Here is a 41,289-nt window from a genome sequence, read left to right as displayed (position 1 = left end):
TATTACAAGCCAGTCTCAGGTAGGGATCCTCTGTTGCTGTTCGAGAGACCTGCAGCCGGACATCGAACACAACCGAGTTCTAAAACCTGTTGATACCTCAGAGTGTTGAGCGTTTAGGGCCCCAATCCGCCGATTGTGAAACCGCCACAAAAGAAAAAGGCGGCATCCGGGAGGAGGTGGATGCCGCCGATTATTCTGGATCAGCTCAGGGAGGAGGAGGAGGAGGAACTGATCACATGACTTAAGATAGGGGGCATGTTGCATCTGCACAATAGCTGCCCTATGTTATTTCTGCATTGCAGCATTGACGGAACATCAAGCTTGCTAAGGCCGCGCTGTAAATCCTGCCCGCCGTAGCAGACCGATTTGCCTATGGGCGGGCCTGAGCCATATCGGAATTTGTCGACTGTTTCGGCTCATGATCAGGCACCGCACGTCGCGCCTCCGGCAAACAGTCCAGCTCGTAGTCGCCGACTAACCCCCAGCAGGCATCGACCTCTTCGCCGTCCTGCTCAATCACATAGCCATAGACCCGCCCGTCGAGATAGGCGTCGTAGCTGACGATTTCACCGCGCAGGATGTCTTCAGCTTTCTCGCGCAACGCCTTGGTGACGCGCTTCACATCGAACTCCTGCCGAACCGCCTCAAGCAACACATAGGCGTAACCGACCTGGCCGGAATCCCATGGACAATGGAACCCAATGGTGTTCATTGCGAGCCCAGAATGGTCATAGAGAAACACGGGCAAAAGGATTGCCTTGCGATCGGCGCGTTCGCGCAGCTGGTCCATCGAGAGATCGCTTTGGTCTGAGACGCCCGCGAGATCGCGCAGGAACGCCTCGGGGCTGTTGAAGGGGTGACTGTCACCCAGCCGGTATCGGCGGTGCCAGCAAATCAGTGTGCCGAGGTTGGACCACTCCCGTGGGCTTTCCGCGTCTGGATCGTGGTAGATTTTGATAGTGTGGCCCTGGTGGAGCTCCTCATAGGCGGGGTCATGCATGTCGATTTTCTTTCTTGAAACGAAAGATCCGCCAGGCCGGTTAGGGCATAGGCGGGTCGATAGGGACGAGGTCAGATGGCAGGTATGCTGGCCGCCCGGAGAGATCAGGCGGCGGCGCGGTTCTGGCGATGCTGGATGTGCTCGACCGAGACCTTGAGAAGCCAATCCTCAAACCCGAGAATGGTCTGGTGACCCGCAACCGCCTCGATCCAAGCCGCGCGCGGATCGCTGCCGATCTGCGTCAGATCGTTGTCGATCCGGCCGTTGGCCATCCACGGTTCCGGTTGGATGCGGCCGAGCCAGTCCGCAAGCGACGGGATGCGTCCCTGGCAATCCTCGCGCACATGCTGTTCACCGATCCAGCGGATCGGGACGACCCGGCCCGCGCTGTTGGTCAGGCTGCGCCCAAGCAACCGCTCAGCCTCGAATATCCCGAGCGTATGGTGCCGATGTGCTCTGTGGGTGAAAAGCGCGAGGTGTTCCTTGGATGAGTCAAACCACTCATGCACGAACTGATAGTCATTTGGAACACCACCGAATTTTCGGGCCGAGCTTTCGGCATGGTGAAGGGGATGCGCCATGTCAGAGCCCCTCGTGTTCGGTGGTGTTGGTCTCGATATAGCGGTTCGAGTGGCTGACATCGATCTTGTCCGCCTCGAGCGCCCAGGTCAGTTCGCCATAGCCACCTTCGTTGTTCTCGAAGCCAGGGCTCAGCGCATACGCGAAGTCCCAGCCGAAATCTTCAACCCGGCGCCGCAACTCGTCCGTCAGGGTGACCGTGTCAGGGGCCACGACGACATCCTCGACATTGCCGGAATCGCCGTAGCCTTCGTACTGCACCTCGATGCCGGTTACGCCGAGAGCTCGCAGCTCGGCGAGAAGTGCCGCGCGGTTTTCGACCCGCTGTTCGGCTGCACGTTGCTGGGCTTCCAGCATCTGCGCGTAGAAATCATTCACTTGTGTCATGTCGTTGATCCTTTGGAATTGAGGGAAGGGGAGGGCGACCGTTGCATCAGGTCGCCCAGGAGGTTTCCTGCGGGGGGCTTCAGGCCGCGGCGTCGCCGCGTTTCTCAGCCGTCCGGTCAACTAGGTTGAAATAGAGGTTTTCGGTCGCGCGCTTGAACCCGGGCGGTTTGCGCGGGGCGAGGCATCGCACGGAAGCGCTGCAGCTCTCACCGTGCTCCATGGCGAACTGCGTCACCTTGTCGATGAGGTCATCCATGCCAGCGGCCTGGATGCGCTTTTCGGGGTAGCTCGCCATCATCTGGAACTGGGTGACGGCGAAGGCGCCATCACGATGCGCGGGGTAGAGGGTGATCTGGTAGTCGAGTGTTTTGGCCATCTCTGGTCTCCTGCGGCGGGCGGAACGCGACAATCGCGCCCCTTGGAAACCCGCCAGCGTGAAAGGACCGCCCTTTGTGCAAGGACGGTCCGGGGCGGTGTTGTGGGAACGGGGTCGTCAGTATTCCGACGGCAGAAGCAGGGTCAGAACCCGGCGCGTCTGTTCGGGGTCGGAAGGTTCAGGCGAGCCAAATTGATAGTCGGTGTCGTATAAATCGACCCTGAACCAGACCGTCGTGCCATCCAGATCGATCACACCCATCTCGTGCCAGCCTTGGGGGTCGCTGTCGGCAGTGAACCCGTCGAAAGCGGCGACGCGGCGGGTCAATTCCAACTGCGCTTCGGGCCCAAGCGCCGCGACGCCACGTGTCATCACGAACTGGCCCTGCGGGGCATCGGTGACAGGTGTGTTGCCGAGGACCGAGTGACGAAACGCATCGTTCTGCGCGGCGATCAGTACGGCTTTCCGAACGGGATCGAGATCGAGTGTGGTGGTCATGGGGTGTCTCCGGGACAGGCCAGCCGATCCGATATCAGCTGTAGGCAACCCGTCAGTCGGAAAGGGCCGCCCTCGACGTGAGGACGGCCCATGGCTCATGTCATGATCAGATCGGTCTTCGCCGCGTCAGGCCGCATCCTCGCTGAGAAAGGCAGGCAAGGACGACGGTTCATCGCTCTCGGCGTCGGCCAGAGCGTTTGCGGCGGGCACGTGGCCTTCCGCGGCCGCGTGCGCATCGTTACCCATGTCGGCACTGGCCTCTGTCGCGCCGACAAACACCATCCCGTCGGGCAGCCAGCGCGTCGTCCTGGCAACCGTCGCCGCGTCGAAACCTTCCGTCTCGCCGGCTATTTCCGCGAAAGCCCGCGCCATCGCCGCCGCGATATCGCCCTTGCGCTCGCGGTTGCGATCCTCGGCGTAGTCATCGCCGATCAGCTTGCGCGCCGTGGCCACAGCATGGCCCTTGTTGACCCGCCCCCAGTAGTTCTGCGCGGTCGGGCGCCAGCAGGCGGCCACATCGACATCAAGCCGCGCGCCGATCTCCTCGATGATCGGGGAAGGTCGATTGTCGGTGCTGAGCTGCGGCTTGACAGCCAGACCCGTCGCCCAAGCGAAGAGCGCCTGCTTGTCCGCCACAGGCAGTGCCGACATCGTCCGGAAGTCCTCTGGTTTCTCCAGCGTCATCCAGTCGGTTGCAAGATCCTGTTCCAGCGCGTCAAGCATCTTCTGGGCGACGGTGTCCGCATGCAGCACCTCACTACTCGAGGCCTGAAAAGGCCGGATCGAGATGTCGAGCGCCTCGCTGTTGTAGGACCGTCCCAGAGCTTGCTCGCAAAGCGCATAGAGCATCGCATCGAACGCCACCTCGAAATCCGCCGCCAGATGCGCCCTGAGGATGTGCTGGCGGGTGGTCCGGAGATCATCCGCCAAGCTCGCCGAAATCCCGTCCGCCTTGCGCAACGTCGCGGCCGGGTCGGAGGTCGGCACCGGCGACGATGAGGTCGGCGGCGTCACCTGCGGACGGGCAGGGGAGGGGGTGCCATCCACATCCGCGGAGACTTCGTCAGGTTCCGGCGCGGCGGGAATATCCTCTGGCCGCACCAGTCCTTTTTCGACGCGCAGCGTCCCGTCATGGCCGATGGTCAGAACCACACCGGCGATTGCGCGATCTTCATCAGCATAGGGTTGCCGCTCGCGCTGCAAGGCCTCGATCTCGCGCAGGCGCGGCTCGATGGCGTAATATTCTTCCGTCTCCGCATCCGTCCAGTCCTCACCGTCATTCTGCGCCGCCAATTCTTCCTCGCGTTCAATCAGGCGGGTCTCTTCGGCGAGGAGGTCCGGATCGGGTTCGATGTCCAGCGGATAGACCCGCCCGAAACTACGAAACGCACCGTAATCCACCGAGAGATGCACCTCGACCCATTTCCACGCCGCCTCGAAGGGTTTTGCCGCGGATTGCAGCTTCTCGATCGCGAGGCGTTCCAGGAGGTCGGGGTTTTCCATATGGGCGCGGGCATGATCATCGAAGAGATCGCGCAGCAGAACGCCGCCCGCCACCTCATACGCCTCGATGCCGACAAAGCGCCCGAGGGCCGAGCTCGCCGAATGGGCGGTCTCGGTCAAATGGCGTTTGATGCTTTGCGGGTGGATGTGGTAGCCGCCCTTCACTGCATTCCAGGCCGCCAACTGGCGATCGTGGTCGTCGGTCAGCGTAAACGCCATCACGCATTCAAGCATCAGATCGCCCGCGCGGAACTGCTCAATGATCTCCGGCGCGACACGGGCGAGTTTGAGGCGGCGGCGAACCAAGTCAACCGAGACACCGAATTTCAGCGCGATATCGTTTTCGCTGCGACCCTCGGCGATCATCGCCTCAAAAGCCTCGAACTGGTCGGCTGGGTGCATTGCCGCGCGCTGGAGATTTTCCGTGGCTGAGGTGAGAACAGCGTTGCGCTCGTCCTCGACGAGGCAGGGCACGGGATGATCCGCGGGGATGATACCCTCATCGGCGAGTTGCTTCAGCGCCTTGAGGCGGCGCCCACCCGCATCGACAGCGAAACGTGTCTCAGTCAGCGCATGAACCACCAGGTTCTGCTTAATGCCGGTCTCGCGAATGCTGGCAAGGAGTTCGGCGTCATCGCTCACGCTGGCCGCAACCTTGCGCACGTTGAGCGGACTCGGCTCCAGTTGGTCGAGCGGGATCATCCGGATGTCGGCGGCGCCGTCAGGCGCGGTCGATCCGGAGGCTTCGGTCTTCTTCGCGGTGGCGGGTTTCGGGCGGGTCGAGGTCTTGGCCATAGGTTCGGTCCTTGTTGCGCCGGACCCGGATGAGTCTCTCTCTATCCTTTCAAGCCCGGCACCCGGGCTTCCCTTTCTCTGGCTCTTTCTGGCACGAACCGCCGCCGACAAATTATTTACATAATAAACCTTATGCGTATTCTTATGTCCGTCGGGGCACTCCCCTTGCGTTAGCCTCAAACAACATGTCATTATCTTAAGTTGACCAGCCCAACATAAGTACTGGAAGATCTATGCTAACATCGATCGCAGACGTTGACCTCCGACTACTAAGAGTTTTCGAAACCGTTACAAGATGCGGCGGCTTCGCTGCTGCGCAGTCTGCTCTCAACGTCTCTCAGGCAAATATTTCGATGCAAATGAAGCAGTTGGAAGAACGCTTGGGGGTTGTACTTTGCCATCGAGGACGCTCTGGTTTTTGGCTGACGGAGGAAGGCAAAGCCGTGCTGGACGCCTGCCATGTCTTGTTCCGGTCGATCGACGAGTTCCGCGCCGTTGTCTCCGCCACGGCGGGGACGGTATCGGGACGTCTCCATCTGAGCATCGTCGACAACTCCATTTTCAATGAAAACTTTAGCCTTGCCTCGGCTATTCACAACTTCAAGGAGCAGAGTCCCAATTCAGAGATTGTTATCAATGTCGCGGCAACGAACGATGTCGAGCAAATGGTCCTCGATGGCTCGTGCGATCTTGGAGTGGGGTTCTTTCCCGCACGACGCCAGGGCCTAACCTACCACTCCCTCTACACCTCGGGCATGAACCTCTACTGCGGCGACCGAAGTCCATTGTTTGATCGGGCTCCAAATGAACTGGCACTCGAAGACGTGTTGGCAGAAGAACACGCCGCCCGCGCCTATGTCTCGAATGCACAGTTACCACATTTCGAGAAAAAACTGTCGGTCGGCGCGTCGGCGGCCAATATCGAAGGCCTGATGATGTTAATTTTGTCCGGCAAGTACACGGCATACCTGCCCTCGCATTACGCCGAGAACTGGACCCGATCCGACCGGATTAGACCGCTCCTTCCGGATCAGCTAGGGTATAAATGTTTGTACGAAGTGGCAACAAAACCAAAACGCAACCAAAGCGAACTTCTCGAGATGTTCATGGAAACCCTTTTAGGGGTACACGAACCTGTTGCGTCGGTCGATTATCGCATCGGGTCTGATCTGTCGATTTGAATACATTGCTTAAGTAAATACTGATGCTGACTTAAGTTTTTGGGGATTTTTTTGAACAAAAGGTTCCGCCATTTTCCCTGAGATACCGCGATCAAGACGGTGCAAGGGAGAACTATGGACCTAGCAATTTCAGCAACCTTAAACGGGCTCACCCTGATCAGCATACTCATGCTGGTCGGTATGGGGCTGGCGATCATTTACGGCCTCATGGGAATAATAAACATGTCCCACGGAGACTTCATCACGATTGGAGCGTTCTCACTGGCGCTTATCCAAGGTCTTGGTGGAAGCTTCTGGTTGGCGCTTGCGCTCGCTCCTCTCATTGGCGCGGCTTTTGGTCTGATGATCGAAAAATCCATTGTCCAGTTCCTATATAGACGACCGTTGGCGACAATCATGGCGACATGGGGTCTTTCGCTCATCATTCAGCAATCGTTGCAGTTGATTTTCGGGGCAGCCCCACAGCGGGTCTCCACGCCAATTACCGCCAGTATCGACATTCTGGGTGCGCCCTATCCCGTTTATCGCCTCGTGCTCATTGTCATCGCAGCCACTATCGTTATGGCGACGCATTTCGTGATGCAGCGCACAAGATTTGGGCTCGAATTGCGGACAGTCATCCAAAACCCCGAAATGGCAGACGCACTTGGCATAGACACAAGCCGCGTCTATGCTATCGCCTTTTCTCTCGCCACGGGGCTGTCAGCCGTCGCCGGTGTCCTACTCGCACCTCTGACAGCGGTAATCGCGCAAATGGGCGTAAACTATCTCGCCAGATCCTTCTTTGTCGTGATCGTCGGCGGGGCGGGTAGCGTTCCCGGCGTGATAGCGGGATCCAGCTTTGTTGGCGGCCTGGAAACAGCATTCAACTACGTCATGCCTGCGACGATGTCTCAAGCACTTGTGCTCGTCCTGGCCATCATTCTGGTCCGTTTTCGGCCCAGCGGTATCGTTTCGAGGTAACCCGCCATGACACCCACAACACATTACCGAACACTCTGGCGTCTAGCTATCCTAGCTGCACTCATCGCCGCTTATTGCGCGCCGCTATTTGTCGGCCTCTATTCGGCCTCTCTAGTTCGTGACGCTATGCTGATAGGCCTCATGGCACTCGGTCTCGACTTTCTTTGGGGCAAGACGGGTATCCTCAGTTTTGGACATGCCACGTTTTTCGGCGCGGGCGCGTATGGCGCAGCCATCATCTCGACCCAATTAGGGCTGAACCCCGCCGCAGGTGCATGGATCGGCCTCGCCGGAGGTGTCATCTTGGCAGCCTTAGTCGCGCTAGTCGTCGGCTATTTTCTGATCTTTGGGGGCGTGCGCGGCTCTTATTTCACGATTGTCACGCTGGCCTTGGGTGTTATTTCACAACACGTCATCCTGACTTGGTCAAATGTGACCGGCGGCGACTCCGGACTGCTCGGAATCCCGCCATTGCTTTTCCCAACCGCGCACGGCATGCGCGCCCTCGGACCACTGGCGCAATACTGGTTCCTCATTTCGGTCGTTATCGCGACCACCGCTGCGGTTTGGCTGATCTGTCGTGGGCGCTACGGATCGCTGCTGAGCGCTATCGAGGACGACGAAAGGCGTGCGCAGGCTCTCGGGTTCAACACCTCCGCACATCTTTTGATCGTCTTTGTCGGTTCCGCTGCAATCGCAGGATTGGGCGGTGCTCTATATGCCTCCGCTGTGGGCGTGGTAGCGACCGACAGCATCAACCTCGTTCTCTCTACACAGGCGATCATCTTCGTCGCCATTGGCGGACGTGGTACGCTTGTTGGCCCCGTTTGCGCGGCAGTCGCCGTGATCTGGTTCGAACAGCAAGTATCATCGATCAACGTACAACTCTGGCCGTTGCTCATGGGGGCCCTCTTTATCCTAACTGTCTTTTTGCTGCCTGAGGGAGTGCTAAAGGGGGCCGAAACCCTGTTCGCCCGTCTAACACGACAGAAAGGGGAACAAAAATGAGCGTGCTTCTAGAAGCAACTGGTCTGGGCAAGACTTTCGGGGGTGTGACCGCCGCGCGGGACGTATCCATCGGGATCGACGAAAAGCAGATCATCTGTGTCATCGGCGCCAACGGCGCGGGCAAAAGCACTTTGTTCAACATGCTGTGCGGCGCCCTTCGCCCCGATGTGGGGCAGGTGATCTTTGACGGGCAATCGCTCGTCGGCCTGTCTTTGCATCAATTCGCCCGCAAGGGGATCGCGCGTAAGTTCCAGGTGCCGAGCGTTTTCGGCTCCCTCAGCGTGCGTCAAAACCTCGAACTCTCATGCCGAGATAGAGGCAAGGCCCGGACACTCAAGGCCCGCACCAACGACATGTTGGAACGGATCGAACTGACACGGCTGCAGAATGACCAGGCCGGCCTTCTCGCCCATGGGCAAAAGCAATGGCTCGAAATTGGTATGGCTCTGATGTCCAGCCCGAGATTGCTGCTCCTCGATGAACCTACTGCAGGCATGACTCCCGAAGAAACCAAGAAAACGGCGGACCTAATTCTGTCGATGTCCAATGAAACGGCTGTCATGGCCATCGAACACGATATGGGGTTCGTACGGGCCCTCGGTTGCCACACATACGTAATGCATCAGGGTGAAATCATCGTTGAGGGCAACTTCAAGGATGTCGAGAGCAACGCGCTCGTGCGCGATGTTTATTTGGGGAAGGCGTAGAATGCTAAGTGTATCAGGTCTCAAGGCCGGCTACGGGAATCTGCCCGTAATCCACGATGTTTCTTTCGAGATTTCGAAGGGCGAAACACTCGTCCTGATCGGGCGCAATGGTGTGGGCAAGACGACGTTGCTCAAGGCATTGATGGGCATCATCACGCCGACCGAAGGTCACGTACAGGTGAACGGGGCAGATCTGACAGCCCTACCGCCAAACAAACACGCGCACGCGGGCGTAGCATACGTGCCGCAAGGGCGCGGAATTTTTGGCAATCTGAGCGTGGAGGAAAACCTCAAGACAGGTCTGAGGGCCCGGCGCGATGGCAGCACGCAGATCCCAGAAGATATTCTGGATCGCTTCCCCATCCTCAAAGATCGGATGCGGCAGAAAGCGGGAACGTTTTCAGGTGGGCAACAGCAGATCCTTGCACTTGCTCGTGCGTTATGCGGGGCACCTGATATCTTACTTCTCGACGAACCCTCCGAAGGTATCCAACCCTCCATCGTGCAAGACATCGGGCGCTTGTTGAAATCGATCAACAAAGAACTCGGCATCACGGTCCTGTTGGTCGAACAAAATCTCGAACTCGCAAGCCGTGCGGCGACCCGCTGCCTGGTGATGAGCAAAGGTCAGATCGCGCAGTCATTGAGCGCCGCCGATCTGAAGGACGAACAAAAGGTATTCGAGGCGCTCGCAACTTAACAAATCACCAACAAGGAGAACCACATGAAGTCGAATAACAAAAACAAACCCGCGTCCACCATGTCGCGACGGGCGATGCTGCACGGTGGCGCGGGCGCAATTGTTGGCGCAAGCCTGCTGGGTGCGCCGTCGATTCTGCGCGCGGCAGGGAATGACGAGATCAAGATCGGGTTCCACTCGGCACTGACCGGATTGGAAACTCTTCTCGGCGAAACCCAGGTGAACTGCTTCCAGATGGCCGTTGACGAGATCAACGCCGCCGGAGGGGCTGCAGGTCGCGAGATCGAAGTGCTGATTGAGGACAATCAGACCACGACCCGCGGAGCTATCGACAAGACTCGCAAGTTCATCCTGCAGGACGAGGTCGATGTCATTATTGGCATGATCACCAGCCTCGAACGTACCGCCGCGCTGAGCGTCTCGGCGCCAGCCAAGAAGCTTGTAATCTACCCGACCTACTACGAAGGCGGCGAATGCGAGCGTTACCTTGCCTGCACCGGCCAGATCCCGAACCAGTCCATCGATCCTTTCGTGCCTTGGATTGCGGACAACGTGGGAAAATCGGTCTATATCCTCGGGTCCGACTACGGCTGGCCTCAGGAGACCGCCAAGGCGATCGCCGCGGCATTCGAGGCCACCGGCGGTACCGTTCTCGGCACCGAGTTCTTTCCCTTCGGGACTCAGGATTTTGGCCCCGCGCTAGACCGCATCCGCCAGGCCAAGCCAGACGTTGTGTGGGAACTCTTTGCAGGGGCCGACGCGCTAACATTCATCAAACAGTTTGCATCTTACAAACCTGGCGGTCAGCTTTTGACCAACGGCTTGGACGAACTGTTCACGACGGCTGTGGATGGCTCGGACGTTGAGGGCATCATCGTGAACCAGTCGTACTTCTCGTCTCTGAAGTCGCCCACGAGCGACACTTTCCTCGCCAACTATCGCGCGCATTTCGGGGCGGACACATTTGTCAACGCGATTGCCGAGGCAACCTATGTGGCGACAAAGCTATACGCGCAGGCGGTGGACAAGGCCGGAACGGCGGAAACCGAGGCTGTCATCGACGCAATGGCGGGTCTCGAACTGGACGCCCCGCAGGGCAAGGTAACATTTGACGGCACCACGAACCATCTCGCGACCCACTCGATCATCGGACGGTGCCGCAATGATGGTCAGTTCGACATCATCGAGGACTTCGGCGCCGTTGCGCCCCGTGTCGATGGCTGCAAACTGACCTGACCCTCCCTAACTCCCCCGCCTTCTGAACGGGAGGCGGGGCAATTTCTTCAAGCAACGCGCCGGATGCACGCCTGCGCGAACGGGTGACTCATGACAGACATCAACCGCGGTTCGGGTCCGGACGGGCTGGGACATACTTCGAGCATCGCACGCCGGACGCGTGGATATATGGCAAGGGTCGACAGGCTCAATTCCAATATTCATGCCTTTACCGCGGTCGACCGTTCCCGCGCCCTCAAAACCGCCAGAGATCTGGACGCACTGCCCGCAGACCGGCGCGGCGGCCTCCATGGCATGGTTGTGGCTATTAAAGACAATATCGACACCAAGAATTGCCGTTGCTGCGCTGGTATTCCCGGCTTCCAAGATCGCATCGCGACTGAAGACGCTCAGGTGGTCGCGCGCCTGCGCGCTGAGGACGCTGTCATCCTTGGCGTCACCGCCACCGATAGCGGTGCATTCGGTGTCACCACTCCCGAAGTCATCAACCCCACCCGACCCGACCACATCGTAGGCGGCTCAAGTGGCGGCTCCGCCGCTGCGATCGCAGCGGATTTTTGCGACCTGGCGATTGGAACCGACACGGGCGGCAGCGTTCGCATTCCTGCGGCTTGCTGCGGTATTTACGGCTTCAAACCGACTATTGGAACCATTCCGACGGACGGCATCCGCCCGCTGTCACCCCGCTTCGATCACATCGGGTTTCTAGCGCGATCCATCCCATGCATTGAGCGCACTCTTGCCGTGTTCGGACTCATCGCGCCCACGCCAGCTGAAACCCGACCGGCCAGAATTGGCGTTCCTTGGTCCAGTCTCGCGTGCATCGAGCCCGACATTTCCGACGCAATGGATCGCACTTGTAGAAGCCTGCGGGCGGCGGGTCACAACCTCAGCGAGGTCGCCTTCCCCGATTTCGACGATGTACTGGCCTTTCATCTCAACCTGAGCCTCGCAGATGCCGTTTCGACCTATGAGGCGCGTGATGATCTGACCAGCGACGATCTTCCTGAAATCATGCAGAAAAGTCTTGAGATCGGAAGTCGTGTGTCGACATCAGACCTTATAGCTGCCGAAACCAGACGACGCGCCTATCTGGAGGCGCTGGACGTATTGTTCTCTCAGGTCGATTTTCTGCTCCTGCCGACACTGCCCTGCCTTGTTCCAGAGCGAAGCGACGATTCCGCACTGGTTAACGGAGAACCCGCTTCAATCCTTGCCGCTCTGATCCGCTTCACTGCGCCCTTCAACCAGTCAGGGCACCCAGCCCTGTCCTTTCCTGATCCAACCTGCAGAGAAGGTTTTCCGCAGGGGTTGCAACTAGTTGGCCGGCGCAATGAGGATTCCAGTCTTCTAGCTCTCGTCCGTGAAATTACCCCCAAAATCCACCCCGTGGACCACCACGGCCTTTCTAACAAACCGAGGATCTGCGATGAGTAAGCCAACGAACCCGAAACAAACTGCGTTTTACTGGGACGAGGCATGCTTTTGGCATGGGGGCGGGAATTACGCGATGGTGGTGCCGGTTGGCGGGCTGGTGCAGCCTCTGGTTGCCGGCGGCCTGCCCGAAGCGCCAGAAACCAAGCGCCGACTGAAAAACCTAATCGACGCGACGAGGCTTTCGTCCGAACTGACGATGCTGAGCCCACCTCGTGCAACCGCAGAAGACCTCGCCCGGGTACATCCGCAGGACTATCTCGACACTTTCAAAGCACTGTCTGACCAAGGTGGCGGGGAGCTTGGCCTGCGTACCCCATTCGGACTAGGCGGCTTTGAAATTGCTGCGCAATCAGCCGGGCTTGTGAAACAGGCGGTCATGGATGTGGCGGCGGGGCACTTTCGCAATGCCTATGCGCTCACCCGCCCGCCGGGGCACCACTGCCTCCCGGACTGGCCTAACGGGTTCTGCTTGCTGGCCAATATCGCCATTGCCATTGAGGCCGCGAAAGCGGCGGGGCTTGTGGGCCGCGTGGCGGTGCTCGATTGGGACGTCCACCACGGAAACGGCACCGAGCATATCTTTTACCAGCGAGATGACGTCCTAACGATCTCGATTCATCAGGACCGCTGCTACCCGCATGACAGCGGCGCGGTCTCCGACCAAGGTGAGGGCAAGGGGCGCGGCTTCAATGTCAACATCCCCCTTCCCGCAGGGAGCGGCCATCAGACCTATCTCGAGGCGATGGAACAGATCGTTCTGCCGAAGCTTCGCGCTTTCGCGCCAGATATGATCGTGATCGCCTGTGGCTTTGACGCCTCTGCGATTGACCCCATCGCAAGGATGCTCTGCGGTTCGCATACCTTCCGCGACATGACGCGCATGGTGATGGAGGCCTGCGAGAAAGTCGTTGCGGCCCATGAAGGCGGATATTCCGAGCTTCACGTCCCCTTCTGCGGCCATGCCGTTCTCGAAGAACTCTCGGGCAGTATCACGCGTGCACCAGATCCGATCCACTCGCGCATCATCGTTCAACAGCCCGATGCGCGCGTCCAATCCCTTCAGTCAGACATCGTCCGCGATCTCGCAGCGGCTTTGCTCTGATCACCATCATATCAGGAAGACTACAATGAAGAACACTGAGATTTCCGCCCGCCGCGACACCGCCATTTCGCGTGGGGTTGGCATGCAGACGCAAATTTATGTGGCCCGTGCCTCTGGGTCCGAGGTGTGGGACGTCGAAGGCAATCGCTATATCGACTTTGCCGCAGGCATTGCGGTGGTCAACACGGGCCATTGCCACCCGCGGGTGATGGAGGCGGTTCGCGCGCAGACCGAGGCGTTCACCCATACCTGCCACCAGGTCCTTCCTTACGAGACTTACATCCGGTTAGCCGAGCGTTTGAACGACCGAGTGCCGGGCGATTTTGCCAAGAAGACGGTGTTCGTGACCACCGGGGCCGAAGCTGTCGAGAACGCGATCAAGATCGCGCGCGCCGCGACGGGCCGCCCAGCGGTCATTGCCTTTGGCGGCGGCTTTCACGGGCGGACCTTCATGGGCATGAGCCTGACGGGCAAGGTCGCGCCCTACAAGCAGAATTTCGGCGCGATGATGCCCGATGTCTATCACGTCCCCTTCCCGGTCGAGATGCACGGCACCACAACCGAGGACGCACTGGCGGGGATCGGGAAACTCTTCAAGACCGATCTCGACCCCGGTCGCGTGGCGGCAATCATCCTTGAGCCGGTACAGGGCGAAGGCGGCTTCTATCCCGCGCCCACCGATCTCATGAGCGGACTGCGTACGCTTTGCGACACCCACGGCATCCTGCTGATCGCGGACGAAATCCAGACGGGCTTCGCGCGCACGGGCCATCTCTTCGCCATGGAGGGTTACGATGTCGCGCCCGACCTAACGACGATGGCCAAGGGCTTGGCGGGCGGTCTGCCGCTGGCCGCTGTCACGGGCCGCGCCGAGATCATGGACGCTGCCCAGCCGGGCGGGCTTGGGGGCACTTACGGGGGCAACCCCTTGGGAATGCCGCAGCCCATGCTGTGCTTGATGTGATCGAAGACGAGGATCTCTGCGCACGGGCCAACGCCCTCGGTTCGCGCCTTAAACAACGCCTAAATGAGATCCGCACGCGCGTGCCCGAGATGGTCGATGTGCGCGGCCCCGGCTTTATGATCGCCGCCGAATTCAATGCCGCCGACGGCAAGGCGCCCAACCCCGAGTTGACCAATACAATCCGCGCCGAAGCGCTCAAGCGCGGGCTCGTGCTGCTGACCTGCGGGGTCTATGGCAACGTGATCCGCTTCCTCGCGCCGCTGACGATCCCCGATGCGGTCTTTGCCGAGGCGCTCGACATTCTCGAGGCCTCCATCGACTCCGTGAAAGGGTAGCTCAAATGATGGACCTGAAGCTGAAAGATCCCTCACTTCTGGAAACCCGCGCCTATTTGGGCGGCGTCTGGACCCAAGGCGAGGTGACTTTTGATGTGACCGATCCCGCGACGGGTGACCTTTTGGCGCAGGTGGCAGATCTTGATGTGGCGGCCACGACGCGCGCCATTGATGCAGCCTATGCGGCAGGGCCGGACTGGGCCGCGATGACGGGCAAGGAACGCTCCGCGATCCTGCGCCGCTGGAACAATCTTCTGATCGAGAACGCCGACGACCTTGCCACGCTCCTGACCGCCGAAATGGGCAAGCCCTGGGCCGAAGCACGCGGAGAAATCCTCTATGGTGCGTCCTTCATCGAATGGTTCGCGGAAGAGGCCAAACGGATTTATGGCGACGTGATCCCCGGCCACCAGCGCGACAAGCGGATCATGGTGCTGAAACTACCCGTGGGCGTTGTCGGCTCGATCACGCCGTGGAATTTCCCCAACGCGATGATCGCGCGCAAGGTCGGCCCCGCTTTGGCGGCGGGTTGCACCTTTGTGGCGCGCCCTGCCGAGCTGACGCCCTTGTCGGCGCTGGCCATGGCTGTTCTTGCGGAGCGTGCGGGCATCCCGGCAGGAGTGTTCAACGTCATCCCGTCGTCCGACAGCTCGGGCGTGGGCAAGGAACTCTGCGCCAATCCTAAGGTGCGTAAGATCACCTTTACCGGCTCAACCCGCGTCGGCCGCATCCTGATGGAGCAATGCGCCCCCACCATCAAGAAGATGTCGCTGGAACTGGGCAGCAACGCGCCCTTCATCGTGTTCGACGACGCCGATCTCGACGCGGGGGTCGAGGGCGCGATGATCGCCAAGTTCCGCAACAACGGCCAGACCTGCGTCTGCGCCAACCGGATCTATGTGCAGGCGGGCGTCTACGATGCCTTCGCCGAAAAGCTGAAGGCGAAGGTGTGCGGGCTGGCGGTCGGCAACGGGCTCGACGCAGGGGTCACTACCGGCCCGATGATCAACGAGGCCGCCGTGGAAAAGGTCGAGGCCCATATCGCCGACGCCGTCTCGCAGGGCGCCGAAGTGACGACCGGCGGCACACGGTCCAACCTGGGCGGCACGTTCTTTGCGCCCACGGTGCTGCGCGGCGTGACCAACAAGATGCTGGTGTGCCGCGAGGAAACCTTCGGCCCGCTCGCAGCGCTGGTGCGGTTCGAGACCGAAGCCGAGGTCATCGACATGGCCAATGACAGCGAGTTCGGCCTTGCGTCCTACTTCTACAGCCGCGACATCGCGCGGATCTGGCGCGTGGCCGAGGCGCTCGAGTCCGGCATGGTCGGCGTGAATACCGGCCTGATCTCGACCGAAGTCGCCCCCTTCGGCGGCATCAAGCAATCCGGCCTCGGCCGCGAGGGCTCCAAATATGGCATCGAAGACTTCCTCGAAATTAAGAACGTATGCTTTGGCGGGATTTCCTGATCCGGCCAAACCTTGGGACGGTACCCTTCCCGCCATCGTCCCCGCCCCCCCTTCCCGCTCAGATTGGAGCCCCAGAAATTGACCTCCGGCCATTCTTTCGTCGATGACGTCAACCAGATGTTCTCCGATACCCTGGCACGCATTCCAGACTACAAAATCAACCGCGTCGATGATCTGCTGCCATGGGAAACCACACCGTAGGGCAGTCAGACCGGACGCTTACCGAGTGACGCGAGTACATGGCGAAAAGAAAGACAGGCTGGCCTTTCCAGGACGGGTTTCTGAACGATGGTGTGCAGGAGGTTCACCTTTTCACCGATTACCGTTGGAATGATGGCTCGATGAGCCGCCGCTGGCATGTCGAGCCTGAAGACTTTGAAGCAGACCTTGCCATCATGCGCCCGTTTTCTCTGACGCCCAGTGATAACTCAGATCAGTAGGACAACCACCCCGAGTGGCCGATATTGCCCTCGTAGTCTCTGTACTCGATCATGATGCTGTGGGAATCGAAGTGCTGCCAGCCCCCACAGCGCTCTGGGCGACCACCCACCGGCCCCAGAAACCATCACACAGATGGACCAAAGGCCGATCATGCACTAACAATCAAACTGGACCACTCAAGTGAAGCTGATCAACGCTTCGCCCGAGTCTTTCTCTTTTCATGGTACTGAAGGAATTATCAGCGACGGAGTATTCGTGGATGTCAAATATCCTGCAACACACTCTCGAAATTGCTCAACCGCCGCTCGTTCATTTCCGTTGGCAATCAAGACAGCCATCGTGCTGAGCTTCTCGAGACACATTTCATCGAAGTTTTGAGCGAGTTCTTCGAAATGATGATCCTGAAGAGCCCAAGTCAGATTAAAGACGAAGGATGAAACAAACTGATTGCCAAGGCAATCCGCCAACTGACGGAAAGAACTTAGAACCAAAGTAGTAGGATCTGAATAGAGGCTATTCTCAGCCAAATCCCGCTCGATCCACGGCGACAAGTCTGCCCGTTGGCGCGCCAAACTACGCACAACCGATTCAAGCATTCCTATCATAGCCTCAAACTGCTCGAGATAGGAAACCGACGAAACCTTCGCCCCGTTCATCCATCCAATCATTTCTCGATCAACTATCTTCCACATAGGTCGTGGAAGGACCTCGGTTCCGCGCCGACGCTTTGGAGCAACGACAGATAGGGTTGCAAGAATCTTTATTGCTTCGCGCACAGCCGTTCGGCTGACCCCAAGGCGCACCTCAAGTTCGGTCTCCTTCGGAAGGTAGCCATCTGAGCCCCACACACCCTCAAGAATAGCCTGGAGTATCCTTTCAGCAGCCCTCTCGCTTAGTCCTTTCGGTGACTTTTCCAGCAAAAAACCGTCATCACGATCTCTTTCGCCAAACTCGCGACTGGTGCCGGTTTGAACGGGAATTGGGTCTGGTCGCCGGTAAACTGTCACAATGTGAAGCTTTCGCTTGATGGTTTTGGTCTTGGTAGTCCATACATCATATGTATAGGAGGGTCAAATCATGAAAAAAGCTCCGGTGGATACCCACATTAGAAATGTCCTGTGCTTCGGAGATTCAAATACTTGGGCCTGTGAACCCTTCAAGCATATTGCCTCGACCCCGACACGACTAAAGAAGTCAGATCGGTGGACACGCATCATGGCGCAGCAATCCAGCTTTGACGTGGATGTCATCGAGGACGGCCTGAGCGCCCGCACGACGGTGTTTGATGACCCCGTCGAAGGGCCTCACAAGAATGGCTCTCGCCTGCTCATTGCCAGCATAGAGACGCATGCACCGCTTGATATCGTTGTCCTTATGCTCGGCACAAACGACTTCAAGCTTCAATTCGGAGCCAATGCGTTTATGTCAGCTCGGGGGATGTTGACGCTAATCCAGCAAATCAAAGGCTATTATGCGTTGGCCGAAGGCGGCCCCGAAGTCCTGATCGTCGCCCCGCCGATGATTATGCCGATAGCCGAAAAGGCCTATTGGGGCGACGCGGCGGAGAGGTGCCAAGGACACGCCGAGTATCTGGCGCAGGTGGCCGACCGAACGGGATGTTTTTTCTTTGACAGCAATAGCGTCGCATCTGCGGGCCGCGACGGGGTGCACTTGTCGGTCGAAGGGCATCACGCTCTCGGCAGGGCCTTAGGTAAGGTGATCTCAGAAATTCTGGAAATCCGTTCCATGTGACGCTGACACTGGCTGAAACAAAAACTCATGCCTATCGCCTTTACATCATACGTATGATGTATTAACAATCCTCGTCAACTGCGATAGGAAGGGCTCTCTGCAGTAAATCGGAGGAGAAATCATGAACAATACTACAGGCCGTTCCCGGCCCGCTTTGCCGCATCCAAACCGCAGGGGTTTCTTGCTGGGGAGTATGGGGGCGCTCGTCGGCACAGGTATCATTGCAGCACCCGGCGCGATAGCGCAGGCAGCAAGCGGCACTGACACCCTTTACGTCGGGATGGCGCGCGACTTTGCGACATTTGATCCTGCGGTAGCGGTCACATCGACCAATATCGCAACCAATCTACTTGTCTTCGAACGCCTCTACGAAACCTCGTTCGCAGACCGGCAAACACGGCCGATGCTGGCCCTTGGCGATCCCGAGCGCGTGTCCGACACGCTTTATCGGGTGGCCTATCGCACCGACAGTGTGTTTCACACTGGGCGGTCGGTGACAGGTGACGACGTAGTCTTTTCGATCAACCGCTTGGTCGACGAGGAAAACAGTTATTTCTATCGGCAGTTCATTCCCTTCATCAAGGAAGCACGGCTCATTGAAGAGGGCCTTATCGAATTGGAACTGACCTATCCCACTGACATTCTGAAAGACCGCCTCGCTGTCGTTGGAATTGTTCCAAAGGAATTGGTCGAAGCCGATCCCGAAGCTTTCGGTGCCGCACCAGTCGGAAGCGGGCCGTTCCGCTTTGTTTCTGCTGCCGCAAACGACCGGGTCGTTCTTGAGCGCTTCAACGAATACATTGGCGAAACACCGGGGCTGGTCAACTCTATCGAGCTCAGGATCATAATGGACTCTTCAAGCCGGGCGATCGCTTTGACCACCGGGGAAGTCTCTCTTATCGAAGAACCGTCCGATCTCGATTTACTGAACCTTGAAGCGTCGCCGGAAATTGAAACGGCTTTCCGTCCGGGTTTTCTGGCTTCGTTCATCATGTTCAACTGCTCCAAGGCCCCATTTGACGACAAACGCGTGCGGCAGGCTCTCATGTACGCGATTGACCGAGAAGAGCTCGTGGACGTCGCCCTATTTGGGAATGGCAATGTCGCCAAAGCGCTCATTCCCGAGCATCATCCGTCCTACCGTGAACCGGAAACCGTCTATACCTATGATCCGGAACGCGCCCGTTCACTTCTAGCTGAGGCTGGCTATCCCGAAGGGCTGGTGTTGGACGGACGACAGCTCATGGCACAGGTATTCACGACCGTTTGGAACGAGGCAGCCGCCAATCTCATCATCTCTAAGTGGCGTGATATCGGCATCGATTTCTCGCAGAACGTTGGTGGCGAAGCGATCTATTCCAATGTCGTGGACGGAAGCTACGACGTTCTGATCGCGCTGACCGACCAGTCTTACTTCGGTTGGGATGGCCCGCTTCTTTATGGGTGGTTCCATGGACCGTTCTGGTCTGAACAGCTCAATCACTTCGAGGGCGAGGCCGCGGAACGCCTGCATGAGCTGCTGACAGAAAGCCTGCGCGCGGGCGTGGACCGCCCCGCCATTCTGGCAGAAATGCAGTCCATCATTCTCGAAGAAATGCCCATGAGCATCCTGTTCCACCGCGCGGTGCCGACGGCCTGGAGGCCCGACGAAATCGAGGGCGTGGCTCCCCTCGAAACAGCATCTCTCGATGTTCGTCTCGTGGCAAAGAAGTAAGGGGGCTATTTGGACATGGCGGCTGCTAGCAGATCAACATGGTACACCTTCCTTGCCTGGAGGCTGGCCAAATCAATTCCGGTCCTGTTCGCGGCCGCGTTCCTTGTGTTCGTGCTTGTTGACTTCGTACCCGGAGACCCCTCAATCACGCGCAACGGACAACCGACCGATTCAGCAGAACGCGCCCGCTGGCTTGAGGAAAACGGGTTTAACGATCCAATCCCCATTCGCTATGTGCGCTTCTTGGGCGAGGCAATCCGAGGTGACTTTGGTTTCACCCTCGTCTCGCGCCAAGAGGTCAGCAAGGTAATCGCCGAAACCCTTCCCATCACGCTGCAACTCACAGGATTTGCTATTCTAATCGCGGTGCTGCTTGCGATACTGGTTGGGGGGATATCGGCAACGAAGTACGACACGTGGTTCGGTCGGCTGTTGCAGAACATCGCAACACTCATGATGTCGACGCCGAACTACTGGCTGTCAATCGTTGTGGTTGGCCTGCTCAGCGTAAACCTGAGACTGCTGCCCAGTGGCGGATATACCAGCATCGCCGAGGGCGGCATCTCCGGGTGGGCGCAATCCCTGATCATTCCCTCGACTATGCTTGCCATCCCAATCGCCGGCGCACTGGCGCGCATTGTCCGCACTTCGATACTTGAAGAACTGGAAAAGGACTACATGCAATTTGCCCGCACCCAAGGGCTCTCCCCCGCCCGACTGATCACCAAACATCTTGTTAGAAACGTCGCAATCGCGCCAGTCACCGTTTTGGGGCTCTATGCAGGGTATCTGCTCGCCGGAGCCGCCTTTATTGAAACGGCAATGTCAATTCCCGGAATTGGCCGACTGCTTGTTGATGCAGCCTTAAAGGCCGACATCTGGACTCTGCGGGCTGTCGCCGTATTGGTCGCTGCAATCTTCCTTGCCATTACAGCTCTGGTCGATCTCGCACTGTTCCTGCTCGATCCGCGCACTCGGGAGATGTCATAATGTTCCGCAACATCTCAAAGCGTTTCGGCCTTCTGGAATGGATTTCGGTTGCGATACTGATTGTCGTCCTTGTCTTCGCTGTGTTTCCAGGCTTCATCGCGCCCTTCGACCCTTTGAAGCCCGGCGCGGGTCGTCCGCTTTTGCCGCCAGGTGGTGAGTACCTTTTTGGCACAGATGAACTTGGTCGAGACGTGTTCTCACGCGTGGTCTGGGGTGCAAGACTATCGGTTGCTATTTCCCTGAGCGGCATGCTCACCGCTCTCTTTTTTGGAATGATACTGGGTTCGATTATCGCTGTCCGGCGCGATTATGTGGGCGCGGGCGTCGCCATGTTAATCAATCTAGTTCTTGTGTTTCCAGGTGTCATCCTTGCGATTGCCCTTGCAACAGTATTAACGCCAAGCGCGACGACAACTGCTATTGTCTTGGCCGTTCTTTACACTCCCCCGATCGCACGTCTGGTCTCAGCATCGATCCGAACCGAATATGGTCGAACGTATGTTGCGGCGCTCCAGATCAGCGGTGCAAGCGATTTGTTCATCCTGTCGCGGGCCGTGTCACGCTCAATCGCGGCTGTCGTTGCAACCTTCGCCCTTGTGATCCTTGCCGATGCAGTGCTTCTCGAAGCGGCCCTATCGTTCATCGGTGTCGGGGTTCAGCCGCCGACTCCTTCGTGGGGGAACATCGTCAGCGGCGGACGCAATCTTATGGCATCGGGCCGTTGGTGGGTCGCCACGTCAGGTGGTGTGACAATCGTCCTGTTTGCCCTTGCCGTAAATTTGCTCGGCGATGCCTTGGGAGGGCGGAAGCTCAGATTGCCGCGACCGAAAGCCCGTGCCGTATCGTCTTCGCTTCCGATAGCGCCGGTTCCCAAAGACGCGCTTCTGTCTGTCCGCAACCTCAAGATCAGTATCCCCGAGCATTACGGAGAGGTTCCGGTCGTCGCTGGAGTCAGTCTGGATCTTCGCAAGGGCGAGATGCTGTCGCTGGTCGGGGAATCCGGTTCAGGGAAATCACTGGTCGCAAAAGCCATCTTAGGCATTCTCCCCCGTGGAACAGAAACAACTGGATCTGTGGTGTTTGATGGGCGTGAACTGCTGGGCTCCTCGGGCAAAGCACTGAAAGAGATCAGGGGCAAACGCCTTGCATTCCTACCCCAGGACTCGATCGCTGCGCTCAACCCCTGTCTGAAAATCGAAAACCAGATTGGTTTGGTCCTAGAGGGTGCCGGGTTCACCGCGAAAGAGCTTCTCGAACAGGTCCGGCTGCCGGCCGAACGGGTTCTTGGCGCGTATCCTCACGAGTTATCCGGGGGACAATGTCAGCGGATTGCTCTGGCCATTTCCTTGGCAAGACGCCCCGACATTCTGATCGCAGATGAACCAACGACGGCTTTGGACGTCTCCGTGCAGGCAGAAATCTTTGAACTCATTGCGGACCTGCGTCGCGAGCTTGGCTTCTCCATGCTTCTGATCACTCACGATCTTCCGCTCGTCGCTGCGGTGACAGATCGCATCGCGGTTGCCTATGCAGGCAGGATTGTCGAGACCGGTTCGGCTCACGAAGTCCTTACGCAAACGCGGCATCCCTACACCAAAGGACTGCTTCGGTCCGTGCAGTCGATGGAAGCCCGCGAGCCAAGCCTCTACTCGATCGGGGGAACCGTCCCTAATCCAAAAGACTTCGGGACCGGGTGTCGGTTTGCCGGGCGATGCGAATTCCAACAGGAGTTCTGCCTTGAGAACCGTCCCCAGCTGAATGTTACGACAGAGCATCCCGCCGCATGTCACTTTCCACTGACGCCAGAAAAGGATGCCGCCGCATGACCGCTCAAAGTTCAGCATTGACTCTCGATGGTGTAAGCGTGACCTATCCATCCGCTGGGGGCGCATCCGCGATCTATGGTGCGCGTGAGGTTTCCCTCAACATCAAGCGGTCACAGATCACAGGGCTCGTTGGCGAGTCCGGTTCCGGGAAGACCACACTCTTGAAGGCTATCACCGGCATGGTCCCGTATCACGGCAAGATCGTGATAGATGGAACCAGTCCGGCAGCGATTGTGAACCCAAAGAAACGCCGCGCATGGCTCGCTCGCAAGGTGGGGGTGGTTTTTCAAGATGCCGGCGGCTCATTGGTGCCGCATCTCGACGTTCGCGAACAGATCATGATGCCGATGCGCATTCACGGATCGATGCCAGTCTCCCAGATGCGTAGGGCCGCCGAAGACCTTCTGGAACTGGTGCGGCTTCCGAGTTCTGTCGCCTCGCGCTCGATCAACGATATCTCTGGCGGGCAGAGACAGCGGGTCGCCATTGCGCGAAGCCTCGCGCTTGACCCCGTCCTGCTGATCGCAGATGAGCCGACGTCGGCACTCGATATTTCCGTACGTGCCCAACTGATTGGCCTTCTGGACGAATTGCGTCGCACGAAGGACCTCGCTGTTCTGGTCATTTCGCATGATCTGACGACGATTGAGTATCTCGCGGATGATGTTGCGGTCATGTATCGCGGCTCGATCATGGAGGCAGCGACGTCAAACCATCTCGCAACGGCAAAGCGCCATCCCTACACGGTCGATCTTTGGAATTCCTCACCGCGAATGGCCACAAGTACGTTGGTAGGTTCCGCCGCGATGTCCGCGACGACAGACCGGGCTGGCGACGGTTGCCCCTATGCAGCCAGATGCGGCCACTGGCAAAATGAATGCAGCCTGCAACTTCCCGAAATCTGCGACATCGCGGGATCGCGTGTCAGATGCATCAATCCCCTCCAGCATAAGGAGATCGAGTATGCTGAAAACTAAACATACCAAACCTTTCGTCGTGCTGTGTTTCGGGGACTCGAACACCCATGGAACCCCACCAATGGCACATGTCGGCGACTTGGATCGCTTCCCTTCTGATATCCGGTGGCCAGGCGTGGTTCAGTCCAAGTTAGGCGACCAGGTCCAAATCATCGAGGAGGGGCATCCTGGTCGGACGACAGTGTTCGACAATCCCGCTGCCAGTGGCAACAAATCCGGACTTGCGGCTTTGCCGATCATTCTTGAAAGCCATCGGCCGTTGGACTGCATCATCATGATGCTCGGGACAAATGACCTGCATGCCCATCTGGGCACCTCTGCTTGGCTCGTCGCGAACAATATGCGGCAGCTCATTGACGTTACCCAAACATCACCCTGTGGACCCACGAAAGGTGCGACGCCCATCATTCTGCTGATCTCGCCTCCACACATCAATGAAAAAGGTTTTGCCGCCGAACCTTTGGCCGGCGCCGAAAAGAAATCGCGCGAGTTGGCGCGCCATTTCGAACGCCTAGCACAAGAGACTGGGGTAGAATACTTGGACGCCGCGAAGGTTATCGAACCAGCTGTACTGGATGGCATTCATTTGGATGAGGAAGCTCATGCTCACCTCGGCAGAGCAGTCGCGGATAAGCTGCTTTCGATCATCAACACGTCTGTAGATTAGAATCGCATGATTCCAGCGTAATGCTCTTCTGCCGATTGCCGCGCGTCTCGTAGGATGCGCGCGGTACGGCGGTGCCTCTCCTCCCTGAGGTGCCGCCACCTCCTTAGAAGCCTGAACCTTGCCGCCCTTGTTCCAAAATCGATTTGCTCGAGTCGTTGCATACCTGCACACGTCCCATCGACCGCTTCATCAAAACTAACTTTGGCCGGACAAGCTTTGCCTTCATTGCAGGCAGTTCGTCGCGCTACGACGTGATAGGCTCAACACTGAACTCAAGGCGTTCGCCTGTCTTTGGGTTGAACAAGTGAACGGCGTCGCTCGGAAAGCGAATGCCGAACCTCGCCTCGGGCGCCAGTTGCGTGGTCAATTGAAGACGCTGACCGTCGGCGGCTTCCGAGACAATCACCCGATGTGAGCCAAGATCCTCTTCGTAGACCAAAGAGACAGAGATCGCGCCTTGATCGGCTACAATCTTTTCCGGGCGTATGCCAAGAGTTACAGGGCCGTCCGGCGCTTTTATCATACCGATAGTACCCTCGTTAAATACCAGTTTTCCACCTTCCACTCTGGCGGTGACCAGATTCATCGGCGGCGCACCGACAAACCCTGCAACAAACGCAGAGACCGGCTCATGGTAGATTTCTTGTGGCGTGCCAAACTGCTCAATGCGGCCTTCCTTCATGATGATGATATTGTCGGCAAGGGTCATCGCCTCGACCTGATCGTGCGTGACAAACACGCTGGTCGCACCGATCCGCTTGTGCAGATCGTGCAGTTCCATGCGCATGCCATGCCGCAGCTTGGCATCGAGATTGGAAAGCGGCTCATCATAGAGCAGAACCTCCGGCTCGCGAACGATGGCCCGCGCAATCGCGACGCGCTGACGTTGTCCACCAGACAACTCGCTGGGGCGGCGATCAAGATAGTCGCCGAGTTCGACAAAGGCGGCCGCTTTCGCAACGCGCTTTAACCGTTCGCCCTTCCCGACTTTTGCTACCTTGAGCGCATAGCCGATGTTCTCGGCCACCGTCATATGCGGATAAAGCGCGTAGTTCTGAAAGACCATGGCCAGTCCGCGGTCCTTGGGTGGGGTGTTCTGAACCTCGCGGCCGCCGATCAGGATCCGACCGGCTGACACCTCTTCGAGGCCGGCGACCATATTCAGCAGGGTCGACTTGCCGCAACCGGAGGGTCCGAGAATGACGGTGAAACTGCCGGACGTGATTTCAACGCTCAGTCCGGGAATAACATCCACGTCGCCGAACGATTTCTGAAGATTGTCTAGTGTAATATTCGCAGAGCTCATTTTAGCGATCCATATAAGTCAGTCCGCGCACGATGCGGCGCTGGAAAACGGCGATGATGACGAGGGGCACAATCGACACCATAAAGGCGCCCGTCATTTTGAGTGGGTAGTTCGGAATGGCCGCCTCCTCTCCAAAATCGAGTCGGGTCAAGCCGACGACGCCGGTGATCATATCCGGCGACGAGGCGGCGATCAGCGGCCACATGAACTTGCCCCAGCCGTCGACGAAGAAGAACAGCGTCAGGGCGATCAATGGTCCCTTACTCAGCGGCAGAACGACGTCGAACATGAAGCGCAGCGGCGATGCCCCGTCCATCGTCGCCGCCCGGGCGAGATCACGGGGGAGCGTGCGCATGAACTGCACCATGATGAGGATGGCACCGCCGGTCGCGATCTGGGGCAGGATGATGCCGGGATAGGTGTCGAGCAGGCTCAGTTTGAGCCCGAGCGGATCACCGAAGTACCGCGCCCAGAGGCCACCGATATTGGCGATCCAGTTAACCGGTTCGGCGATGTTCGCGGTCACCTGATAGAGCGTCACGATCATCAATTCGAGAGGCAGCATGATTGTGGCCAGAACGGCCGCATAGATAAAGATCGTGTATCGGCTTCTGAAGAACACCAGAGCATAGGCCGTCGTGAAGGCGAGGAACATCTTTCCAAGCGAAATCCCAAGAGCTGTTACGAAGCTGTTGAATATCTGGCGCGGCAGGCGGGTAAGCTGCCAGACCTCGATAACGTTATCAAAGAAATGGGTGCCCGGAATGATGGTGACACCACCGCGCAGGAAGGTCGGGTAGTCCAGGGTCGCTGTCACAAAGGCAACGGCAAGCGGCACCAGCATGAAGAGACATGCTGCGATCAAGATGGCGACTGCCACGCGGTTGACGGAGCTTGTGTTTTCGATCATCGCTCATACTCCACACGGCGCTCTAGGAAGACGTATTGCAGCGAGGTGACCGCGATGACGAGCACCATCAAAAGAGCGGTCTGTGTTGCGGCACCGGAAAGATCGAAACCTGCAAAGCCGTCGCGATAGATCTTGTAGACGAGCAGATTGGTCGCATCTCCCGGCCCGCCTTTGGTCATGGTCTCGATCAGCGAAAACGACGCGACGACGCTGTCGGCGATCTCCAGCACCACGACGATGAAAAGTTGCGGTGTGATTAGGGGAAGCTGGATATCCCACAGGCGGCGCCATGGACCGGCACCATCAATTGCGGCAGCCTTGTGCAGATTTTCCGGAATACCCTGAAGACCCGCAAGCAGGATGATGAAGCTTAGCGACATCGCAAACCAGGTGTTGGCGATAAACAGCATCGTCCATGTGTCGGTGGGGTCCAGACGCGGGTTCCAGACGCCGGGGAAGATCTCGTTGAAATAGACGAAGACGCCCTGATACGGATCGAGAAGGAAGATGAAGATCAGACCGAGCGCCGCAGCGGAAACTGCCTTTGGCCACATCATTAGGTTGCGGGTAAGTGCGCTGAAGCGCACGGCGCGGTCGGCTGCGACGGCAATGATCAGCGCCGAGCCTACGGACAGAAACACGCCGATTATTGTGAAGATCACGGTGCGCAGCAGTGCTTCCCAAAACTCCTGATCGGCAAATGTCCGTTGGTAATTCTCCCAACCCACGAACCGCGACCCTCCGCCGAACGGTTGTTCCAGATGGAACGACCAGAAGAATGCCATCCCGATAGGAATGAAAAAGAAAAGAACCATGACGATGATTTGCGGTATCGACAGCCATAGCGGCATCCAGCGGTTCTTATAATAGCCATGTTGCATCAAACTGTGCCCCGAATAGATTTTCCGGCGCGAACCCATCGCGCCGGTCAAGAATTATGTCACGACTTGTTAGGGCAACTCGACGCCTTCATAAGTCTTTTCAAAACGGCGGAGCAACTCGTTGCCACGCTGGACCGCGTTGTCGAGCGCGGTTTGCATGTCCTGCTGACCGGTGAAGGCTTTCGCGTTTTCCTCGATCATGATGTCGCGCGCGCCGCTGAAGAAACCGAGCCGAATGCCCTTGGTATCTTCTGTCGCCGGTTGATTGAGAGAGTCGACACCGACGGTCGCCGGGGCGAAGGCCGGATCGTCAGAAAGGCCGCTGCTCTTGAGTTCTTCAAGTGCAGTCAGCGTGACTGGCAAATAACCGGTTGCGCGAGAGAATTCGATCTGTTGCGCCGGTTCACGGATGAAGTTGAGAAACGCCTTCACAGCGGCAATCTCTTTCTCGGAGTGGCCCTTCATGACATAGATGGACGCTCCGCCGATAAAGGTGTTGTGCCGCTCATGACCTTCATACATGGGTGCCATCGAGATCGCGAGTTTGTCGCCGAGCGCCTCATAAGCAGACGCATATGTGCCGGTCGAAGCGGTCATCATTGCGCACTCGCCTGCCGCAAAGGCCGCCGCGTAGTTGCCGGCCTTGACTTCTTCGTTCAACCGCACGAGCCCTTCCTCATGCCATGCCGCGAGATTCTTCAGGTGATCGGCGATCAGGCCCGTGTTGAAGACATATTCGGCGTCGAGCCCACCATAACCATTGTTGTTAGAGGCGATCGGCGCGGCATGGCGTGCAGCGAACTGCTCGATGATCCGCCAAGGGTGGGCATCGGTTGTGAACGGACAAGCCTCGCCAGAATCTTTGAGCCTGCGGGCCGCATCGATGACCTCCTCCCAGGTTTCCGGGAGATCGGTCACGCCGGCTGCGCCAAGCATTTCCTTGTTCACATAGAAGATGAGCGTAGAGCCGTTGTAGGGCTGTGAGTAAAGCTCACCATTGGAGGATTCATAGTATCCGCGCGCGCCCGCAAGGTAATCGTTCCAGTCGACATCCGGCATCAACTGGTAGACCGGTTCGATTGCGCCCGACAACATCACGTCGAGCGTGCCGCCGTCGAAGAACTGGATCAGCGCCGGATGGGTATTGGAGCGATAGGCTGCGATGGCTTTCTGGAAACCGGCTTCGTAGGAGCCTTGCCCGACACAACTAACGGTATGCTCAGCCTGGCTCTCGTTGAAGGCTGTACACTCGGCCAAGATCGCCGCCTCGACGGTGCCAGTGTTGCCGTACCAGAATTCGATTTCGGCAGCATTTGATGATGCTGCGGTGACTGCCAATGCGGCAGCGGTCGTCAAGAGACGTAGTTTGTTCATGGGCTTCCTCCTCCGGAGAGCTGTTCAAATCTGTATTCGCTTTGCCAGCCCTTGTTACACCCTAAGTGTGACAGATGAGTGAAAGCAAGTCTCTTGCCTCTTTTTTACAGTTTCGCTGCTTCCGACGTCGATGTAACAAGGGTGCGCATTCGCCCGAAGAGCGAGGTTTCGCAAGAAAAATGAAGGCGCTCACCCCGGCAATTGTCGGTGGAAGAGAGAACCCGGCTGGTTCGATTTCAGCGTCACAAAGACTTAGGCCGGCCCAAATAGGAGGGTGGTTCACTCGACCAGAGTAAATCCGGCAGATCGCCAGCTGGAATAAGCACCACCTACCCTCCTTGCTGATCAGAAAAACTCGGCCTTGAAAGGGACCGAGGCCGCGCCGAGGGCCGCGGCGTCGCCCCGGATTTCAGAGATAATGAGTTTTGCTGGAAGTCGCGGAACGCCGTATCGGGAATCTTCCGGCGGATCGGTGCGGTCGATGAACATCTGCGCGAGTGCCGGGGGCACCTGACCGCCGAAGACAATTGCCTGGGGATCGAACACACCGACGATGGCGTCGAGCATACGGTTGTAGTGGGGCGCCACGTCATCGACCCACTCGGCGGCACCCGTCCAGTCTGCCCGGAACTCCTCCTGCAATCTGGTGATCGAAGTCACAGACATGCCATTCTCTTTCAGCTTTTCCATCAGATACTGCATCGCCGGACGCGGGCCGTTGCGAAAAATGGGACCGTATTCGCCAGCATTACCGTTGCCGCCTTCAAGCAGTTCTCCGCCACTGACGATGCCCCCGCCGAAACCGTAGTTAAAGGAAAGGTAGGCGAAATTCTGAATGTAACGGCCCACGCCGAACAAAGCTTCAGCAACCGCGCCGGCACTGCCGCCATTGTGAATCCATGCAGGCTTGCCAAAGAAGTCTGATATCAAAGGCCCGAGCTCGATCAAGGACCACATGTGAAGTGGTAAGGACGCATTATAACGCGTGCCGCCCACATAGTATCCGGCAATACCGCAGCCGATCCCGAAACAGCGCTCTGCGTCAAGGCCACGCGATTTCTGCAGAGCGCTGATTTTTTTGTCGGCAGCACTCAGAGCCTCTTCCACCGGCTGACCATGTAGAGACACACTCGCCTCTCCGAGCAAATTGCCAGCCATATCGAGCAGGCAAATGCCAAGAACATCGGTGTTGATCGACAGGCCGACCGTAAAAGCGTAGTCGCCCCTGAGCGTCAGCATCGGGCTGGGTTGCCCACTGCCGAGGCCTTCCTTGGGGTCGCCTAGTGCGATGATGCCGCGCTCGGCCAGTTGGTCGAGGATACGGTGGACGGATTGCTGGGCCAGATCGCTGCGAGCGGTGATCTCGGACCGCGAAATTCCCGGATTGAGCCAGACTTGGCGAAGCAGCCAGCGTTCGTTGTCGGACACCACCCGACCGCCAGCGCGGCGTCTGAATTTTGTCTCGACAAGGTCTTCCGGTTTGTAGGTTCTTATCTTCCGCATCGTTTCCGCTAAATCCTGCTCTATCACTCCCGATGAGTGTCAACCGGTCAACCTCGTACTTCAATAGCGCAAATACGTGCTGAAAAACAAAGACGACGCCGGCCGGAGTTCTTTATGCCGTTGGCATTGCACTTATTACTCTTTAAGAGTAACAGTAGGCCCACGGTTCATGGTGCCCTAGGTGTCGCGGCCTTGGAGGTCAACCGGCGCAAGGGCCGTCTGATGCGACCAGTGTGGGCAAGACAATTGCCAAGCTCGATGCGGTCTGGCCATGGGAGGAACAGTATATGAATGCAGGTGAGTGCTCCTACTCCGACTATATTGCCGACACTCGTCGGGCATGCGCTGTGGCCGTTCATCGGGGGCTGTGGCGTGACGCGCCCGAGAACAGCCTGCTGGCAATTGAGCGGGCCATAGGCACCGGCGCGGAGGTCGTTGAGATCGACATCCGCCGTAGCGCAGATGGCGGCCTGTTCCTTCTTCATGACGAAACGCTTGATCGCATGGCAGGCATCAATCGAGCACCTGAAGAACTAAGTTTGCAGGAGTTGACAAGCATCAAGCTTCGAAACCGCAATGGCGGCGCCGAACACGGCAAGACCGCGGAATGCGTTCCAGGTTTGAAGGACGTCTTTGATCTCACGCGTGACCGAATCTTCCTCCATCTCGACGTCAAGGACCGCTCGATCATTCCCGAGGTCGTCGCCTGTGCCCGGGACATGGGCGTTCTTGGACAGGTCGATTTCTGGGGCGACTTGAGAACGCCGGCGGATTTACACTGGGTGCGCCACGGGATCGACCCTGAAAAGGTTCTGTTCATGGCAAAGACCCGGCTGCTTGATCCCGCGGCCGAGACCCAACTCGACCTCTTGTTTCAGCTTTCACCCCGGCTGTGCGAAGTCATCTTCAACGACATCAGCCAGGTCTCGGCGCTCGCGCGACGCGGCGCAGCCCATGGCATGACCCTATGGTGCAACACCCTCGATGACGTGTCCTGCGCGGGGTTCACCGACACCGCCGCCCTGAAAGACCCCGAGGGCGTTTGGGGTCAGTTGATCGATGCGGGTGTATCAGTCATCCAGACCGACCAAGCCGAGGAGTTGAAGTTCTTTATCGCCAACCGGGAAGAAATCATGCATTCGGATAGTCTGAAGACACCAATGATCGCTGCGTCCACGAGGCCGAAGCTCGACATGGACAAGCTTCTTGCGGCCGTCACGGCAGCGGCCGAGGCCGAGGTCCTGCCCCGGTTCGGGCGCCTTTCGCAGCACCACATCCGCACCAAGACCGGTGCCACCGATCTTGTGACAGAAGGCGACGAAGCGGCTGAACGCCACTTGCGTCATGCGCTCTCCGACCTTCTGCCCGAGGCAATGTTTCTTGGTGAAGAATCCGTGGCGGCCGACCCAACCCTGCTCGACAGGCTTGCCGATGCCGAATTGGCCATCGTCGTCGACCCGATTGACGGCACGGCCAACTATGCGGCGGGAATGCCGTTGTTCAATGTCGTTCTGGCCGTCACGCAAAAAGGCAAAGCGGTTGCCGGCATTATCTACGATCCGATCTCAAAAAGCTGTGCTGTTGCCGAGACAGGCGGCGGCGCATATCTGATCGGGTCGGATGGCAGCCGAAAGAAGATGCGCGTCGCCGATCCGGTGCCCCTGCGTGATATGTATGGCTATGTCTCAATCGGTGATCTTCCCCCTCATTACCGTCCCGGCGTGTTGTGTCGACTCACCAAGGCCCATCTTTTTGCGTCCTACCGTTGTGCCTCTCATGAGTATCGGGCGGTGGCGGACGGGCACGCTCATTTCGCCATGTATCACATTCTCAATCCATGGGATCATCTCGCCGGAACCTTGCTCGTTCGTGAAGCCGGTGGCTATGCCGCACGGACCGACAATCATCCATACGATGTTTCAAATAGGAATGGTGCCTTGGTTACGGCTTGTGACTTTGATAGCTGGGAAGCTCTGAGCCGTGACGTGTTCTCCGGAATGGCGGGCTGAAAACAGTCAGCTTGACCGAAAGGATCAACAGGGATGGGAATCGAAGTTTGAGCGTGATACCAGCGTTCTCTTCAGCTCGGACGATGTCAAACACCGCTGCCCGTTCAGTCACTGCGAGGCCGAACTCGCATTGTTAAAGCAAAGCCTTGATCAGACAAACGTTACCCCTTCTGTCGAGCAGCCAATTCGACTTAACCTGCTCGAAAGTGAATCTTTATTAAGTCCAGATATCTTTGAGCGTGGCTCGAAAGGTTGCGGTTCGCTGGGATTAAAACAGCCACTTCGAATGGTATCGTCGGTTGGAATGCTCTGACCACGACCTCTTGTTTCGCCATTGCTGACGCCGCGAATGGATCGACAATTGAAAGACCTACGGCACGCGATACGAACCCGCACACCGTCGCGGCCAAGTCGGCCTCAACCTGCTGCGCACGTTCGATGCCCCGCTCCGAAAACAGTGTGTCAATCCTGGCGCGCAGCGGGCTGTTCTGGCCTAAGGAGATGAAATTCTGGCCTGCCATCAGGTCGGGCGTTAGTATATCGTATTCTGCAAGAGGATGGGCCTTAGAAAGAATCGCAACCGCGGCGGGAGGCTGAAGAGGTATCACTCTTACGCCAGGGTGATCGCCCTTTAGCTGTACGAGGCCAATATCAAACTGCCGCAAAGCAATCCGTTCGGCGATCAGTGTTGAATGGAAGCTGGCAATACTCACTCCGATCGACGGTTTTTCAGACACGAATCGCGCCGTTACATCGGCCAAGAAAAAACTTGCCAATGAATGCGGAGCTGCCACCCGAAGCGACCCGACTGATTGGTTTCTCAAATCTCGAGCTACTTTTTCGATCTGAGCGAAACCGCGATAATGGAGGTCTACCTCCTCAAACAGCACGAGAGATTCGTGGGTCGCGATCAGCCGGTTTCCTTCGCGGCGGAAGAGCTTCAACCCGAGATACGTTTCCAGGTCCCGAATGAGTCGGCTGACTGCGGGTTGAGATATACCAAGCATGTCACCTGCGTTGGTCATACTGCCCAGCCGAATAACGGCGCGAAAAGCTTCTATCTGACGTGAGTTCATGGCCTTCGCATAACATTTATCTATAGAGAGACAACTCCGTATACGCTTGATGTTAGGAAGTTGTCACGCAAAAATCGCATCACATTCAAGAGGGTCGAACATGCTGAGCTACGTAATAAGGCGTCTTTTCCTGCTTCTTCCGATGCTAATTGGCGTCTCGATTGCCGTTTTCCTGGTGGTTCATCTGATCCCGGGTGACCCGGCGCGGATGGCGGCGGGGCCAGACGCATCGGAAGAGGATATCGCGCAGATCCGAACCAACTATGGGCTCGATAAGCCGCTCGTCACTCAATATGGCATATACTTGGGCAAACTGCTTCAAGGCGATCTCGGAAACTCCTTCCGGACACTCGCTCCCGTGACGGAGGGGATTGCTCGAACGTTCCCTGCAACACTTGAGCTGACGATTGTCGGCATGGCGATTGCTGTTCTGCTTGGCGTTCCCCTGGGCATCTATTCCGCACTTCATCCTAGAGGCGGTGCTGACCGAGCGGTGACCAGTGTGGCCGTTCTTGGAATCTCGACGCCGGGGTTCTTTCTCGGTCTTATCCTTATGTACGTCTTCTCGCTCAAGCTTGGATGGTTACCGCCAACCGGTCGCGGGAGTTTGGCGAACCTTGTCCTTCCGGCGGTAACGCTCGGGCTACCCTATGTGGCGACCTTCGCCCGGCTGACGCGCTCGACCATGCTCGATGTGTTGTCGGAAGACTTCATCAGAACGGCCCGTGCGAAAGGTCTCTCTTGGCGGAAGGTCACCTATCGCCACGCACTGCAAAACGCATCAATCCCGATTGTCACAGTTCTTGGGCTCGACTTCGGTCGTCTGCTTGGCGGCGCGGTAATCGTGGAATCCGTCTTCGCCTGGCCGGGGATGGGGCGCTTCATGGTTGAGGCGATCATGGCCCGTGACATCTACGTCGTGCAAGGAACGATCCTCGTTTTCGCCGCTGCCGTCGTCATCGTAAATTTACTTGTGGACCTGCTCTATGGCTTTCTCGACCCCCGGATCACCTATGCGTAAGCACAAAATTACTGTCGGTTTCGTGGATTATCTCATTCGCCGCAGAAACTTCGTCGCCATCATTGCACTTTTCATCATGGTTGCATTCGTGCTCGCCGCGATCTGTGCTCCATTGCTCTATAGCTGGGAAACAGCGACCCGCGTTGACCTGCTCAACTCATTGTTGTCCCCGTCACTGAAGCATCCGCTCGGCACCGATGAAGTCGGGCGCGATCTGCTCGCACGGCTGGTCTGGGGTGCCAGGATCACATTGCTTGTAGCACTGGTCGCCGTCTCTATCGCGATGACCTTCGGCGTCATCATAGGCGCGCTCTGCGGTTACTTTGAGAACTGGTTCACGGCGCTGCTGATGCGCTTCATCGACTCGCTAATTGCGTTTCCAAGAACCCTGTTTGCGATCGTCATCGTGACGATTTTTGGTCCGGGTGTGGTCAGCCTCACTCTGGCAATCGGAATCTCAACCATCCCGCCCAATGTACGTCTGTTTCGTGGACCGGTGCTGGCGCTCAAGCGCCGCCAGTTCACGACGGCAGCAAAATCGCTGGGTGCCAGAGACCTCAGCATTCTGTTCTCGCACATCCTTCCCAACACCACCTCTTTGATGATCGTTCAGGGCACACTTTCCCTGGCGGAGGCAATCCTTATCGGGTCCGGTCTCAGCTTTCTCGGGCTTGGACCTCAACCACCAACACCGGAATGGGGGGCAATGATCGCCTCATCTCGGGCGCAGTTCACATTGCATCCGCATGTGATCTTCGCACCCGGGATCGCTCTGTTCCTAGTCATCCTCAGCTTCAACCTCGTTGGCGATGCGCTACGCGACTACATTGATCCGCGCGCGCGCAAGGCTTTCTGACAAAACGCACCCAACCAAACTCCAAAAAAGGAAAATACCATGCAGGGATTACTCAGACTAACACGGCGCTCGTGTCTTGCACTCGGTCTTGGACTGGTCAGCGCAACCGCCATCACATCGCCTTCGCCGGCTCTGGCAGATTTCGACTTGCGCGTCGTGCAGGGAAGCGACGTCGATACGCTCGACCCACACGTGTCTCGCTCGGTGCCTTCTCAAATCGTATTCCTGAACATCTTCGAAAACCTAGTGAAGTGGAACGATCCGTCTCTTTCAGAGGTCGTCCCCGATCTCGCTGAATCGTGGACGACCTCGGACGACGGCCTGACCTGGACCTTCAAGTTGCGACCGGGTGTCATGTTTTCTGATGGAACCCCGTTCAACGCGGAAGCGGTGAAGTTCAACCTCGAACGCATTGTCGATCCCACACTCGGATCGCCGAACCGGTCCCAGCTCTCTGCGATCAGCGCCGTAGATGTGATCGACGAATTCACCGTCGAAATTAAGACCGAAGCACCGTCACCAACGCTTCTCGAAAAACTGGCGGAAGTGTACGCGTCCATGAACAGTCCGACTGCGGTAAATGCGCATCCGGATGACTACGCACAACACCCGGTCGGCACCGGTCCATATTTGCTGTCGGAGTGGATTCCTGGCGAGCACGTGATTCTTGAGCGCAATGCCGACTTCCACGGCACGCAGGGTACTGCCGACTCGATAACCTTTCGCCCCGTTCCAGAGGGCGCTGCGCGGATGATCGAGCTTCAAACCGGGAACGCGGACATCGCTCTCAATATCCCGCCGGAAGCCGCGGAGGAGATCAAGAATAACGATACGACCGAACTTCTGGTAAAGCCCAGCTCTTTCCAAATCTTCTTCGAGCTCAACACCACGAAGCCCCCATTCAGCGATCCTCGTGCGAGACTAGCCGTCAACTACGCTATCCCCCGACAAGCGATCATCGACAAGATCTTGCTAGGCTATGCGAGTGAGCCCAACAGCATCATCCCCGAAGGTGTTCAAGGTCATGTCGCTCAAACACCTTATCCGTATGATCAGGAAAAAGCACGCGCGTTGATGGCAGAGGCTTTTCCGGATGGGCTATCAGAACCGGTTGTGATCTGGACGCCGGATGGGCGATATCCCAAAGACAAAACCGTGGCTGAAGTGATCCAGGGGAACCTGAACGATATCGGTATCGAAACCGAGTTCAAGGTTTGGGAATGGGCATCCTATCAGAAGACACTCTACAATGAGCAGCCTGGCGTGGGTACTGGTTACGGCAGCAACGACACCAATATGTGGCTGTTGGGTACCGGCATTACTCAGGCCGACTGGCGCACACGACGCAAGTTCTACGAAGGCGATCCTTCGAACCTGACTGGATATAACAATCCGGTGGCAAAGGAACTGCTCGACAAGGCGGCAGTCGAACTCGACTACGACAAACGCATGTCTTACTTCGCCGACCTGCAGAAACTTGCATGGAATGAGGCACCCAACGCACTAACGCTCTTCAACAGCGTCCAATTGATCGGCGTGGGCAAAGGCATCGACGGGCTCGAGATCTTCACCGACGGGCTGATTGGGCTCGATCAGGTGACAAAGCAGTAGGCCAACAAGGTCTTTTCCGCCTGAACTTGGTCCGGGCAGTCTCCTCCCGGTCGCCCGGACCAACCACAGTTTGATGCTCCTTCACTTCGTTGGCGGGCTGCAAGACGCCGCTCAGAGAAACTCCTATGCAAAAAGAAAACGCCATGAACCGCCCTGTCGACCAAAAAGAGATTCTGCTTGCCGAAGCGCGTCTCAGCAGCCCTCCAGCAGAGAGCCTTGTCAAATATTACGATCTTCCAGTTCTGATGCATGAAAAGCATCATTATCGCGAGTTCAACCTAGTTGACTTGGCTCACACTACAATGTTGGCAGAGCAAGGAATCTTGTCACCGAGCATTGCCAAACAAATCCTCAAGGGCCTGTTAGAAATTAGGGCAACCGACCCGGAGGTCTTCCCAATCGATCCGCTCAAAGGGAGCTTTCTTCTTCAGGTCGAGGCTTTCCTGTTCTCACGCATGAGTGAAGATGTAGGAGGGCAGATGCATACTGGCCGAAGCCGTATTGACCAGGGAACGACGGTTCGACGTCTTCATGCACGAAATCGAATGCTTGACGTCCTAGAGCGTCTAAACGTCTTTCGCGAAGCAGTGCTTTGTCAGGCGGAAAAACATGTCCATACGATCATGCCGGGTTACACCCACATGCAACAAGCGCAACCTTGGGTCTTCGGCCATTATCTGCTGAGCATCATGACACGACTTGATGATGATTTTACCCGTTTGCGAGAGGCCTATGCTCGTGTGAACCTCAATCCGCTGGGAGCCGTAGGCTTGTCTGGAACCTCTTGGCCGCTCGACAGAGTTCGCACTACGGAGTTGCTCGGCTTCGGCGCGGTCCTGGAGAATTCGAAACTCGGTCGGGAAGCGTTCTACGCTGCGGAAACCGTCGGAGTGCTCTCCATTCTGATGGCCACCCTGAATGATCTGGCAACGGACCTTCACATCTGGTCGTCGTCGGAATTCGGATTCATTGAATCGGACGACGCATTCTGCGGGACCAGCAGCATCTTTCCGCAGAAGAAGAACCCGGCGGGCCTTGAGGCCATTAAGAAGGCGGCTGGTGGTTCCGTAAGCTGGCTCACAACTGCACTGGCCACCTTCCGTGCCGAAGGTACCGGCGATCAGGCAATGCGCGATCTTCCATTCATTGATGAGGCACTAGATATCACAGACGGGATGCTCGATCTCTTTACTGGTATCGTTGGTACACTGATCGTACACGACAACCGGATGCGCACGGCGCTAAACGGAAGCTGGTGTACCGCAAGCAACCTCGCTGACGGTATTGTTCGTGAGACTGGCCTTTCGTTTCGGCAGGTGCATCATGTTGTTGCCCGCCTGGTGCGCAACTGCCTGGCTGAAGACATAGATCCGGCGAACGTCACCAAGGATGTCCTGAACCGTGCAGCGCAGGAAACTATTGGTCGCGATATCGCGATCAGCGAGAGCAGCCTAAAGGACGCGCTTAACCCCGAAGCGTTCGTTAAGACGCGCGTGACAACCGGCAGCATCGCACCGACCGAGGTTAACCGAATGATCCAAGCAGCCGCAGCGCAACTGTCGGATGACAGCGACTGGTTGTCGGAAAAACAGGAGCACATCCACAAGGCCGAGAAACAGCTGGACGCTGCGATTGATCGTATCGTTGGCTCCCAGAGTTGAGGGAAATAGCGACCGATGAACACGCCCACACACGTATCAACCTCGCCCGCAACTTTGCTTGAGATTAATGATCTGCGGGTTGATTTTGTCTCAATGGATAACCGCGTCCAAGCCGTTAAAGGAGTCTCGCTGTCGCTCGACAAGGGTGAAACCCTTGCGCTCGTGGGTGAGTCTGGGTCGGGGAAGTCGATAACGGCCCTGTCAATTCTTCAATTACTTCCCTATGCCGTCAGAAATGAAAGATCAGGCAGTATTCGTTTTGCCGGACAGGAAATGATGGGCGCGAACGAGGCTGAAATGGAGAAGATCAGGGGCGATCGTGTATCCATGATCTTCCAGGAACCCATGACATCCCTCAATCCGCTGCAGACGATCGGTAAGCAAATTGGCGAGGTGTTGGCACTTCATACAGACCTGCGCGGAGAGAAGGCCAAGGACAGAATTATCGAGCTGTTGACACTGGTGCAGCTTCCCATGCCTGAGAAGCGCGTCAGCGCTTATCCACATGAGCTTTCCGGCGGTCAAAGGCAGCGTGTAATGATCGCAATGGCGCTCGCCAATAAGCCCGATCTTTTGATCGCGGATGAGCCGACAACCGCGCTCGATGTGACGGTCCAGGCCCAGATCCTTGAATTGCTGCGGAACCTGCAAAAGCAGTTTGGCATGGCATTGCTGCTCATTACCCACGATCTCGGGGTCGTCGAAAAAATGGCGGACCGAATTTGTGTGATGAACAAGGGCCAGATCGTCGAGACCGGGCGCACGAAACAGATCTTCAACGACCCCAAACATCCCTACACTCAACACCTCTTAGATTCCGAGCCGAAGGGCGCGCCGGTCGCCGTACGACAAGATGCGCCGGTCGTTCTAGAGGCGAAAGATGTTAAGGTTTGGTATGGGATAAAGGGCGGGCTCTTCCGTGGCAACGTGGCCTATGTGAAAGCAGTCGACGGTGTCGACGTGCAAATTCGCCAAGGGCAAACAGTCGGCGTGGTCGGCGAAAGCGGGTCCGGCAAAACCACTCTCGGGATGGCAATTCTCCGTCTCAATCATGGCGAAGGGTCGATCAGATACATGGACAAAGACCTTAGTCTCATGACTACCGATGCCCTGCGAAGCATGAGGCGCGACATCCAGATCGTTTTTCAGGATCCATATGGATCGCTCAGTCCGCGCAAGTCGGTCGGAGCGATCATCGGTGAGGGTTTGAGAATCCACAACATTGGCTCCTCACGCATTGAGCGCGATGAGATGATCAAGTCGATCCTCACAGAAGTGGGACTCGACCCCGAAATGCGGCATCGGCATCCACATGAGTTTTCTGGAGGTCAACGGCAACGGATCGCGATCGCACGTGCCATGATCCTCAAGCCGAAATTCGTTGTCTTGGACGAGCCGACATCAGCCCTCGACATGTCAATCCAAGGCCAAATTATCGACTTGCTGCGAGATCTGCAGAAGAAGCACAACCTTGCTTACCTGTTCATCAGCCATGACCTCAAAGTCGTGAAAGCTCTTTGCGACGAGGTGATCGTCATGAAGTCGGGGAAAGTCATAGAACAGGGGCCGGCAGAGCAGATTTTCACGGCGCCGAAGGAAACCTACACGCAGGCCTTGCTAAAGGCTGCATTCGAGATTGTAGCTGATTCGACATCAAACTCAGTGCTCAATCGAACTTCCGTTGATTGATGCACGCTAAACTGTCTCAATCGTGAGAAGATAGATTAAACTATTTCATAGCCCCCAAGCATCTAAGCCTCCGAAAAGATCGAGAATTAGATCGTCCTCTACAACCTCCCTGTGGACGACCAACTGGCGGCACCGGTATTGCCGGTGCCGCCCCTTTTTCCGAAAGATCGATTGAACGTCCCACTATGTTTTCGAGACGGATCATCCCGTGACCTGCGTATCGGCAGGCATCCCATTCCGGCGATCTCGCGCCGTTCCAAGATTACTTCTTCGCACCTTCGAATGTAACATATATCGCGTGGTGATATTTCACGCATCGTGTCCGTTTCGCGGGCATGAACTTGCGGGACCGTGTAGCACTGAACATCCAGGACTTGAGACGCGCCCGCGGCCTCAGCCAGGAGGAGCTTGCTCATCGGGCCGACGTGAGCCGCGGCCATATGGGCAAGGTCGAGAACGCCAAGTTCGCGGCCTCCCTCGACCTTCTCGAACGCATCGCCAAGGCGCTCAATGTCGACCCCGAAGAGCTTTTTGCGAAGCGCTAGTCCGTTTCCTGAGGCTTTGATCCCGCCCCCCAACACGAAAGACAGAACGGCAAGAACGACACGAGTGGCGCGGGTACATGGCGAAGAGAAAGACAGGCTGGCCTTTCCAGGAAGGCTTTCTGAACGACGGGACGCAGAAGATTCACCTGTTCACCGATTACCGTTGGAATGATGGCTCGGTGAGCCGTCGTTGGCATGTCGATCCGGAACGCTTTGATGCCAGGCTTGCCATCGGGCGCCCGG

At 57.5% G+C, this 41,289-nt stretch carries 36 protein-coding genes and 1 pseudogene; 24 read left to right on the top strand and 13 right to left on the bottom strand.

The features are described 5' to 3' along the window. Positions 1 to 370 precede the first annotated feature (370 nt). The 6 genes from ACN0X0_RS19735 to ACN0X0_RS19710 all read right to left on the bottom strand — a co-directional run bounded on the left by ACN0X0_RS19735 (position 371) and on the right by ACN0X0_RS19710 (position 5,138). On the bottom strand, positions 371 to 1,000 hold the full coding sequence (locus ACN0X0_RS19735; protein ID WP_417280592.1) for a hypothetical protein: 630 nt from the start codon (positions 998 to 1,000) through the stop codon (positions 371 to 373). Between the two features lie 104 nt (positions 1,001 to 1,104). After that, on the bottom strand, positions 1,105 to 1,581 hold the full coding sequence (locus ACN0X0_RS19730) for a DUF6915 family protein (RefSeq protein ID WP_417280591.1): 477 nt from the start codon (positions 1,579 to 1,581) through the stop codon (positions 1,105 to 1,107). A gap of 1 nt (position 1,582) precedes the next feature. Then, on the bottom strand, positions 1,583 to 1,966 hold the full coding sequence (locus tag ACN0X0_RS19725; RefSeq protein WP_417280590.1) for a DUF6878 family protein: 384 nt from the start codon (positions 1,964 to 1,966) through the stop codon (positions 1,583 to 1,585). A gap of 79 nt (positions 1,967 to 2,045) precedes the next feature. After that, positions 2,046 to 2,342, bottom strand: coding sequence for a hypothetical protein (locus tag ACN0X0_RS19720; protein WP_417280589.1), 297 nt, complete (start codon positions 2,340 to 2,342; stop codon positions 2,046 to 2,048). 117 nt (positions 2,343 to 2,459) lie between these two features. Continuing rightward, positions 2,460 to 2,840 (bottom strand): DUF3768 domain-containing protein, encoded by a 381-nt coding sequence (locus ACN0X0_RS19715; protein WP_417280588.1) that lies wholly within the window; start codon positions 2,838 to 2,840, stop codon positions 2,460 to 2,462. Positions 2,841 to 2,966: 126 nt separating this feature from the next. Next, positions 2,967 to 5,138, bottom strand: coding sequence for a ParB/RepB/Spo0J family partition protein (locus ACN0X0_RS19710; protein WP_417280587.1), 2,172 nt, complete (start codon positions 5,136 to 5,138; stop codon positions 2,967 to 2,969). A 233-nt stretch (positions 5,139 to 5,371) separates the two neighbouring features. On the opposite strand from ACN0X0_RS19710, the gene ACN0X0_RS19705 reads away from it, so the two are divergent. From ACN0X0_RS19705 to ACN0X0_RS19655, 11 genes and pseudogenes are all read left to right on the top strand, one after another. Further along, positions 5,372 to 6,319, top strand: coding sequence for a LysR family transcriptional regulator (locus ACN0X0_RS19705; RefSeq protein WP_417280586.1), 948 nt, complete (start codon positions 5,372 to 5,374; stop codon positions 6,317 to 6,319). Between the two features lie 114 nt (positions 6,320 to 6,433). Next, complete coding sequence (locus tag ACN0X0_RS19700) at positions 6,434 to 7,282, top strand: branched-chain amino acid ABC transporter permease (protein WP_417280585.1); 849 nt, start codon at positions 6,434 to 6,436, stop codon at positions 7,280 to 7,282. A 6-nt stretch (positions 7,283 to 7,288) separates the two neighbouring features. Further along, on the top strand, positions 7,289 to 8,290 hold the full coding sequence (locus ACN0X0_RS19695) for a branched-chain amino acid ABC transporter permease (RefSeq protein WP_417280584.1): 1,002 nt from the start codon (positions 7,289 to 7,291) through the stop codon (positions 8,288 to 8,290). After that, entirely contained in the window at positions 8,287 to 8,997 is a 711-nt protein-coding gene (locus ACN0X0_RS19690) for an ATP-binding cassette domain-containing protein (protein ID WP_417280583.1), read from the top strand. The genes ACN0X0_RS19695 and ACN0X0_RS19690 overlap by 4 nt, the downstream gene beginning before the upstream one ends. Before the next feature lies 1 nt (position 8,998). After that, positions 8,999 to 9,697, top strand: coding sequence for an ABC transporter ATP-binding protein (locus tag ACN0X0_RS19685; protein WP_417280582.1), 699 nt, complete (start codon positions 8,999 to 9,001; stop codon positions 9,695 to 9,697). Positions 9,698 to 9,721: 24 nt separating this feature from the next. Beyond that, complete coding sequence (locus ACN0X0_RS19680; RefSeq protein WP_417280581.1) at positions 9,722 to 10,933, top strand: substrate-binding protein; 1,212 nt, start codon at positions 9,722 to 9,724, stop codon at positions 10,931 to 10,933. Between the two features lie 90 nt (positions 10,934 to 11,023). Then, positions 11,024 to 12,370, top strand: coding sequence for an amidase (locus ACN0X0_RS19675; protein WP_417280580.1), 1,347 nt, complete (start codon positions 11,024 to 11,026; stop codon positions 12,368 to 12,370). Then, the gene (locus ACN0X0_RS19670; RefSeq protein WP_417280579.1) at positions 12,363 to 13,472 is read left to right on the top strand and encodes a class II histone deacetylase; all 1,110 of its coding nucleotides are present in this window, start codon (positions 12,363 to 12,365) and stop codon (positions 13,470 to 13,472) included. Before ACN0X0_RS19675 ends, ACN0X0_RS19670 begins: the two co-directional genes overlap by 8 nt. Positions 13,473 to 13,497: 25 nt before the next feature. After that, a pseudogene (locus ACN0X0_RS19665) lies at positions 13,498 to 14,771 on the top strand (4-aminobutyrate--2-oxoglutarate transaminase). 5 nt (positions 14,772 to 14,776) lie between these two features. Beyond that, complete coding sequence (locus ACN0X0_RS19660; RefSeq protein WP_417280578.1) at positions 14,777 to 16,237, top strand: NAD-dependent succinate-semialdehyde dehydrogenase; 1,461 nt, start codon at positions 14,777 to 14,779, stop codon at positions 16,235 to 16,237. A 239-nt stretch (positions 16,238 to 16,476) separates the two neighbouring features. Next, positions 16,477 to 16,677, top strand: a complete 201-nt coding sequence (locus ACN0X0_RS19655; protein WP_417280577.1) for a hypothetical protein — start codon at positions 16,477 to 16,479, stop codon at positions 16,675 to 16,677. A 219-nt stretch (positions 16,678 to 16,896) separates the two neighbouring features. On the opposite strand, the gene ACN0X0_RS19650 is transcribed toward ACN0X0_RS19655, so the two are convergent. Next, positions 16,897 to 17,685, bottom strand: coding sequence for a FadR/GntR family transcriptional regulator (locus tag ACN0X0_RS19650; RefSeq protein WP_417280576.1), 789 nt, complete (start codon positions 17,683 to 17,685; stop codon positions 16,897 to 16,899). A gap of 70 nt (positions 17,686 to 17,755) precedes the next feature. Here ACN0X0_RS19650 and ACN0X0_RS19645 point away from each other — a divergent pair, with 70 nt between their 5' ends. The 6 genes from ACN0X0_RS19645 to ACN0X0_RS19620 all read left to right on the top strand — a co-directional run bounded on the left by ACN0X0_RS19645 (position 17,756) and on the right by ACN0X0_RS19620 (position 24,604). Next, entirely contained in the window at positions 17,756 to 18,430 is a 675-nt protein-coding gene (locus ACN0X0_RS19645) for a GDSL-type esterase/lipase family protein (protein WP_417280575.1), read from the top strand. Between the two features lie 121 nt (positions 18,431 to 18,551). Next, the gene (locus ACN0X0_RS19640; RefSeq protein WP_417280574.1) at positions 18,552 to 20,144 is read left to right on the top strand and encodes an ABC transporter substrate-binding protein; all 1,593 of its coding nucleotides are present in this window, start codon (positions 18,552 to 18,554) and stop codon (positions 20,142 to 20,144) included. Positions 20,145 to 20,159: 15 nt separating this feature from the next. Continuing rightward, positions 20,160 to 21,134 carry an ABC transporter permease gene (locus tag ACN0X0_RS19635; RefSeq protein WP_417280573.1) on the top strand — a complete coding sequence of 325 codons (975 nt, stop codon included), beginning with the start codon at positions 20,160 to 20,162 and terminating at the stop codon, positions 21,132 to 21,134. After that, a complete protein-coding gene (locus ACN0X0_RS19630; RefSeq protein ID WP_417280572.1) occupies positions 21,134 to 22,960 on the top strand; it encodes a dipeptide/oligopeptide/nickel ABC transporter permease/ATP-binding protein in 1,827 nt (608 codons plus the stop codon). Before ACN0X0_RS19635 ends, ACN0X0_RS19630 begins: the two co-directional genes overlap by 1 nt. Next, the gene (locus ACN0X0_RS19625) at positions 22,957 to 23,937 is read left to right on the top strand and encodes an ABC transporter ATP-binding protein (RefSeq protein WP_417280571.1); all 981 of its coding nucleotides are present in this window, start codon (positions 22,957 to 22,959) and stop codon (positions 23,935 to 23,937) included. The genes ACN0X0_RS19630 and ACN0X0_RS19625 overlap by 4 nt, the downstream gene beginning before the upstream one ends. Next, positions 23,924 to 24,604, top strand: a complete 681-nt coding sequence (locus tag ACN0X0_RS19620; RefSeq protein ID WP_417280570.1) for an SGNH/GDSL hydrolase family protein — start codon at positions 23,924 to 23,926, stop codon at positions 24,602 to 24,604. Before ACN0X0_RS19625 ends, ACN0X0_RS19620 begins: the two co-directional genes overlap by 14 nt. A gap of 244 nt (positions 24,605 to 24,848) precedes the next feature. Here the strand turns inward: ACN0X0_RS19620 and ACN0X0_RS19615 are convergent, their stop codons facing one another. The 5 genes from ACN0X0_RS19615 to ACN0X0_RS19595 all read right to left on the bottom strand — a co-directional run bounded on the left by ACN0X0_RS19615 (position 24,849) and on the right by ACN0X0_RS19595 (position 30,503). Next, entirely contained in the window at positions 24,849 to 25,910 is a 1,062-nt protein-coding gene (locus ACN0X0_RS19615) for an ABC transporter ATP-binding protein (protein ID WP_417280569.1), read from the bottom strand. Position 25,911: 1 nt separating this feature from the next. After that, positions 25,912 to 26,820: a carbohydrate ABC transporter permease gene (locus ACN0X0_RS19610; RefSeq protein ID WP_417280568.1), complete on the bottom strand. Its 909-nt coding sequence runs from the start codon at positions 26,818 to 26,820 to the stop codon at positions 25,912 to 25,914. Continuing rightward, a complete protein-coding gene (locus ACN0X0_RS19605) occupies positions 26,817 to 27,752 on the bottom strand; it encodes a carbohydrate ABC transporter permease (RefSeq protein ID WP_417280567.1) in 936 nt (311 codons plus the stop codon). Before ACN0X0_RS19605 ends, ACN0X0_RS19610 begins: the two co-directional genes overlap by 4 nt. A gap of 18 nt (positions 27,753 to 27,770) precedes the next feature. Beyond that, on the bottom strand, positions 27,771 to 29,075 hold the full coding sequence (locus ACN0X0_RS19600) for an extracellular solute-binding protein (RefSeq protein ID WP_417280566.1): 1,305 nt from the start codon (positions 29,073 to 29,075) through the stop codon (positions 27,771 to 27,773). 345 nt (positions 29,076 to 29,420) lie between these two features. Continuing rightward, positions 29,421 to 30,503 (bottom strand): ROK family transcriptional regulator, encoded by a 1,083-nt coding sequence (locus tag ACN0X0_RS19595; protein ID WP_417280565.1) that lies wholly within the window; start codon positions 30,501 to 30,503, stop codon positions 29,421 to 29,423. 308 nt (positions 30,504 to 30,811) lie between these two features. Between ACN0X0_RS19595 and ACN0X0_RS19590 the strand changes: the two genes are divergently transcribed. Further along, positions 30,812 to 32,587, top strand: coding sequence for an inositol monophosphatase family protein (locus tag ACN0X0_RS19590; RefSeq protein WP_417280564.1), 1,776 nt, complete (start codon positions 30,812 to 30,814; stop codon positions 32,585 to 32,587). 191 nt (positions 32,588 to 32,778) lie between these two features. Here the strand turns inward: ACN0X0_RS19590 and ACN0X0_RS19585 are convergent, their stop codons facing one another. Further along, the gene (locus tag ACN0X0_RS19585; RefSeq protein WP_417280563.1) at positions 32,779 to 33,663 is read right to left on the bottom strand and encodes a LysR substrate-binding domain-containing protein; all 885 of its coding nucleotides are present in this window, start codon (positions 33,661 to 33,663) and stop codon (positions 32,779 to 32,781) included. A 100-nt stretch (positions 33,664 to 33,763) separates the two neighbouring features. Here ACN0X0_RS19585 and nikB point away from each other — a divergent pair, with 100 nt between their 5' ends. The 6 genes from nikB to ACN0X0_RS19555 all read left to right on the top strand — a co-directional run bounded on the left by nikB (position 33,764) and on the right by ACN0X0_RS19555 (position 41,046). Next, positions 33,764 to 34,684: a nickel ABC transporter permease gene (nikB, locus tag ACN0X0_RS19580; RefSeq protein WP_417280562.1), complete on the top strand. Its 921-nt coding sequence runs from the start codon at positions 33,764 to 33,766 to the stop codon at positions 34,682 to 34,684. After that, positions 34,677 to 35,540 carry an ABC transporter permease gene (locus ACN0X0_RS19575; protein ID WP_417280561.1) on the top strand — a complete coding sequence of 288 codons (864 nt, stop codon included), beginning with the start codon at positions 34,677 to 34,679 and terminating at the stop codon, positions 35,538 to 35,540. The genes nikB and ACN0X0_RS19575 overlap by 8 nt, the downstream gene beginning before the upstream one ends. Positions 35,541 to 35,579: 39 nt before the next feature. Continuing rightward, complete coding sequence (locus ACN0X0_RS19570; protein ID WP_417280560.1) at positions 35,580 to 37,151, top strand: ABC transporter substrate-binding protein; 1,572 nt, start codon at positions 35,580 to 35,582, stop codon at positions 37,149 to 37,151. Positions 37,152 to 37,276: 125 nt separating this feature from the next. Beyond that, positions 37,277 to 38,812 (top strand): argininosuccinate lyase, encoded by a 1,536-nt coding sequence (argH, locus tag ACN0X0_RS19565; protein ID WP_417280559.1) that lies wholly within the window; start codon positions 37,277 to 37,279, stop codon positions 38,810 to 38,812. A 15-nt stretch (positions 38,813 to 38,827) separates the two neighbouring features. Further along, the gene (locus ACN0X0_RS19560) at positions 38,828 to 40,501 is read left to right on the top strand and encodes an ABC transporter ATP-binding protein (RefSeq protein ID WP_417280558.1); all 1,674 of its coding nucleotides are present in this window, start codon (positions 38,828 to 38,830) and stop codon (positions 40,499 to 40,501) included. Positions 40,502 to 40,875: 374 nt separating this feature from the next. Beyond that, entirely contained in the window at positions 40,876 to 41,046 is a 171-nt protein-coding gene (locus tag ACN0X0_RS19555; protein WP_263620515.1) for a helix-turn-helix transcriptional regulator, read from the top strand. Positions 41,047 to 41,289: the final 243 nt, after the last annotated feature.

Source organism: Celeribacter sp., assembly GCF_048270365.1.
GTDB lineage: Bacteria > Pseudomonadota > Alphaproteobacteria > Rhodobacterales > Rhodobacteraceae > Celeribacter.
Note: the sequence above shows the minus strand (reverse complement) of the source record. Positions and strands in the feature narration are given on the sequence as shown.

Coding starts and splice junctions, on each gene's coding strand:
- ACN0X0_RS19735 (WP_417280592.1), bottom strand. CDS start 1,000: ATGCATGACCCCGCCTATGAGGAGCTCCACCAGGGCCACACTATCAAA.
- ACN0X0_RS19730 (WP_417280591.1), bottom strand. CDS start 1,581: ATGGCGCATCCCCTTCACCATGCCGAAAGCTCGGCCCGAAAATTCGGT.
- ACN0X0_RS19725 (WP_417280590.1), bottom strand. CDS start 1,966: ATGACACAAGTGAATGATTTCTACGCGCAGATGCTGGAAGCCCAGCAA.
- ACN0X0_RS19720 (WP_417280589.1), bottom strand. CDS start 2,342: ATGGCCAAAACACTCGACTACCAGATCACCCTCTACCCCGCGCATCGT.
- ACN0X0_RS19715 (WP_417280588.1), bottom strand. CDS start 2,840: ATGACCACCACACTCGATCTCGATCCCGTTCGGAAAGCCGTACTGATC.
- ACN0X0_RS19710 (WP_417280587.1), bottom strand. CDS start 5,138: ATGGCCAAGACCTCGACCCGCCCGAAACCCGCCACCGCGAAGAAGACC.
- ACN0X0_RS19705 (WP_417280586.1), top strand. CDS start 5,372: ATGCTAACATCGATCGCAGACGTTGACCTCCGACTACTAAGAGTTTTC.
- ACN0X0_RS19700 (WP_417280585.1), top strand. CDS start 6,434: ATGGACCTAGCAATTTCAGCAACCTTAAACGGGCTCACCCTGATCAGC.
- ACN0X0_RS19695 (WP_417280584.1), top strand. CDS start 7,289: ATGACACCCACAACACATTACCGAACACTCTGGCGTCTAGCTATCCTA.
- ACN0X0_RS19690 (WP_417280583.1), top strand. CDS start 8,287: ATGAGCGTGCTTCTAGAAGCAACTGGTCTGGGCAAGACTTTCGGGGGT.
- ACN0X0_RS19685 (WP_417280582.1), top strand. CDS start 8,999: ATGCTAAGTGTATCAGGTCTCAAGGCCGGCTACGGGAATCTGCCCGTA.
- ACN0X0_RS19680 (WP_417280581.1), top strand. CDS start 9,722: ATGAAGTCGAATAACAAAAACAAACCCGCGTCCACCATGTCGCGACGG.
- ACN0X0_RS19675 (WP_417280580.1), top strand. CDS start 11,024: ATGACAGACATCAACCGCGGTTCGGGTCCGGACGGGCTGGGACATACT.
- ACN0X0_RS19670 (WP_417280579.1), top strand. CDS start 12,363: ATGAGTAAGCCAACGAACCCGAAACAAACTGCGTTTTACTGGGACGAG.
- ACN0X0_RS19660 (WP_417280578.1), top strand. CDS start 14,777: ATGATGGACCTGAAGCTGAAAGATCCCTCACTTCTGGAAACCCGCGCC.
- ACN0X0_RS19655 (WP_417280577.1), top strand. CDS start 16,477: ATGGCGAAAAGAAAGACAGGCTGGCCTTTCCAGGACGGGTTTCTGAAC.
- ACN0X0_RS19645 (WP_417280575.1), top strand. CDS start 17,756: ATGAAAAAAGCTCCGGTGGATACCCACATTAGAAATGTCCTGTGCTTC.
- ACN0X0_RS19640 (WP_417280574.1), top strand. CDS start 18,552: ATGAACAATACTACAGGCCGTTCCCGGCCCGCTTTGCCGCATCCAAAC.
- ACN0X0_RS19635 (WP_417280573.1), top strand. CDS start 20,160: ATGGCGGCTGCTAGCAGATCAACATGGTACACCTTCCTTGCCTGGAGG.
- ACN0X0_RS19630 (WP_417280572.1), top strand. CDS start 21,134: ATGTTCCGCAACATCTCAAAGCGTTTCGGCCTTCTGGAATGGATTTCG.
- ACN0X0_RS19625 (WP_417280571.1), top strand. CDS start 22,957: ATGACCGCTCAAAGTTCAGCATTGACTCTCGATGGTGTAAGCGTGACC.
- ACN0X0_RS19620 (WP_417280570.1), top strand. CDS start 23,924: ATGCTGAAAACTAAACATACCAAACCTTTCGTCGTGCTGTGTTTCGGG.
- ACN0X0_RS19615 (WP_417280569.1), bottom strand. CDS start 25,910: ATGAGCTCTGCGAATATTACACTAGACAATCTTCAGAAATCGTTCGGC.
- ACN0X0_RS19610 (WP_417280568.1), bottom strand. CDS start 26,820: ATGATCGAAAACACAAGCTCCGTCAACCGCGTGGCAGTCGCCATCTTG.
- ACN0X0_RS19600 (WP_417280566.1), bottom strand. CDS start 29,075: ATGAACAAACTACGTCTCTTGACGACCGCTGCCGCATTGGCAGTCACC.
- ACN0X0_RS19585 (WP_417280563.1), bottom strand. CDS start 33,663: ATGAACTCACGTCAGATAGAAGCTTTTCGCGCCGTTATTCGGCTGGGC.
- nikB (WP_417280562.1), top strand. CDS start 33,764: ATGCTGAGCTACGTAATAAGGCGTCTTTTCCTGCTTCTTCCGATGCTA.
- ACN0X0_RS19575 (WP_417280561.1), top strand. CDS start 34,677: ATGCGTAAGCACAAAATTACTGTCGGTTTCGTGGATTATCTCATTCGC.
- ACN0X0_RS19570 (WP_417280560.1), top strand. CDS start 35,580: ATGCAGGGATTACTCAGACTAACACGGCGCTCGTGTCTTGCACTCGGT.
- argH (WP_417280559.1), top strand. CDS start 37,277: ATGCAAAAAGAAAACGCCATGAACCGCCCTGTCGACCAAAAAGAGATT.
- ACN0X0_RS19560 (WP_417280558.1), top strand. CDS start 38,828: ATGAACACGCCCACACACGTATCAACCTCGCCCGCAACTTTGCTTGAG.